Annotated in this window: 50 protein-coding genes and 1 pseudogene (2 of these 51 running past the window's edge); 29 read left to right on the plus strand and 22 right to left on the minus strand. The window is 70.6% G+C overall.

Annotated elements, in window-relative coordinates:
• On the plus strand, positions 1 to 211 hold the 3' end of the coding sequence (locus OG943_RS45400) for a hypothetical protein (protein WP_328607049.1). It extends 905 nt beyond the left edge of the window; the window shows 211 of its 1,116 coding nt (coding positions 906–1,116); the start codon falls outside the window, past its left edge; it ends in the stop codon at positions 209 to 211.
• Here the strand turns inward: OG943_RS45400 and OG943_RS45405 are convergent.
• The 3 genes from OG943_RS45405 to OG943_RS45415 form a co-directional block, all read right to left on the minus strand.
• Entirely contained in the window at positions 168 to 1,580 is a 1,413-nt protein-coding gene (locus OG943_RS45405) for a sensor histidine kinase (RefSeq protein ID WP_328607050.1), read from the minus strand. The genes OG943_RS45400 and OG943_RS45405 overlap by 44 nt on opposite strands.
• Positions 1,581 to 1,624: 44 nt before the next feature.
• Positions 1,625 to 2,314 (minus strand): response regulator transcription factor, encoded by a 690-nt coding sequence (locus OG943_RS45410; protein ID WP_328607051.1) that lies wholly within the window; start codon positions 2,312 to 2,314, stop codon positions 1,625 to 1,627.
• Positions 2,315 to 2,428: 114 nt separating this feature from the next.
• Entirely contained in the window at positions 2,429 to 3,715 is a 1,287-nt protein-coding gene (locus tag OG943_RS45415) for an MGH1-like glycoside hydrolase domain-containing protein (protein ID WP_328607052.1), read from the minus strand.
• Between the two features lie 100 nt (positions 3,716 to 3,815).
• Between OG943_RS45415 and OG943_RS45420 the strand changes: the two genes are divergently transcribed.
• From OG943_RS45420 to OG943_RS45435, 4 genes are all read left to right on the plus strand, one after another.
• Positions 3,816 to 5,000 (plus strand): ROK family protein, encoded by a 1,185-nt coding sequence (locus tag OG943_RS45420; RefSeq protein WP_328607053.1) that lies wholly within the window; start codon positions 3,816 to 3,818, stop codon positions 4,998 to 5,000.
• A gap of 325 nt (positions 5,001 to 5,325) precedes the next feature.
• Complete coding sequence (locus OG943_RS45425) at positions 5,326 to 7,296, plus strand: S53 family peptidase (protein ID WP_328607054.1); 1,971 nt, start codon at positions 5,326 to 5,328, stop codon at positions 7,294 to 7,296.
• A 438-nt stretch (positions 7,297 to 7,734) separates the two neighbouring features.
• The gene (locus tag OG943_RS45430) at positions 7,735 to 9,099 is read left to right on the plus strand and encodes a purine-cytosine permease family protein (protein ID WP_328607055.1); all 1,365 of its coding nucleotides are present in this window, start codon (positions 7,735 to 7,737) and stop codon (positions 9,097 to 9,099) included.
• Between the two features lie 535 nt (positions 9,100 to 9,634).
• A complete protein-coding gene (locus tag OG943_RS45435; RefSeq protein WP_328607056.1) occupies positions 9,635 to 11,188 on the plus strand; it encodes a M4 family metallopeptidase in 1,554 nt (517 codons plus the stop codon).
• Between the two features lie 116 nt (positions 11,189 to 11,304).
• On the opposite strand, the gene OG943_RS45440 is transcribed toward OG943_RS45435, so the two are convergent.
• The gene (locus tag OG943_RS45440) at positions 11,305 to 11,763 is read right to left on the minus strand and encodes a hypothetical protein (protein ID WP_328607057.1); all 459 of its coding nucleotides are present in this window, start codon (positions 11,761 to 11,763) and stop codon (positions 11,305 to 11,307) included.
• A gap of 215 nt (positions 11,764 to 11,978) precedes the next feature.
• On the opposite strand from OG943_RS45440, the gene OG943_RS45445 reads away from it, so the two are divergent.
• From OG943_RS45445 to OG943_RS45460, 4 genes are read left to right on the plus strand one after another with little or no spacing between them, the layout of a single operon-like run.
• Positions 11,979 to 13,037 carry an ABC transporter substrate-binding protein gene (locus tag OG943_RS45445; RefSeq protein ID WP_328607058.1) on the plus strand — a complete coding sequence of 353 codons (1,059 nt, stop codon included), beginning with the start codon at positions 11,979 to 11,981 and terminating at the stop codon, positions 13,035 to 13,037.
• A 19-nt stretch (positions 13,038 to 13,056) separates the two neighbouring features.
• The gene (locus tag OG943_RS45450; protein WP_328607059.1) at positions 13,057 to 13,848 is read left to right on the plus strand and encodes an ABC transporter ATP-binding protein; all 792 of its coding nucleotides are present in this window, start codon (positions 13,057 to 13,059) and stop codon (positions 13,846 to 13,848) included.
• The gene (locus OG943_RS45455) at positions 13,835 to 14,725 is read left to right on the plus strand and encodes an ABC transporter permease (protein WP_328607060.1); all 891 of its coding nucleotides are present in this window, start codon (positions 13,835 to 13,837) and stop codon (positions 14,723 to 14,725) included. The genes OG943_RS45450 and OG943_RS45455 overlap by 14 nt, the downstream gene beginning before the upstream one ends.
• A gap of 19 nt (positions 14,726 to 14,744) precedes the next feature.
• Complete coding sequence (locus tag OG943_RS45460) at positions 14,745 to 15,752, plus strand: YdcF family protein (RefSeq protein WP_328607061.1); 1,008 nt, start codon at positions 14,745 to 14,747, stop codon at positions 15,750 to 15,752.
• Between the two features lie 67 nt (positions 15,753 to 15,819).
• Here OG943_RS45460 and OG943_RS45465 read toward each other — a convergent pair whose 3' ends face one another.
• Positions 15,820 to 17,562, minus strand: a complete 1,743-nt coding sequence (locus OG943_RS45465; RefSeq protein WP_328607062.1) for a DEAD/DEAH box helicase — start codon at positions 17,560 to 17,562, stop codon at positions 15,820 to 15,822.
• 229 nt (positions 17,563 to 17,791) lie between these two features.
• Here OG943_RS45465 and OG943_RS45470 point away from each other — a divergent pair, with 229 nt between their 5' ends.
• Positions 17,792 to 19,513: an acyl-CoA dehydrogenase family protein gene (locus OG943_RS45470; protein ID WP_328607063.1), complete on the plus strand. Its 1,722-nt coding sequence runs from the start codon at positions 17,792 to 17,794 to the stop codon at positions 19,511 to 19,513.
• A gap of 741 nt (positions 19,514 to 20,254) precedes the next feature.
• The gene (locus tag OG943_RS45475) at positions 20,255 to 20,998 is read left to right on the plus strand and encodes a S1 family peptidase (protein WP_328607064.1); all 744 of its coding nucleotides are present in this window, start codon (positions 20,255 to 20,257) and stop codon (positions 20,996 to 20,998) included.
• A 208-nt stretch (positions 20,999 to 21,206) separates the two neighbouring features.
• Here OG943_RS45475 and OG943_RS45480 read toward each other — a convergent pair whose 3' ends face one another.
• Positions 21,207 to 21,398: a hypothetical protein gene (locus OG943_RS45480; protein ID WP_328607065.1), complete on the minus strand. Its 192-nt coding sequence runs from the start codon at positions 21,396 to 21,398 to the stop codon at positions 21,207 to 21,209.
• 271 nt (positions 21,399 to 21,669) lie between these two features.
• Here OG943_RS45480 and OG943_RS45485 point away from each other — a divergent pair, with 271 nt between their 5' ends.
• Positions 21,670 to 22,278 carry a hypothetical protein gene (locus tag OG943_RS45485; protein ID WP_328607066.1) on the plus strand — a complete coding sequence of 203 codons (609 nt, stop codon included), beginning with the start codon at positions 21,670 to 21,672 and terminating at the stop codon, positions 22,276 to 22,278.
• A gap of 42 nt (positions 22,279 to 22,320) precedes the next feature.
• On the opposite strand, the gene OG943_RS45490 is transcribed toward OG943_RS45485, so the two are convergent.
• Positions 22,321 to 24,714, minus strand: coding sequence for a Tex family protein (locus tag OG943_RS45490; protein WP_328607067.1), 2,394 nt, complete (start codon positions 24,712 to 24,714; stop codon positions 22,321 to 22,323).
• A gap of 310 nt (positions 24,715 to 25,024) precedes the next feature.
• On the opposite strand from OG943_RS45490, the pseudogene OG943_RS45495 reads away from it, so the two are divergent.
• Positions 25,025 to 25,912, plus strand: a pseudogene (locus OG943_RS45495) (chitinase); the annotation flags it as partial.
• A gap of 216 nt (positions 25,913 to 26,128) precedes the next feature.
• Here OG943_RS45495 and OG943_RS45500 read toward each other — a convergent pair.
• The 3 genes from OG943_RS45500 to OG943_RS45510 all read right to left on the minus strand — a co-directional run bounded on the left by OG943_RS45500 (position 26,129) and on the right by OG943_RS45510 (position 30,540).
• A complete protein-coding gene (locus OG943_RS45500; RefSeq protein WP_328607068.1) occupies positions 26,129 to 27,823 on the minus strand; it encodes a GMC family oxidoreductase in 1,695 nt (564 codons plus the stop codon).
• On the minus strand, positions 27,820 to 29,283 hold the full coding sequence (locus OG943_RS45505; protein WP_328607069.1) for a flavin-containing monooxygenase: 1,464 nt from the start codon (positions 29,281 to 29,283) through the stop codon (positions 27,820 to 27,822). Before OG943_RS45505 ends, OG943_RS45500 begins: the two co-directional genes overlap by 4 nt.
• Before the next feature lie 150 nt (positions 29,284 to 29,433).
• Complete coding sequence (locus tag OG943_RS45510; RefSeq protein WP_328607070.1) at positions 29,434 to 30,540, minus strand: winged helix DNA-binding domain-containing protein; 1,107 nt, start codon at positions 30,538 to 30,540, stop codon at positions 29,434 to 29,436.
• An 80-nt stretch (positions 30,541 to 30,620) separates the two neighbouring features.
• Here OG943_RS45510 and OG943_RS45515 point away from each other — a divergent pair, with 80 nt between their 5' ends.
• Entirely contained in the window at positions 30,621 to 31,679 is a 1,059-nt protein-coding gene (locus OG943_RS45515; protein ID WP_328607071.1) for an AraC family transcriptional regulator, read from the plus strand.
• Here the strand turns inward: OG943_RS45515 and OG943_RS45520 are convergent.
• A complete protein-coding gene (locus tag OG943_RS45520; protein ID WP_328607072.1) occupies positions 31,606 to 32,271 on the minus strand; it encodes a TetR/AcrR family transcriptional regulator in 666 nt (221 codons plus the stop codon). The genes OG943_RS45515 and OG943_RS45520 overlap by 74 nt on opposite strands.
• 182 nt (positions 32,272 to 32,453) lie before the next feature.
• Between OG943_RS45520 and OG943_RS45525 the strand changes: the two genes are divergently transcribed.
• Positions 32,454 to 32,804, plus strand: a complete 351-nt coding sequence (locus OG943_RS45525) for a hypothetical protein (protein ID WP_442874665.1) — start codon at positions 32,454 to 32,456, stop codon at positions 32,802 to 32,804.
• 129 nt (positions 32,805 to 32,933) lie between these two features.
• Here the strand turns inward: OG943_RS45525 and OG943_RS45530 are convergent, their stop codons facing one another.
• The 3 genes from OG943_RS45530 to paaI are packed head-to-tail and all read right to left on the minus strand — an operon-like array spanning position 32,934 to position 35,196.
• On the minus strand, positions 32,934 to 33,524 hold the full coding sequence (locus OG943_RS45530) for a TetR/AcrR family transcriptional regulator (RefSeq protein WP_328607073.1): 591 nt from the start codon (positions 33,522 to 33,524) through the stop codon (positions 32,934 to 32,936).
• The gene (gene paaK, locus OG943_RS45535; RefSeq protein WP_328607074.1) at positions 33,521 to 34,804 is read right to left on the minus strand and encodes a phenylacetate--CoA ligase PaaK; all 1,284 of its coding nucleotides are present in this window, start codon (positions 34,802 to 34,804) and stop codon (positions 33,521 to 33,523) included. The genes OG943_RS45530 and paaK overlap by 4 nt, the downstream gene beginning before the upstream one ends.
• On the minus strand, positions 34,801 to 35,196 hold the full coding sequence (gene paaI, locus OG943_RS45540; RefSeq protein WP_328612343.1) for a hydroxyphenylacetyl-CoA thioesterase PaaI: 396 nt from the start codon (positions 35,194 to 35,196) through the stop codon (positions 34,801 to 34,803). The genes paaK and paaI overlap by 4 nt, the downstream gene beginning before the upstream one ends.
• Positions 35,197 to 35,394: 198 nt before the next feature.
• On the opposite strand from paaI, the gene paaZ reads away from it, so the two are divergent.
• Genes paaZ through paaE form a run of 6 tightly spaced genes read left to right on the plus strand, consistent with a single transcriptional unit; the run spans position 35,395 to position 41,113 of the window.
• Positions 35,395 to 37,425, plus strand: coding sequence for a phenylacetic acid degradation bifunctional protein PaaZ (gene paaZ, locus OG943_RS45545; protein WP_328607075.1), 2,031 nt, complete (start codon positions 35,395 to 35,397; stop codon positions 37,423 to 37,425).
• Positions 37,422 to 38,360, plus strand: coding sequence for a 1,2-phenylacetyl-CoA epoxidase subunit PaaA (gene paaA, locus OG943_RS45550; protein WP_328607076.1), 939 nt, complete (start codon positions 37,422 to 37,424; stop codon positions 38,358 to 38,360). The genes paaZ and paaA overlap by 4 nt, the downstream gene beginning before the upstream one ends.
• On the plus strand, positions 38,360 to 38,644 hold the full coding sequence (paaB, locus tag OG943_RS45555) for a 1,2-phenylacetyl-CoA epoxidase subunit PaaB (RefSeq protein ID WP_328612344.1): 285 nt from the start codon (positions 38,360 to 38,362) through the stop codon (positions 38,642 to 38,644). The genes paaA and paaB overlap by 1 nt, the downstream gene beginning before the upstream one ends.
• Positions 38,645 to 38,653: 9 nt before the next feature.
• Complete coding sequence (gene paaC, locus OG943_RS45560; protein WP_328607077.1) at positions 38,654 to 39,511, plus strand: 1,2-phenylacetyl-CoA epoxidase subunit PaaC; 858 nt, start codon at positions 38,654 to 38,656, stop codon at positions 39,509 to 39,511.
• The gene (paaD, locus tag OG943_RS45565; RefSeq protein ID WP_328607078.1) at positions 39,508 to 40,035 is read left to right on the plus strand and encodes a 1,2-phenylacetyl-CoA epoxidase subunit PaaD; all 528 of its coding nucleotides are present in this window, start codon (positions 39,508 to 39,510) and stop codon (positions 40,033 to 40,035) included. The genes paaC and paaD overlap by 4 nt, the downstream gene beginning before the upstream one ends.
• Before the next feature lies 1 nt (position 40,036).
• Entirely contained in the window at positions 40,037 to 41,113 is a 1,077-nt protein-coding gene (gene paaE / locus OG943_RS45570; RefSeq protein WP_328607079.1) for a 1,2-phenylacetyl-CoA epoxidase subunit PaaE, read from the plus strand.
• Here paaE and mptB read toward each other — a convergent pair.
• The gene (gene mptB / locus OG943_RS45575) at positions 41,101 to 42,627 is read right to left on the minus strand and encodes a polyprenol phosphomannose-dependent alpha 1,6 mannosyltransferase MptB (protein WP_328612345.1); all 1,527 of its coding nucleotides are present in this window, start codon (positions 42,625 to 42,627) and stop codon (positions 41,101 to 41,103) included. The two genes, paaE and mptB, sit on opposite strands and share 13 nt — an antisense overlap.
• 124 nt (positions 42,628 to 42,751) lie before the next feature.
• Here mptB and OG943_RS45580 point away from each other — a divergent pair, with 124 nt between their 5' ends.
• Positions 42,752 to 43,426 carry a response regulator transcription factor gene (locus OG943_RS45580; protein WP_328612346.1) on the plus strand — a complete coding sequence of 225 codons (675 nt, stop codon included), beginning with the start codon at positions 42,752 to 42,754 and terminating at the stop codon, positions 43,424 to 43,426.
• Positions 43,419 to 44,939 carry a sensor histidine kinase gene (locus tag OG943_RS45585; protein ID WP_328607080.1) on the plus strand — a complete coding sequence of 507 codons (1,521 nt, stop codon included), beginning with the start codon at positions 43,419 to 43,421 and terminating at the stop codon, positions 44,937 to 44,939. The genes OG943_RS45580 and OG943_RS45585 overlap by 8 nt, the downstream gene beginning before the upstream one ends.
• A gap of 1 nt (position 44,940) precedes the next feature.
• On the opposite strand, the gene OG943_RS45590 is transcribed toward OG943_RS45585, so the two are convergent.
• From OG943_RS45590 to ccrA, 4 genes are all read right to left on the minus strand, one after another.
• Positions 44,941 to 46,056 (minus strand): adenylate/guanylate cyclase domain-containing protein, encoded by a 1,116-nt coding sequence (locus tag OG943_RS45590; protein ID WP_328607081.1) that lies wholly within the window; start codon positions 46,054 to 46,056, stop codon positions 44,941 to 44,943.
• Between the two features lie 3 nt (positions 46,057 to 46,059).
• Positions 46,060 to 46,509: a universal stress protein gene (locus tag OG943_RS45595; RefSeq protein ID WP_328607082.1), complete on the minus strand. Its 450-nt coding sequence runs from the start codon at positions 46,507 to 46,509 to the stop codon at positions 46,060 to 46,062.
• 57 nt (positions 46,510 to 46,566) lie between these two features.
• A complete protein-coding gene (locus OG943_RS45600; protein WP_442874848.1) occupies positions 46,567 to 47,721 on the minus strand; it encodes a chromosome segregation protein in 1,155 nt (384 codons plus the stop codon).
• Positions 47,722 to 47,854: 133 nt separating this feature from the next.
• Positions 47,855 to 49,195, minus strand: coding sequence for a crotonyl-CoA carboxylase/reductase (ccrA, locus tag OG943_RS45605; RefSeq protein ID WP_328607084.1), 1,341 nt, complete (start codon positions 49,193 to 49,195; stop codon positions 47,855 to 47,857).
• Positions 49,196 to 49,395: 200 nt separating this feature from the next.
• Here ccrA and OG943_RS45610 point away from each other — a divergent pair, with 200 nt between their 5' ends.
• Entirely contained in the window at positions 49,396 to 49,764 is a 369-nt protein-coding gene (locus tag OG943_RS45610; RefSeq protein WP_328607085.1) for an SPW repeat protein, read from the plus strand.
• A 40-nt stretch (positions 49,765 to 49,804) separates the two neighbouring features.
• Positions 49,805 to 50,389, plus strand: a complete 585-nt coding sequence (locus OG943_RS45615; RefSeq protein ID WP_328607086.1) for a TetR/AcrR family transcriptional regulator — start codon at positions 49,805 to 49,807, stop codon at positions 50,387 to 50,389.
• Positions 50,390 to 50,457: 68 nt separating this feature from the next.
• Here OG943_RS45615 and mce read toward each other — a convergent pair whose 3' ends face one another.
• Complete coding sequence (gene mce / locus OG943_RS45620) at positions 50,458 to 50,922, minus strand: methylmalonyl-CoA epimerase (RefSeq protein ID WP_328607087.1); 465 nt, start codon at positions 50,920 to 50,922, stop codon at positions 50,458 to 50,460.
• Positions 50,923 to 51,072: 150 nt separating this feature from the next.
• Here mce and OG943_RS45625 point away from each other — a divergent pair, with 150 nt between their 5' ends.
• Together OG943_RS45625 and meaB are read left to right on the plus strand one after the other, a co-directional pair.
• On the plus strand, positions 51,073 to 52,260 hold the full coding sequence (locus tag OG943_RS45625; protein WP_328607088.1) for an acetyl-CoA C-acetyltransferase: 1,188 nt from the start codon (positions 51,073 to 51,075) through the stop codon (positions 52,258 to 52,260).
• A 4-nt stretch (positions 52,261 to 52,264) separates the two neighbouring features.
• On the plus strand, positions 52,265 to 53,230 hold the full coding sequence (gene meaB / locus OG943_RS45630) for a methylmalonyl Co-A mutase-associated GTPase MeaB (protein WP_328607089.1): 966 nt from the start codon (positions 52,265 to 52,267) through the stop codon (positions 53,228 to 53,230).
• Positions 53,231 to 53,319: 89 nt separating this feature from the next.
• Here the strand turns inward: meaB and OG943_RS45635 are convergent, their stop codons facing one another.
• Positions 53,320 to 54,336 carry a trypsin-like serine peptidase gene (locus tag OG943_RS45635; RefSeq protein WP_328607090.1) on the minus strand — a complete coding sequence of 339 codons (1,017 nt, stop codon included), beginning with the start codon at positions 54,334 to 54,336 and terminating at the stop codon, positions 53,320 to 53,322.
• Between the two features lie 135 nt (positions 54,337 to 54,471).
• Between OG943_RS45635 and OG943_RS45640 the strand changes: the two genes are divergently transcribed.
• The gene (locus OG943_RS45640; protein WP_328607091.1) at positions 54,472 to 55,215 is read left to right on the plus strand and encodes a peptidylprolyl isomerase; all 744 of its coding nucleotides are present in this window, start codon (positions 54,472 to 54,474) and stop codon (positions 55,213 to 55,215) included.
• Positions 55,216 to 55,306: 91 nt separating this feature from the next.
• On the opposite strand, the gene pdxR is transcribed toward OG943_RS45640, so the two are convergent.
• Positions 55,307 to 56,692 carry a MocR-like pyridoxine biosynthesis transcription factor PdxR gene (gene pdxR / locus OG943_RS45645; RefSeq protein WP_328607092.1) on the minus strand — a complete coding sequence of 462 codons (1,386 nt, stop codon included), beginning with the start codon at positions 56,690 to 56,692 and terminating at the stop codon, positions 55,307 to 55,309.
• Positions 56,693 to 56,738: 46 nt separating this feature from the next.
• Here pdxR and OG943_RS45650 point away from each other — a divergent pair, with 46 nt between their 5' ends.
• A protein-coding gene (locus OG943_RS45650; protein ID WP_328607093.1) for a carboxymuconolactone decarboxylase family protein crosses the window boundary here: on the plus strand, positions 56,739 to 56,916 show its 5' end (the start). It continues 287 nt past the right edge of the window; 178 of the gene's 465 nt are visible here — the first part of the coding sequence; it begins with the start codon at positions 56,739 to 56,741; its stop codon lies off the right edge, out of view.

Raw genomic sequence — 56,916 nt, forward strand, 5'->3', positions numbered from 1 at the left:
CCGCTGGGGTTTCCTGCTGGTGAGCAACTTCGTCGTCGTGCTGTGGCTCTGGCTCGGCCACCGCGGGCGCGAGCTGGGGATGTCGCAGCTGGGTGCGCTGACCGCGGTTTTGCTGATCCTCACACACATTCCGATGCCGTACTTCGACGGCTACGCGCCCCGGGTGATCACGCTGGTGGGTCCGCCGCATCCCTCGGGAGTCGTAAAGTGAAGACGGCGCCGTCGTGGTTGTGGGCGGTGAGTTCGCCGCCGTGGAGCCGCGCGTTCTCCCGGGCGATGGACAGCCCCAGCCCGCTGCCTTCGGTCGCCTGGCGGGCGTGATCGCCTCGGACGAACCGGTCGAACAGGATCGGCAGCAGGTCCGCGGGGATTCCCGGGCCGGAGTCGGAAACCCGGATGGTGACGTCGTCGCCAGTGCCGTCGATCGACACCGTGATCGGGGCCCGGCCGTGCCGGACGGCGTTGACCAGCAGGTTGCCCGCGATGGTGTGGACGCGGCGCGGGTCGGCGACCACCGTCGTGGCCCCCGTGCTCGTGACTCGGACCTCCGCGTCCGGAATGCTGACCTCGATCGCGTCCTCGACCAGCGCGGGCAGGTCGACCGGCTCGGCGCGGAAGTCCGTCGAGCCGGCGTCGAAGCGCGAGATCTCCATCAGGTCTTCGACGAGTTTCGCGAGCCGCCGGGCCTGAGTGCCGAGCAGCTGCGTCGCCCGGGCGCGGGTCTCGGGGTTGGCGCTGTCGAGGCTGTCGACGGTGGCGACGATCGAGGCGAGCGGGGTCCTCAGGTCGTGGGCGACGTCGGCGACGAACCGCTGCTGCTGCTCGTCCTTCTCGCGCATTTCCTCGATCGACTCGCTGACGCGCTGCGCCATGGTGTTGAAGGACATGGTGAGGTCGGCCAGTTCGTCCCGGCCCTTGACCGGGACGCGCACGTCGAAGGCGCCGTCGCCCAGTTCGCGGGCGGCGGAGGCGACGCGGCGGATCGGGCGCTGGACGCGCCAGGCGGCGAACAGCGCGGCGACGATCCCGAGCGCGGCCACGGCGAGCGCCACGTAGACCAGCTTCTGCGGCTGGGCCAGGCCGCCTTTGATCGTGGTGATGTCGAAGAACTCCAGCATCCAGTAGCCGGCGTAGTTCCCGCTGACCACAAGGAGCTTCCGGCCGCTCTTCGGGTCGATGGTGGTCGCCGTCCGCAGGTCCGACGGAGTGGTGGTGCGGACCAGGACCTGGTCCGCGACCGCGGCCGCGACCGCCTCCCGGTCGTCGACGTGGATGGGAGACTCCTGCGGGTACCACGAGAGGTCTTTTGTGCCGGAAGTGACGACATAGGGCGATCCTTGGGGGCTCTTGGCGAAGAGCGCCCACTCTGTCGTCGCGTCAGAGTGCTGGCCGCTGCCGAACAGCTTGCTGGGATCGACCGGTGCGCCCGTCGCCATCAGGTCCAGCGAGGGTTTCGCCTGCTCGAAAATCGCGCCGAACGACGTCTTGGCCGCGAAGGTGAACCCGTTCAGCACGTCCTGCTCCTGCAACGCGGCCGCGGCGAAGGCCATCACCGCGGTCGCCGTCGTCGTCACCAGCACGACCGCCACCGTCACCCGGGCCCGGAGACCGAAAGCCGGCCGCCTCACGGGTTGACCAGCCGATAACCGAGCCCGCGCACAGTCCGCAGCAGCACCGGGTTGGCCGGGTCGTCCTCGATCTTCGCCCGCAGCCGCGCGACCGCCGCGTCGACGATCCGCGAGTCGCCGACGTAGCCGTAGTCCCAGACCCGCTTCAACAGGGTCTGGCGGCTCAGCACCTGGTTCGGGTGACCGGCGAACTCGACGAGCAGGCGGATCTCGGTGGCGGTGAGCGCCAGTTCGGCGCCGCCGCGGGTCACGCGCATCGCCCCGGCGTCGATCTCCAGGCTCCCCACCCGCAGCAGGCCCGCCGACGGTCCCGCCGCGGGGACGGCGCGACGGCCGACCGCCTTGATGCGGGCGTCGATCACCCGGGGCTCGGCGGGCTTGACCACGTAGTCGTCGGCCCCGCACTCCAGCCCGACCACGACGTCGATCGGGTCGCCCCGCGAGGTCAGCAGGATCACCGGCAGGCTGCTCTTGGCGCGGATCCGGCGGCAGACCTCAAACCCGTCGATCCCGGGCAGCATGACGTCGAGCAGCACGAAGTCGAGTTCGAGCTGTTCGGTGAACAGAGTCTCCAGCGCCCGTTCCCCGGTCGGCGCGACGACGATGTCGTGCCCGAGCGCCTCCAGCGCCAGGGTGAGCGCTTCGGCCAGTGCCCGGTCGTCCTCGACCAGTAGAAGTCGCGGCATGATGCTCCCAAGATCGAGTTCGCTTCGATCCTAGGGACGCCTGGGCCCGCGCTTCGTGGCAGTTCGTGCGGAACGGTGACAGCGGCGTGCGGTTTTGTTACAGAGCCCGGAGGTCTAGGACTCCTCGTCGGCGAGGAGGTCGATCGCCAGAGCGGCCGTCCAGCCGAACGAGCGGGCGCCGTGGCCGGCGGCGCTCAGCGGGTCGACGTACTCCGCGAAGTCCGTCCAGCGGGCCAGGTTCAGCAGGTCGAGCCGCAGCTGGTGGGCCAGCGCGTCCTCGCCGTGGCGGAGCAGGCCTTGACGGACCAGCCAGCCGACGTTGGCCCACGCCGGGCCGCGCCAGTACTTCGCCGGGTCGAAGCGCGGTGACGTGAGGTCGTAACTCGGGACGGCGAGCACCTGGCCGAGGCGGAAGCGCGGGCCGGTGGCGGTGTTGAGCAGGGCGGGCGCCACGGCGAGGCCCGGCAGCAGCAGCGGCAGCAGGCCGCCGCAGGTGTACTCACGGCAGACCTTGCCGGTGCGGACGTCGAGGGCGAAGAAGAACCCGGCGCGCGAGTCCCACAGCCGTTCGGTCATCGCCTTGGCCATCCGGGCCGCGCTCTCGCGGTGGCCCGCCGCGGCGGCGGGCAGGCCCAGCGCGACGGCGATCTCGGCCAGCGCCAGCTCGGCGTCGGCCAGCAGGGCGTTGAAACCCGGGTCCTCGACGGTGAACCCGTCGCGCTCGGTCGGCCAGCGGACGTCGGAGTACTCGCTGTCGCGGTAACCCGCGGCGAGCCGCACGTAGCGGCAGTACTCCTCGTCGGTCGGGCGGTCCGCGGCCTCACCGTGCGCGAGGTCGCGGCGGGTGAACTGGCCGGGATCGGCCGGGGTGACGGCCGACAGCGGCTCGTCCCACGCCGGGCTGTTGTCCATGCCGGACTCCCACGGGTGCACGATCGACACCAGCCCGTGGCCGCCGAAGTCGCGCTGCGCCAGCAGATACCGGTGCCACGCCTTGAGTTTCGGGTACAGCGTGGCGAGGAAGGTGTCGGTGTCCGAGCCGACCGGGTCGGCCTGGTGCACCGCCCACACCGCCCGCGCGTGCACCGGCGGCTGGATCAGCCCGGACGTGCGCCCGGCGCGCCAGAAGCCCGGCCCCGGGAAGTACGCGTCGGCCGGGGTGTCCGGGTTGAACAGGATGTGCGGCACCCGCCCGTCGCGCCACTGCGCGTTGAACAGGGTCACCAGCTCGCGGCGGGCCCGCTCCGGCGCGAGGTGGCGCAGGCCCAGCGCGATGAACGCGGAGTCCCAGCTCCACTGGTGGGGATAGAGGCCCCGCGACGGGACCGTGGACGAACCGAGCCAGTTGTCTTCGAGCACGCGGGCGGCGGCGGCGCGCAAGGCGCTCGATGTTTCCAGCATGTGTCTAATTTATCTCCGACTTTTGTAGTGTCAATGGACAGAAGTGGTGACCTGGGATGATGTCCGCTACACCCGAACGGCGGCGGAGGGAGGACCAGGCGTGACGGGCGGAGCGGCCCCCACCACGGCGGGCGAGCTGTTGTACCTGGTCAGGACTGGTCAGGCGACCACGCGCAAGGCGCTGCAGACGGTCAGCGGGCTGTCGCGGTCGACGCTGGTCGGGCGGCTGGAGCAGCTCCAGGCGGCCGGTCTTTTGACCGAGGGCGGTCAGGAGGACTCGACCGGCGGACGGCCCGCGCGCTACCTCCGCTTCGACGACCGGCACGCCGTGGTCCTCGCCGCGAGCGTCGACACGATGCACACCGAGGCCGCCGTCACCGATCTGTCCGGCCGTCGGCTCGCGCGCCGCGGTGGCACCCTGCGCGTGGCGGACGGGCCGGAGCCGGTGCTCGACGCCATCGCCGGCTGGTTCGACGCGCTGCTGGCCGAAAGCGGTCGCCGCGCCGACGAGGTGGCCGGCGTCGGGCTGTCCGTGCCGGGGCCGGTGGAGCCCGGCGTCGCGCGCGTGAGCCGTCCGCCGATCATGCCCGGCTGGGACGGCTATCCGATCGGCGCGCACCTCGGCACCCGCTTCGCCGCGCCCGTGCTGGTGGACAACGACGCGAATCTGATGGCGCTCGGCGAGCACCGCTCGACCTACCCGGACTCGCCGGCGTTCGTCCTGGTCAAGGTGTCCACCGGGATCGGCGCGGGCCTGGTGATCGGCGGCGAGGTCTACCGCGGCATCGACGGCGGCGCCGGCGACATCGGGCACATCCGCCTGGCGGGTTTCCCGGACGCCCGCTGCATGTGCGGTTCCTACGGCTGCCTGGCGGCCGTCGCCAGCGGTGGCGCGCTGGCCGCCCGGCTGACGGAGCAGGGCCTGCCGACGGCGTCCGGCTCCGGCGTGCGTGAACGGATCGACGCGGGTGAGCCCGCCGCCGTCCGGCTCGCCGAGATCGCGGGCCGCCAGGTGGGGGAGGTGCTGGCGACCGTGGTGTCCGTGGTGAACCCGGAGGTGCTGGTGATCGCGGGGGACCTCGCGGAACCGTCGTTCGTCGCCGGGGTGCGCGAAGTGCTGTACCGCCACGCCCTGCCTCGCGCGACGCGGAACCTGCGCGTGGAAATCGGCGGCCGCGGCGGTGACGCGGCGGTGAGCGGCGCGGTCGCCACGGTGGTCGAATCGGTGTTCGCGCCCGCCGCCGTGGACCGGCAGCTGGCCGCCGACCGTCGCAAGGGCTTGTGAGTGGCGATGACGGTTAGAACCGTCATAAACACTCACAAGGCCCGACGGAAGTAGGTGGCGCGCCAGGGCCTCGCGTGTTCCGCCATACCGCTGAGCGGCACAGCGGAACCGGATTTACCTCGGTTTCCCGACATTCCACTCGGGACGGCCGGGACGAAACGGACTCCCTGTACGGAAATCCCGGTCGCCCGGATTCGTCTGTCCCGTGAGGACAGATAACGGTTCTGAACTCACCAGCGTGAAGCTTCCCTGGCGCGGGATCGCCGACATAGTCTCGTGCGGACGTTCTGCGGCCTGGGGGCCGCGCTTCACAAGGGAGTTGCCTGTGCGAAGAAGCCTTACCGTGTTCCTCTCGATCGCCGTGGCGGGTGGGCTCGCCGCGACCGCGCCGGCCGTCGCGTCGGCGCAGGGACGCCAGGACATCCCCCAGTCGCACCCGCTGTGGGCCAGCCCGCAGGCCAAGGTGGCCGACACGACGCCGTCGTCCAAGCTGGACTTCCGCGTCTACCTGAACCTGCGCGACCAGGCCGGGGCGGAGGCCGCGGCGCAGGCCGTGTCCGACCCGGACAGCAAGGGGTACCGCAACTACCTTTCGCCGCAACAGGTTCGTGACCAGTTCGCGGCTTCCGACCAGACCGTCGGCGCCGTGAAGACCTGGCTGCAGGGCAGCGGCTTCCAGATCGGCGACGTGCCGTCGAACCGCGCGTACGTGGAGGCCGTCGGCACCGCGGACCAGGTGCAGCAGGCGTTCGCCGTCAAGCTCGGCAAGTACTCGGTCAAGGGCCAGACCCTGCGGGCCGCGGACAAGAACCTGTCCGTGCCCGCCCCGCTGGCGAACGACGTGCTCGGCGTGATCGGCGTGGACCAGGCGACCAGCCTGTTCAAGCCGGACCACACCGACGGTGCCGGCACTCCGGCGACGGAGTCGGCCAAGCCCGGCGCCGTGGCGCCCGGTCCCGGCTTCCGCAACGCAGGCCCGTGCAGCACTTACTACGGCGAGAAGGTCGACACCACCGACCCGGCGTACCAGGGCAAGCAGCTGCCGTACGCGCCGTGCGGCTACACCCCGGCGCAGCTGCGTTCGGCGTACGGCCTGGACACCGCCGCGAAGCTCGGCGCCGACGGCAAGGGCACCACGATCGCCATCGTGGACGCCTTCGGTTCGCCGACGATCTACTCGGACGCGTCCACCTACGCCAAGCGCAACGACCCGTCGCACCCGCTGACCCAGGCGCAGTTCAGCCAGCACGTCTTCCCGCCCACCCCGGGCCAGGAGGCGCCGGACCAGTGTGACGCCGCGGGCTGGTACGGCGAGGAGACCCTCGACGTCGAGGCCGCGCACGCGCTGGCGCCGGGCGCGAACCTGCTCTACGTCGGCGGTGCCGACTGCCAGGACCTGTCGCTGGACGCCGCGCTGAACTACGTGATCGCGGGCCACAAGGCCGACATCGTGTCGAACTCCTACGGCGACACCGGCGAGGACATCCCCGCCGACGAGGTCAAGGCGTTCAACCAGATCTCGATCCAGGCCGTGCTCGAGGGCATCGGCGTGTACTTCTCCTCCGGTGACAACGGCGACGAGGTCGCCCGCCTCGGCACGCCGTCGCCGGACTTCTCCGCCTCGGCGCCGTGGGTCACCGCGGTCGGCGGCACCTCGCTGGCGGTCGGCAAGAACGGCCAGCGGCTGTTCGAAACCGGTTGGGAGACCGGCAAGTCGACGCTGACCAACGGCGCCTACGCCCCGGCGTTCCCGGGCGCGTTCAACGGCGGCGCCGGCGGCGGCACGAGCCGTCTGTTCCCGCAGCCCTTTTACCAGAAGGGCATCGTGCCGGACGCGTTGTCGACGAAGAACCAGACCGGTAACGCGAAGGGCCGCGTGGTCCCGGACATCTCGGCCGTCGCGGACCCGAACACCGGGTTCCTGATGGGCCAGACGCAGACCTTCCCGGACGGCGCCTACTACGACCAGTACCGGATCGGCGGCACCAGCCTCGCGTCGCCGGTGTTCGCCGGGGTCATGGCGGTGGCCGACAGCCTCGACCACTTCCACCACGGCTTCATCAACCCGGTGCTCTACAAGCTGACCTCGCGCACCTCGGCGATCAGCGACGTGAAGCACGTGGACGGCTCCGTGCAGCGGGTGGACTACGCCAACAGCGTGGACGCCTCGGGCGGCCTGCTCACCTCCGCCCGGACGCTCGACTACCCGAACCTGACCATCCACACGACAAAGGGCTACGACGACGTGACCGGCCTCGGCTCGCCGAACGGCCTGGCTTTCTTGTTGCTCGTCTAATGCACTGAGGGTCGGCGAAGGCCTCTTCTTCCGTTCGCGGGGGAGGGGGCCTTCGCCGTTTCTGGTGGGTGAAAATGTTCGAGTTCACCAGATTTTTGTGGATCGCGCACTTGCTTCTTGTATTTCTTCCCGCTGAAACTTCCACCTGCCGCGCTCGGAGCTTCCCCCGCCTCCACCGGCCCAGCCCTCGGGGTGAAGAAGGGTACTTCCCGCGATCTTTCCCCTTGCTGTCTTTCCCCAGATCCACCCGGGCAAAGACGACGATATCGGCACTGAAATGCTCCGGCCGGCAGGCCACTGAGTCGAGTCGTCGAAGAACGCCATGGGATTCCCCTCCGCCCGATTCATCGTGCCGCTCACCACTCGGCGAACCGGCCGGACCGGCTCGCGCCTAGCGTATGGGGGTATCGCGGGAAGCAACGACCACAGGAGCGGCAGATGAGCGGGATCGACGCGGAGGCCTTCGGCGGGCGGATGCCCACCGGGGCCGGTGACTTCGCGATCGAGACGCACGGGATCACGCCGATCCCGGAGGCGAACCGGTTCGGCCGGCCGTGGCGGCTGGCCAGTGTGTGGTTCGCGCCCAACCTGACCATGACGGCGGTGTTCACCGGCACCCTCGGCGCCACGCTGGGACTCGGCTTCACCACCGGGTTCCTGGTGCTGCTGGCCGGCACGGTGATCGGCTCGCTGCCCGTGGCGTACCTGTCGACCTGGGGGCCGCGCACGGGCACCGGGCAGCTGCCGCTCGCGCGGATGCCGTTCCGCCGCGGCGTGGTGCTGCCCGGGCTGGTGCAGTGGCTCGGCTCGATCGCGTGGGACGCGCTGGTCGGGCTGTTCGGCGGTGAGGCGCTGGCCGAGCTGACCGGGCTGCCGTTCTGGGGCGCGGTGCTGATCGTGCTGGTGCTGCAATGCGCGCTGGGGGTGTTCGGCTACGCCGTGATCCACCGGGTGCAGGCCGTGATGAGCGCGGTGCTGGTGGTCGCCTTCCTCGCGCTCGCCGTGAAGGTCGGGCTGGACCACCCGATCACGTACACGAACTCCGCGAGCGGCGGTGAGCTCGCGGGCGGCATCGTGCTGTTCTCGACGATCACCCTCAGCCTGGCGATCTCCTGGGCGCCGTACGCGTCGGACTTCAGCCGCTACCTGCCCGCCTCGACGCGGCCGCGCGGGGTCTTCTGGTTCACGATGCTCGGCCTCACCGCGTCGTACGCGATCGGCGAGGGCATCGGGCTGGCCCTCGGCACGGCGCTGGGCGACCAGACCGCCGCGGGGGTTTCGACGCTGCTGGGCGGCGGTCTGGTCGGCGGTCTCGCGCTGCTCGTCATCGCGCTGGCCGCGATCTCGTCCAACGCGATGAACGACTACAGCGGCTCGCTCGCGTTGCAGACCGTCGGCGTCCGGCTGCGCCGCCCGGTGTCCGCGGTGCTGGTGACGGTGTTCGCGTTCGCGCTGATCCTGTGGATGCACAGCGGCGACCTGGCCTCGAAGTTCGAGAACGTGCTGCTGGTCGTGAGCTACTGGATCCCGCCGTTCCTCGGCGTCGTGGTGCCGGACTGGGTGAGCCGCGCCCGGGCCGGCCGCAAGGTCGACGTCGCCGCCGAGCTGACGCGACCGGCCCGCTCGTGGGCCGCGCTCGTCGCGTTCGTGGCCGGGTTCGCCGCCGCGGTGCCGTTCATGAACACGACTGTCTACACCGGACCCGTCGCGGCCGCCCTGCACGGCGCGGATCTGGCGTACTACGCGGGGTTCGTGGTTTCGCTCGTTGTGTACCTGCTGCTGCGCGGGCGCCGCACCCGGTGACGGGCCACGGCAGCACTGGCCTTCATGCGACGCGCATCGCGCAGTTCGCCGAGACGGCGCGGGCGACCTGCCTCACCGTGGCACCCGGCGGCGTCATCGGCACCCACCCGGCCGATGTACACCAGGTACTGCTCATCGTGGCCGGATCGGGTTGGGTCGCCGGAGCGACGGGGTACGCACCGCGGTCGCCCTCGAAGGCGGCGCGGTGACCGTCTTCGAACCTGAGACACGCTGACGCCGCCCACACCGGCCGACGCAGTGATGAAATGACCTTTTGTCGGCTAAAAATACGTTCTGCCGGATTCATCCGGATCGCCGGGCTGTAGCCCGCGGCAGAGCCTGTGCCGCTAAACGGGAACCGGGATGGAGATTCGGGTCAAATGTCGACCCGAATGTCCGGAAGTTGAAAATTAACGACCTTCGTCGGTTGTTCGAAGTTCGGGAAAACCGGACTCTGGTTGGGGTTCCGCCCCACCCCACCCGAATCCGGTCCCCATCGGGGCCTGATCCGGCCTGCCCGGAGGAGAACACGCCGATGACATGGCGCCGACCGCTTGTGCTGCTCGCAGCCGGTGTGCTGGCCGCGGCCATCACCACGACCGCGACCGCCCAGGCACAATCTCTCGAACCCCGGAACCCACTGACCGCCGAGGCGATGGCCGTCAACGCCGCGCAGCAGCTGGTGGCTTCCCGGCCGGCCGCGCTGCACGCCAGCCCGGACGACGTTTTCCAGCCGCACAACGTGATCTCGTCGGTCAACGGCCTCAAGTACGTGCCCTACGACCGCACCTACAAGGGCCTGCCGGTCGTCGGCGGCGACTTCGTCGTGGCCACGAACTCCGCGGGCAAGGTGCTCGCCACCTCGGTCGCGCAGACCAGCGCGGTCAACCTGCCCAGCACTTCGCCGAAGCTGACCGCGCAGCAGGCCGAGGCGGTCGCCCGCACTCAGGTGCCCACTGTGGACAGTGTGCTTCCCGCGCAGCTCGCCGCCTACGCGGCCGGCACTCCGAAACTCGCCTGGACGACCCAGGTCAGCGGCCGGAACGCGCAGGGGCCGAGCAAGCTGGACGTCGTCGTCGACGCCGTGACCGGCAAGGTGCTGCACACGCGGGAGCGCGTGGCCCACGGTGACGCGCAGGGCGTGTGGAACGGCCCGGAGCCGCTGCACATCGACACCACCAAGTCCAGCGACGGCAGCTACTCGATGGCCGACCCGAACCTGTCGAACGTCAGCTGCCAGGACGCCGACACCAACCAGACCTTCACCAACTCCACCGACAGCTGGGGCAACGGCGACGAGACCAGCCGTGAGACCGGTTGCGCCGACGCCCTGTACAGCATCCAGGCCGAGAACAAGATGCTGACCGATTGGCTGGGCCGCAACAGCTTCGACGGCAACGGCGGCGGCTGGCCGATCCGGGTCGGCCTCGACGACGAGAACGCCTACTACGACGGCAGCCAGGTCCAGATCGGGCACAACACGGCCGGCCAGTGGATCGGCTCGATCGACGTGATCGCGCACGAGCACGGGCACGGCATCGACGACCACACCCCGGGCAGCCTGTCCGGCAACGGCACCCAGGAGTTCGTCGCGGACGTCTTCGGCGCCTCGACCGAGTGGTATGCCAACGAGGCCGCGCCGTACGCCGTGCCGGACTTCCTCGTCGGCAACCAGGTGAACCTGGTCGGGAGCGGCCCGATCCGCAACATGTACGACCCGTCCCAGCTCGGGGACAAGAACTGCTATGACAGCTCGGTTCCCGGCAGTGAGGTGCACGCCGCGGCGGGCCCCGGCAACCACTGGTTCTACCTGGCCGCCGAGGGGACGAACCCGACCAACGGCCAGCCGGTCAGCCCGACCTGCAACAACTCCACGGTCACCGGCATCGGTGTCCAGGACGCGGTGAAGATCTTCTACAACGCGATGCTGCTGAAGACCAGCGACAGCTCGTACCTGAAGTACCGCACCTGGACGCTGACCGCGGCGAAGAACCTCTTCCCGGACAGCTGCACCCAGTTCAACAGCATCAAGGCGGCTTGGGACGCGGTGAGCGTGCCGGCGCAGTCGGACGACCCGACCTGCGGCTAGTTCGCTGCTTGATGGCCTGAGTCCCGATGGTCCGTCAAGGCCTCCTTACCCGCGTGGCACGCGGGTAAGGAGGCCTTGACGGCTTTCGCAGGGGGAACCGGGGCCAGAAAGCCGGCTCAGAACACCAGGCCGACGCCGTTGCAGAGCTTCGGCCAGGTGTTGATGCCGGTCGTCGCGGCGACCTGGACGGCGGCCTTGCCCTTGGGGATCAGCACTGCCGGGTACACGTCGGCGGTCAGCGGGATGTCGGCGTTCGCGATGTTGTTGAACGTGTGCGACGCGACGATGTTCGAGCTGCCCGGGTCGTTGAACACGTTCACCGTGACCTGGTTGTCGCCGCTGATCTTGCCGCCGGCGTTGCGCACGTCGGCGTAGATGTTGACGATCTTCCAGTTGTTCCCGTCGTTGATGACGTTCGCCCAGCCCGAGACGTAGTTGGCCTCGGTCGGCGAGACGCGGGTGGTGCAGCCCGCGTGCCAGTCCGGGTTGTCGTCGGCCAGTGCGGCCGGCGCGGTCATCGCCAGCGTGGCCGCGGTGGCGGTCAAAGCCGTCAAAATGGATACGGAACGTCGCATGAGCTCTCCCCATTGGTGTTGTGGATCTTCGAGACGACCGTAGCTCCACAAGGGAGCGTCTGTACGGGAATTACCAACATTGAGTCGCGGTAGCCGCACCGGATTTGGATGTCAAGGGATCTCAGTGAGTTTCCCGGGATGCGGATGTCTATGCACGCGAGTGGGTGAGCGTGCGAACCTCGCCCCGACCTCAACCCCCGAAAGGCGACGCTGACGTGCGCACCCACCACAGAACCCGCTTCCTGGCCACGGCGCTGACCGCCCTGGCCGTCGTGGGCGTGCTCGCCGGCTGTTCCCGGGCCGAGACCTCCACCGCCCCCGCGGCGAACGAAGGCGCGGCCACCGAGGTCCGGCTCGGGTTCTTCCCGAACGTCACGCACGCGCCCGCGCTGATCGGGGTGAAGAAGGGCTTCTTCACCCAGCAGCTCGGCTCGACCAAGCTCACCACCCAGACCTTCAACGCCGGGCCCGACGAGGTCAACGCGCTGCTGGGCAACTCCCTCGACGTCGCGTTCATCGGCTCCGGCCCGGCGATCAACGCCTTCACCAAGTCCAAGGGCGCCATCCAGCTGATCTCCGGCTCGGTCTCCGGCGGCGCGCAGCTGGTCGTGAAGCCCGAGATCACCAGTGTCGAGGGGCTCAAGGGCAAGAACCTGACCACCCCGCAGCTGGCCAACACCCAGGACGTCGCGCTCAAGAAGTTCCTCGCCGAGAAGAAGCTGACCGACCAGGTCAAGATCACCACGATGGACAACCCGAAGACGCTCGACGCGTTCAAGAAGGGCGAGGTCGACGGCGGCTGGCTGCCCGAGCCGTGGTCGTCGAGGCTGGTCCTCGACGCCGGCGCGAAGGTGCTGGTCGACGAGAAGTCCCTGTGGCCGGACGGCCGGTTCCCGACCACGGTGGTCATCGTGCGCAGCGAGTTCCTGCAGCAGCACCCGGACACCGTGCGGGCGCTGCTCAAGGGCCAGCTGGCCGCGATCGACTGGGCGAAGGCCAACCCGGCGGACGCGAAGACCGTGGTCAACGGGGAGCTCAAGGACCTGGCCGGCAGCAGCCTCAGCCCGGCGGTGCTGGACCGCGCGTTCTCCGGCATCGAGCTGACCCCCGAGCCGATCCCGGCCGAGTTCCCGCAGCTCGCCCAGGACTCGGTCACCGCGGGGGTGGTGAAGTCCGCCGTCGCGCTGAAGGGCTTCGCCGACTTCGGCCCGCTCAACGATGTGCTGAAGGCCGAGAACCGGCCCGCCGTCGACGCTCCCGAACTAAGCAAGTGACGCGGAGAGGCAGCCGACGATGACCACGACGCTCCCCAGTGGACGGACCAGTTTCACCGGCACGGCCGCGGTCCGGCTCGACGGCGTGGGCAAGGCGTTCGGCCCGGCCGGCCGGGCGGTGGTCGCGCTGGACGGCCTCGACCTGACGGTCGCGCCGGGCGAGTTCGTCTGCCTGCTCGGTGCGTCCGGCTGTGGCAAGAGCACGCTGCTGAACCTGGTCGCGGGACTGGACGCGCCGTCGGCGGGGAAGATCACGCTGAACACGTCACGGCCCGCGGTCATGTTCCAGGAGGCCGCGCTGATGCCGTGGCTCACCGCGGCCCGCAACGTCGAGCTGCCGCTGCGGCTGGCCGGGTTCGGCCGGGCCGAACGCCGGGAGAAGGCCGCCGAACTGCTGGAGCTGGTCCGGCTGAAGGGGGCCGGAAACAAGCGGCCGCACGAGCTTTCCGGCGGGATGCGCCAACGCGTCGCGCTGGCCCGCGCGCTGGCCGCGACCCACCGCGTCGGCGGTGACCCGGAACAGGCGCTGCTGCTGATGGACGAGCCGTTCGCCGCGCTCGACGCCATCACCCGCGACGTCCTGCAGGGCGAGCTGCTGCGCGTCTACCGCAGCACCGGCACGTCGGTGCTGTTCGTGACCCACGACGTGCGCGAGGCGGTCCGGCTCGGCCAGCGCGTGGTGCTCCTGTCCTCGCGCCCCGGCCGGGTCGTGCGCGAGTGGGCCGACGTGCCGCTGGCCGACGCCGGGGAGCTGACCGAGGAAATCATCGGGCACCTGCGAGAGGTGATCAGTACCCATGGCGCAGCTTGACCGGTCCGCCGGAGAGGCCGAGGACCTGGACGCCGTCGGCGCCGGCCTCGACGCGCTCGACGCCCCGGCCGGGGAACCGCGTCCGGGCTTCTGGAAGCGCTTCGCCTGGGGCTTCCTCCCGCCGGTGCTCGCGCTGGTGCTGCTGGTCGTCATCTGGCAGGTGCTGTGGGCCGCGGCGTTCTGGCCGGAGACCTACCTGCCCGCGCCGCTCGCGGTGTGGGACGAGTTCTGGGAACGGGTCGTCACCGGCGATTTGTTCGGCTACATCTGGACGTCGGTGCACCGGGCCGCGCTCGGCTTCGCCGCCGGTGTGGTCATCGGCACACCGCTCGGCCTGCTCGTGGCGAAGGTCCGCGTGGTGCGGGCGGCGATCGGGCCGTTGCTGACCGGGCTGCAGAGCCTGCCGTCGGTGGCCTGGGTGCCGGCCGCGATCCTCTGGTTCGGCATCAACGACGGCGCCATCTACTTCGTCGTGCTGCTTGGCTCGGTGCCCTCGATCGCGAACGGGCTGGTGTCGGGCATCGACCAGATCCCGCCGATCCTGCCGCGCGTCGGCCAGGCGATGGGCGCCGGGCGGCTTTCGTCCGCGCGGTACATCCTGCTGCCCGCGGCGCTGCCCGGTTTCCTCGCCGGGCTCAAGCAGGGCTGGGCGTTCTCCTGGCGGTCGCTGATGGCGGCCGAGCTGATCGCGTTGTCGCCGCAGCTCGGGGTCGGGCTCGGCGCGTACCTGAACCAGGGCTCGTCGCTCAACACCATCGAAAAGGTGATCTCGGCGATCTTCCTGATCATGCTGGTCGGGGTCAGCATCGAGCTGCTGGTGTTCCGCCCGGCGGAGCGCGCGGTGCTGCGTGCGCGGGGGCTCACGGCGTCACTCTGACGAGTCGGCTCGTTGCCTGGTGCGAGAATCCCCGATCATGTTCTCCGGGGTGCTGGCGCTGATCGCCGTCCTGATCTTCCTGGTGCGGTTTCTGCGTGAGCCGCGACGGTTCGGCAACGCCGTGTGGTTCGCGATCGCGCTGGTGCTGACGGGGCTGTGGCTGCTCGGTCTGCTCGGCGGCGTCACCTGGCTGCAGGCCGTGGTGCTGACGCTGCTCCTGGTGTTCGCGTTGATGTCCGCGCTGGTGCTGCCGTGGGCGCTCGTCGTGAACGGCGTGGTGATGTGGCGGCGCGAGGGGCACCGCCTGGCGAACCTGCTCTCGCTGCTGGCCGGGCTGGCCATGCTGGCGGTCTACGGCGTGGCCGTGACCGTGGTGCTGGTCGCGCAGCCGCGGTGGATGGCGGTCGCGGCGGTGTCGGTCCTGCTGGTGGCGGCGTACCTGGCCTTCGTGTTCACCGCGCTGTTGATGTACTCGGTGCTCTACAGCCGCGTGAACCGCCGCGCCCGCGCGGACGCCGTGATCGTGCTGGGCTCGGGGCTGCTGGGGGATCGGGTGCCGCCGCTGCTGGCGAGCAGGCTGGACCGGGCCGTGATCTTCTGGCGCCGTTGCCCGGAGGCGCTGGTGGTGGTGTCCGGCGGCCAGGGCGCGGACGAGCTGAAGTCCGAGGCCGCCGCGATGGCGGACTACCTGGTGGCCGCGGGCGTGCCGCCGGCGCGGATCGTGCTGGAGGACCGGGCCACGACCACGGACGAGAACCTGCGGTACAGCATCGCTTTGCTGCGTGAGCGCGGTTTCACCGGCCGCGTCCTCGCGGTGACGAACAACTACCACGTCTTCCGCACCGCGGTCCTCGCCCGTCGCCTCGGCCTGCGCCTGGACGTCATCGGCGCCAGGACGGCCTCGTACTTCGTACCGAGCGCCTTCTTGCGCGAGTTCGTCGCCCTGCTGGTCCAGTACCGGAAGACGAATGCGGCGGCTTGCCTGGTCCTCGCGGCGGGGCCGGCGGCGCTGGCCCTGCTCGGCTGAACGTTCCCGGAAAACGAAGCAGGCCCGCGGGACGAACCCACGGGCCTGCTTCGTTGAGCGTTTCGGATCAGCGACCGGAGCGACGGCCGCCCGCGCGGGTGCCCGAGGAGAAGGCCGCCGCGCCGCCGCGAGACGCTCCGCCGGTGCGGGGCTGGCCGCCACCGGAGCGGGCCGGGGCCGCGCCACGCTGGGAGCCGCCGGAAGCGGAGCGGGCGGGCGGCTGCTGGGAGCGCTGGCCGGACCGGGCCGGGGCCTGGCCGTTGCGGGCCGGGGCCGCGCCACGGCTGCCCGAGCCCGAGCGGCCACCGCCCTGTCCGGCGCCGGACTGGCCGCGGGAACGGCCCTGCCGCGTGTCGTCACGGCGGTCAGAGCCGGTCTCGGTCGTGTACTCCAGGCGCGAGCCGCGGCCGGCGGAGCCCGAACGGCCGCCGCCGGAGCGCTGGCCACGGCCGCTGTCGTCGCGGCGGGCTCCGGCTGCGGCGCGGGCGCCCGCGCCTCCGCGGTTTTCGCCAGAGGGACCGCCACGGCGGCCGCGGCCGCGCGGGGGACGCTCGTCGTCGTCGCGGCGGGAGCCGGGGGCGGCCTGCCCGCCCGCGGTGACCTTCTTGGGCCGGTTGTCCACGATCGGACGGCGCGGGGACGCGTCGAACGTCCGCTCGCCCGGGGCCAGCTCCGCCAGCAGCGGGTGGCCGGGGCCGATCTGCGTGGTGGTCGGCTTGATGCCGGCCTTGCGGGTGAGATCGCGCACGTCGCGCACCTGCTCGTCGGTCATCAGCGTGATGACGGTGCCCGAGGCGCCCGCACGCGCGGTGCGGCCCGAACGGTGCAGGTACGCCTTGTGCTCGACCGGCGGGTCGGCGTGGATGACCAGCGTGACGTCGTCCACGTGGATGCCGCGCGCGGCGATGTCGGTCGCGACCAGCGTCTTCGCCGCGCCCGAGGAGAACGCCTCGAGGTTGCGGGTCCGCGCGTTCTGGCCGAGGTTGCCGTGCAGCTCGACGGCGGGCACGCCGCTGGCCACGAGCTTGCGGGTGAGGGTCTTCGCGCGGTGCTTCGTGCGCGTGAACACCAGGGTGCGCCCGGGCGCCGCGGTTAGGTCGACGAGCACCGGCAGCCGGTGGGTCTCCTCGAGGTGCAGCACGTGGTGCGTCATCGTCGAGACCGGCGACTGGGCCGAGTCGACGCTGTGCGTGACCGGGTCGTGCATGAAGCGCTTGACCAGCACGTCGACGCCGCCGTCGAGGGTCGCCGAGAACAGCAGCCGCTGGCCGCGCTCCGGGGTGGCGTCCATGATGCGCCGGACCTCGGGCAGGAAGCCCAGGTCGGCCATGTGGTCGGCCTCGTCGAGCACGGTGATCTCGATCTGGTCGAGCTTCACCTCGCCCTGGCGCATGTGGTCGGCCAGCCGGCCGGGGCAGGCGACGACGATGTCGACGCCGTCGCGCAGCCGGGTGATCTGCGGGCCGGCGCTGACGCCGCCGAAGATCGTGGTGGTCTTGAGGCCGAGCACCTTGCCGAGCGGCAGGATCGCGGCCTCGATCTGGGTGGCCAGCTCACGGGTGGGCGCCAGGATCAGCGCGCGCGGGCGGCCGGGACGGCGGCGCGTCGGGCCCTCGGCCAGCCGGCTGAGCATGGGCAGCACGAAGCCGTAGGTCTTGCCGGAGCCGGTGCGGCCGCGGCCGAGCACGTCGCGGCCGGCGAGGGTGTGCGGCAGCGTGGCCGCCTGGATGGGGAACGGTTCCGTCACGCCCTGCGCCGCGAGGGCGTCTACAAGGGCGGCGGACAGGCCGAGTTCGGTGAAAGTCGTCATAAGCGGTGCGGACGCTCGAAGCGCCCTGGTCTCCATACCTGAGAAGGGTTGTCCTGCCCGGCGCAGACCCTTTACGGCCGCGGCGCGTGGTAGTCGACAACACGGCCCGAGGCAGAACTGAGCGGACCGCATGATCAGTTTACCTGGTCCGTGCCGCTCCCGTCGCGTGAGTTTGCCCGCACTTGGCCCGCTTGCTAAGTTACCGATGAGTAATCACCGGAGGAGTGCCATGACCGCGACGTCGCTGTTGCTGAACCCGCGGGCGTACGACCCGCAGCGTTTCGACCCGGAGACCCGGCGCCTGCTGCGCGCCACGATCGACTGGTTCGAGGCCCGGGGGAAGGCGAAGCTCACCGAGGACTACCACGCCCGCGTCTTCTACGCGGACTTCCTCGAGTTCGCGGGGGAGCAGGGCCTGTTCGCCACCTTCCTCACCCCCGCCGCGAACGCCGACGGCAGCCCCGACAAGCGCTGGGACACCAGCCGGGTGGCCGCGCTGTCGGAAATCCTCGGGTTCTACGGGCTCAACTACTGGTACCCGTGGCAGGTCACCATCCTCGGCCTCGGCCCGGTCTGGCAGAGCGCCAACGACGTCGCGCGCAAGCGGGCCGCGGACGCGCTCGCGGCGGGCGGCGTCGGCGCGTTCGGACTGTCCGAAAAGGATCATGGCGCCGACATCTACTCGTCGGACCTGGTGCTCACGCCCGACGGCGGCAGCTACCGCGCGAACGGCTCGAAGTACTACATCGGCAACGGGAACTGTGCGCAGACCGTTTCGGTGTTCGGGCGGGTCGAGGGTGTCGAGGGACCGGACCAGTACGTGTTCTTCTACGCCGACTCGAACCACCCGAACTACCACGTGGTGAAGAACGTGGTGCCGTCGCAGATGTACGTGGCGGAGTTCCGGCTCGAGGACTACCCGGTGCACGCCGAGGACATCCTGCACGTCGGCGCGGAGGCCTTCAGCGCCGCGCTCAACACGGTGAACATCGGCAAGTTCAACCTGTGCTTCGGCGGCATCGGCATGGCGACGCACTCGCTGTACGAGGCGATCACGCACGCGCAGAACCGGATCCTCTACGGCAACCCGGTCACCGACTTCCCGCACGTGCGGCGCGAGTTCGTCGAGGCGTACGCCCGGCTGGTCGCGATGAAGCTGTTCTCCGACCGCGCCGTGGACTACTTCCGCTCCGCCGGCCCCGAGGACCGCCGTTACCTGCTGTTCAACCCGATCACCAAGATGAAGGTGACCACGGAGGCACAGAAGGTGATCGGCCTGGTCGCCGACGTCGTCGCCGCGAAGGGCTTCGAGGCCGACACCTACCTGGCGATGGCGAAGAACGACATCGACGGCCTGCCCAAGCTGGAGGGCACGGTCGCGGTGAACCTCGCGCTGATCGCGAAGTTCATGCCCGCGTACCTCTTCGCGCCCCAGGACTACGCCCCGGTGCCGACCCGCGACGACGCCGCGGACGACGAGTTCCTGTTCCGCCAGGGCCCGGCGCGCGGCCTGTCGAAGGTCCGCTTCCACGACTGGAAGACCGCGTACGAGAAGGCGTCCGGCATCCCGAACGTCGCGCTGTTCACCGAGCAGGCCGCGGCGCTGGTCAAGCTGCTCACCGAGGCCACGCCGGACGAGGCGCAGCAGAAGGACCTCGACTTCGGCCTGGCCCTGACCGAGCTGTTCACCCTCGTCGTCTACGGCCAGCTGGTCCTGGAGCAGGCGGAGCTGACCGGACTGGAGACCGACGTCGTCGACCAGATCTTCGCCGTGCTGGTGCAGGACTTCAGCGCCGCCGCCGTCGACCTCAACGGCAAGGCCAGCTCCACCGACGCGCAGCAGACGATCGCGCTGGCGGCGCTGCGTAAGCCCGTGGTCGACGCCGAGCGTTTCGATCGCGTGTGGACGATGGTGCGCGGGCTTTCCGGCGCCTACGCGATGAATCCCTGACCCGGCCCGGAAAGACTCGTGGGTGTTGAGGACGGTTAGAGCGCAACACTCATTGACTACCTACTTGTGACCAGGCGCAAGCTCACCGGTCAGAGTGTGGCGTCCGGTGGACACGGGCGCGGGCGGGGTGCTGCCCGTGCCCACCGGAACCTTTTCCCGGTCGCTCCGCTCCGCAGGACGCGGAGGGGGCGTGGCCGGAGTTCGGGCGCTCCCGAACAGTCGACTCCACCGGCCGCGCTTGTGATGACTGGCCGGCGGGCCGGGTCGTTGCGCAGGTGTCCGCACGGTCGCTCGGGCGTCCAGGCAGCCGCAGCAGCGATTGCCCGGCGCTCCGGGTGGCAGCGACATCGGGCCGAACAGCACCGTATGCCCGCAGATCGACTTGTAGCGACCGGCGCTGTGTTCCTTGCGGCCCTGGGCAAACTCCGCTGCACAGCTGACGGTGGCTCACCGCCCGCACCGGGTTGGTGAGCCACCGTTTGTCCGTTCCAACCCCGCCAGGACACCGTGTGTCACGTCGTGGGTTGGTACTCCTCGACGCGGACGCCTTTCGGGTCCAAAGTATTATTGACCGTAGGTGATTCAGCGCATCTGGCTGATATTCGATCCACGATCGTGTACGCGCCGCCGAATGATCTTGTCGTGATTGCATTTCCGTGGGAGATATTGACTAATATTCTCCGCAAAAGGAAGAAACGGGTTTCGAAGATGCCCAGACCTCGTGTCGTGTTCACTGCCCTGATGGCCACTCTTCTCCTCGGTGCGGCCACGGCTACGGCCATGCCGGCGCCCGCGATGGCGATCGCCGGGGGTACGCAGGTCACCGCCCATTACCCGTGGATCGCGTCGATCCCGTATCAGGGCCGGACGGGCCCCGAGTCCTGCGGCGCTTCGCTCATCGCGCCGACCTGGCTGCTCACCACGGGGTACTGCGCCGTACTGAACCTCACTGGGAGAAAGGCGCGTCTCGGGTCCAACAACTCGACCGCAGGCGGCAAACTGGTCGGCCTCAAACGCGGGGTGAGGTATCCCGAGAGCGACCCGCAGGCGCAAAGGTTCAAAGACATCGGGCTGATCGAGTTGGACAAGCCCGTGGCCAATGCTCCGGTAAAGCTCGGAACCGGTACGGAGTGGGACAACCGCATCCTGCGGGCCTTCGGCTGGGGACGGACCTGCTTCGATATGGACTCCTGCACGACGGTCAAGCTGCGGCGGGCAGACATCAAGGTACTTAGTGAGTCTGATTGTCAAACCAGTGAGAATATTCCCGGAGAACTATTCGATGGGATACTCTGCCTGCAGAGCGGCAAATCCGCTACCTGCAACGGAGACGAGGGGGGACCGGTGGTCAACATGGCGACCGGCAAGCTGATCGGAGTGATCAGCCTCGCCGACGACCAGGTGGATGGGATCTGTGGGTTGGAGTCCTCATACGCCGCCCGAGTCCAGCCCTACCTGGCCTGGATCAAGAGCTACACCGGCTGACACCTCAAGCGACGTCGCCGGACACCCGGATCGCAACGCCCGAACACTGACCAACTCACCGCACGCCACAGATCAACGGCTGCACCTGTCAGTGCGGGTCAGGGCTGTTCACGCCGTGACCCGCATCCTCTTACCACTCAGAAGCAGCTGACGGTGGCTCATACCCGCTCCGGGATGGTGAGCCACCGTTTGTCCGTTCCAGCCCCCGTCAGGACGCCTTGTGCCGTGCCTTGGCCCTGTACTCCTGGACGCGGACGCGTTTCGGGTTGAACGTACGGACCCCCGTCCGGTCCGACGGATCGACGTAGAGGGTGTCCCGGCCGGGTGCGTCAGTCAGCATCGCTCGCTTCTCGACGTTGTCGGCCGCGTCCCACTTCTGGGCCGCTTCTTTCCGAGTCATCGCCTCCGTGGGGCCTTGCGGGTTCCCGCCGGTCAACTCCTCCCGCTCCGCGTACAACCGAGCCAGATCCAGTCTTATCGGCAGAATCGGCCCGCGAACCGGCGTTTCCGCGATCTTCCCGCGGGAATCCGCACGTCAGCGCATGATCGACGCTCTTGCCGTGGCGTAACCGCGCGCAACTCACGCCGATACACCCCGGCAATACTCCGTTCCTGGCTTTCGGCCCAGCCGGCCGGAAGGAGCGGACATGGGGCTCGCTGACAATCCGCACATGGCAGACTATTCACTGCGCTACACGCCGGCGTCGTTCCGGAAATGTTCGCCGTGGATGGTGTTCCTCAGCTGCCTGGTCGGGATCTCGGCCATGGCCGGGTACGCGCTCGACGCGGCGTTCGTGAACGCGTTCGGCTTCGCCAGCGCGCTGATCGGGTTTCTCGTCGCCGCGGCGGTCACGCTGCCGCGGACGCTGGTGATCGCGTTCGCCATCACGCGCCGGCACGTCGACATCGGCCTGCTCACCCGGGGTTCCGGGTTCGGCTACCTCGGCTCGACGCTGACCTCGCTGGTCTACGCGACCTACATGCTGATCTTCCTCGCCTACGAGGGCGCGATCATGGCGCAGGCGGTGACCGCGCTGACTGGGCTCGGTCTTCGTTTGTCCTATGTGGTCGTCTCCGCCGTGATGATCCCGCTGACGCTGTACGGGATGACGTTCGGCTCGAAGTTCCAGGCGTGGACGTGGCCGCTGTGGATCGCGCTGATCGGGCTCGCCATCGGCACCGCGACGGTACGCCGTGCCCGAAGCCCGTTACGTCGACCCGGCCCTGCGCTTCCGCGCGGAGGCGGTCATCGAAGACTGGGCGGGCTGAAAGGCTCGTGAGTGTTGGTGACGGTTCTAACCGTCACCAACACTCACGAGCTTTTACTTGCCGAACCCGGCTCGCTTCAGCGCGTCGGCCATGCTGCCGCTGCCGCCGGAGTTGCCTCCACGGTCGCCGCCGCGGTTCTGCTGCTGGCCGCCGCGGCGCTGACCGCCACCGCCGCCCTGGCCGCGGTCACGCCCGCCGCCGCCCTGGCCGCCGCCGCCCTGCTGGCCGCCACCGCCACCACGGCGGTCCTGGGACGAGGCGCCCGGCTCGTCGTCCAGGCGCAGGGTCAGTGAGATCCGCTTGCGCGGCACGTCGACGTCCAGCACCTTGACCTTCACGATGTCGCCGGGCTTCACGACGTCACGCGGGTCCTTCACGAAGTTCTTCGACAGCGCCGAGACGTGCGCGAGCCCGTCCTGGTGCACGCCGACGTCGATGAACGCGCCGAAGGCCGCCACGTTCGTCACCACGCCCTCCAGCCGCATGCCCGGCGTGAGGTCACCGATCTTGTCGACGCCCTCGGCGAAGGTGGCCGTCTTGAACGCCGGGCGCGGGTCGCGGCCCGGCTTCTCCAGCTCGGCCAGGATGTCGGTGACCGTCGGGAGGCCGAAGGTCTCGTCGACGAACTCGGTCGGCTTCAGCGCCTGCAGGGTGCGCGTGCTGCCGATCAGTGAGCGGAGGTCGGTGCTGGTGGCCGTCAGGATCCGCCGCACCACCGGGTAGGCCTCGGGGTGCACCGACGACGCGTCGAGCGGGTCGTCGCCGTCCGGGATGCGCAGGAAGCCCGCGCACTGCTCGAACGCCTTCGGGCCGAGCCGCGCGACCTCCTTCAGCGCCGTGCGGGTCTTGAACGGCCCGTTCGAGTCGCGGTGGGAAACGATGTTCTCCGCCAGCCCCGTGGTGATGCCCGAGACGCGGGTGAGCAGCGGCGCGGACGCCGTGTTCACGTCCACGCCCACGGCGTTCACGCAGTCCTCCACCACCGCGTCGAGCGAGCGGGACAGCGACACCTCGGACAGGTCGTGCTGGTACTGCCCGACGCCGATCGACTTCGGGTCGATCTTCACCAGCTCCGCCAACGGATCCTGCAGCCGTCGCGCGATCGAGACGGCGCCGCGCAGCGACACGTCCATGCCCGGCAGCTCCTGCGAAGCGAACGCCGACGCCGAGTACACCGACGCGCCTGCCTCCGAGACGACGGCCTTCGTCAGCTTCAGCTCGGCGTGCTTCTTGATCAGCTCCTGCGCGAGCTTGTCCGTCTCACGCGACGCGGTGCCGTTGCCGATCGAGATCAGGTCCACGTGGTGCCGCGCGCACAGGACGGCGAGCTCGGCGATGGACTGGTCCCACTTGTTCGCCGGCTGGTGCGGGTAGATCACGTGCGTGTCGACGACCTTGCCGGTGGCGTCGACGACCGCGACCTTCACGCCGGTGCGGAAGCCGGGGTCGAGGCCCATCGTCGCGCGGGTGCCGGCCGGGGCGGCCAGCAGCAGGTCACGCAGGTTGGCCGCGAACACGCGCACGGCGTCGTCCTCGGCCGACTGGCGCAGCCGCATCCGCAGGTCGATGCCGAGGTGCAGGAGGATCTTCGTGCGCCAGGCCCAGCGCACGGTGTCGCCGAGCCACTTGTCCGCCGGGCGGCCCTCCTGCGTGATGCCGACCTTCTGCGCGATTCGCTGCTCATATTGCGTGGGGCCGACGCGCGGCTCTTCGGAAGGCGCCTCCGACTCCATGGAGAGGTCGAGGACTTCTTCCTTCTCACCGCGCAGCATCGCGAGGATGCGGTGCGAGGGAAGCTTGGTGTACGGCTCGGAGAAGTCGAAGTAGTCGGCGAACTTGGCGCCGTCGGTCTCCTTGCCCGCGCGGACCTTCGACGTGATGTGGCCTTCGGTCCACATCTTCTCGCGCAGTTCGCCGATCAGGTCGGCATCCTCCGCGAAGCGCTCGACCAGGATCGAGCGGGCGCCGTCGAGCGCCGCCTGCGCGTCGGCCACGCCCTTGTCGGCGTCGACGAACACCGCGGCGGCCGCGTGCGGGTCGGTCGACCGGTCGCTCATCAGGCCGTCGGCCAGCGGCTCGAGGCCGGCTTCACGCGCGATCTGCGCCTTCGTCCGCCGCTTCGGCTTGTACGGCAGGTAGATGTCCTCGAGCCGGGACTTCGTGTCCGCGGCGAGGATCTGCGCCTCCAGCGCCTCGTCCAGCTTGCCCTGGGTCCGGATGGACTCCAGCACGGCGACGCGGCGCTCGTCGAGCTCACGCAGGTAGCGCAGGCGCTCCTCCAGCGTGCGCAGCTGCGCGTCGTCGAGCATCCCCGTGACTTCCTTGCGGTACCGGGCGATGAACGGCACGGTCGACCCCCCGTCGAGGAGATCGACGGCGGCCTTGACCTGCCCTTCGCGCACCTCCAGCTCTTCAGCGATCCGCTGCTCGACCGACTGCACGCTCACAACCAAGCTCCTGCTCCGTCTCGACGTTCCGTGCCGTTCATTCTGCCGTCCGGCGCGGTGCGACTTTCGTATGGGCCTGCCCAAGGGTGCCTTGACATCCTTATTGGTCTAGTCCACTTTGTGGTGACCTGCCTCACTCTCCAGCGGAGGTCTCCCCATGTCCCGTAACCCCAAGCCGGCGCTGACCGCGCTGGTGGCCACCGTCGCCGCGTGCCTCGCCGTGACGTTCGCCGTCAGCGGCAGCGCTTCCGCGGCCGGCGTCAAGACCGGCGCCGAAAGTCCGGGCGCTGTGCGAGCGGCCCCCAGTGCCCTGCCCAAGCACCTGCTCACCGGCTACTGGCAGAACTTCGACAACGGCGCGAAGCCGCTGAAGCTCGCGGATGTGCCGTCGCAGTACAACCTCATCGCCGTGGCCTTCGCCGACGCCACGAGCACTCCGGGCGCGGTGAGCTTCACGCTCGACCCGGGCCTGTCGTCGGCGCTCGGCGGCTACACCGACGACCAGTTCCGCGCCGACATCAAGGCCGTGCAGGCGCGCGGGCAGCAGGTCATCATCTCCGTCGGCGGCCAGAACGGCACGATCAACGTCAGCGACTCGGCGTCCGCGGACAACTTCGCCACTTCGATCAAGTCGCTGATCTCCACCTACGGCTTCGACGGCGTCGACATCGACCTGGAGAACGGCGTCAACGCCACCTACATGGCCCAGGCGCTGCGCAGCATCCACGACGGCGGCGGCCAGGTGATCACGATGGCCCCGCAGACGATCGACATGCAGTCCACGCAGGCCGCCTACTTCCAGCTCGCGCTGAACATCAAGGACATCCTGACGATCGTCAACATGCAGTACTACAACTCCGGCACCATGCTCGGCTGCGACGGCCAGGTCTACGGCCAGTCCACGGTCAACTTCCTGACCGCGCTCGCGTGCATCCAGCTCCAGGGCGGCCTGCGCGACGACCAGGTGGGCCTCGGCCTGCCCGCGTCGGGCTCGGCGGCGGGCGGCGGCTACCAGTCGCCGTCGAACGTGGTCTCGGCGCTGAACTGCCTGGCGAAGGGCTCGGACTGCGACTCGTACCAGCCGCCGGCGACGTACCCGGCGATCCGCGGAGCCATGACCTGGTCGATCAACTGGGACGCGTCCGCCGGGTACGCGTTCGCGAACACCGTCGGTGCCGGCCTCGCGAACCTGCCGTAGGGGTGATCCGGACAGGCCCTGGAGGAGCTCCCGCGACAACAGGGGGAGGGCGTCGCCGCGGGAGCCCCTCCAGAACACCCCCAGTGCACGCGCTCAGAGGGGGTGAGCGCGTGCGACGGGGCCCAGCCTGCCCGGTCGCGGTAGGCGAACCGGTTGTGTAGCTGTTGAATCGCCTGGTCAGACCGTCTTCACCGGGCCAGGCGACGATGGCGGGGATCAGGCGGAGCGCACGTCCACAATCGGGAGCCGGAGCGCGCCCGGGGCGGACGCGGGCACGACGGGCGCGCGCGGCGCCACCGCCGCCACCCGCCGGTAAGCCTCGCCGAGGGCCGGGCGCGGGTCGGCGGCGCCCCGGTTCGGCCAGAACGCCATCGCGCGCTCGGCCTGCGCGGTGATGGTCAGCGAGGGGTTCACGCCCAGGTTCGCCGAGATCGCCGAGCCGTCCACCACGTGCAGGCCGGGGTATCCGTAGAGCCGCTGGTACGGGTCGACGACGCCGGTCGCGGGGGAGTCGCCGATCGCGCAGCCGCCGATGAAGTGGCCGGTGACCGGGATGTTCGCCAGGTCGGTCCACGCGCCCTGCGGCAGGCCGCCGATCTTGCCGGCGACGCGGCGGGTCACCTCGTGCCCGGCGGGGATCCAGTCGGGGCTCGGCTCGCCGTCGCCCTGTTTCGTGGTCATCCGGCGGCCGAACAGCCCGCGCTTGGTGTACGTCGTCACGGAGTTGTCGAGCGTCTGCATCACCAGCAGCCCGATCATCCGCTCCGACCAGTGCCGCAGGTTGTGGATCCGCGGCAGGTCGCGCCATTGCCGGCCCAGCTGGCGCAGGCCGAGCACCCACCGGCGGCGGCCCGGCTCGGCGTCGACCAGGACCGTGGCCAGCAGGCCCATCAGGTTGCTGCCCTTGCCGTAACGCACCGGCTCGACGTGGGTCACGGCGTCCGGGTGAATCGACGACGTGATCGCGACGCCGCGGGTGTAGTCCGTGTCCTTGCGCAGCGACCGCGCGGCGAGCACGGCCTCGGAGTTCGTGCGCGCGAGCAGCCCGAGCCGCGGCGAGATCCCGGGCAGCGTCCCTGCGTCCCGCAGTTTGTGCAGAAGCCGTTGTGTACCAAGTGAAGCCGCCGCGAACACCACCTCGCGCGCGGTGAACGTCCGGCGCTCCTTACGGATCCAGCGGCCCGTGCGCTCGGTGTCCACGGCGTAACCGCCCTCGACCGGGCGCACGGAAACCACCGTGGTCAACGGGTGCACGGACGCGCCGGCCCGTTCGGCGAGGTACAGGTAGTTCTTCACGGTGGTGTTCTTGGCCCCGACCCGGCAGCCCGTCATGCACTCGCCGCACTGCGTGCAGCCGCGCCGCGCGGGCCCGGCGCCGCCGAAGAACGGGTCCGGCGACTCGGCGCCGGGCCGGTCGCCGAAGTGGACGCCCACGGGCGTGCGGCGGTAGGTGTGGCTGATGCCCATGTCCTCGGCGACCTCGCGCAGCACCTCGTCGGCGGGTGTCGTGGTCGGGTTCTCGACCACGCCGAGCATCCGCTTGGCCTGGTCGTAGTACGGCGCGAGTTCTGCCTTCCAGTCGGTGATGTGCGCCCACTGCGGGTCGGCGTAAAACGCGTCCGGGGGCTCGTACAGCGTGTTCGCGTACACCAGCGAACCGCCGCCGACGCCGGTTCCGCTCATCACGAAGGTGTTCTTGAGAACGGTCAGCCGCTGGATGCCGTAACAGCCGAGTTTCGGGGCCCAGAGGTACTTCCGCAGCCGCCAGGACGTCTTGGCGAACTCGTCGTCGGCGAACCGGCGGCCCGCTTCGAGCACCCCGACGCGGTAGCCCTTCTCCGTCAGCCGCAGCGCGGTGACGCTGCCGCCGAAGCCGGACCCGATGACCAGCACGTCGTAGTCGTGGCTCATCGCGCGGCCACCACCCGGTAGTCGGCCGGGTCGAGTACCCGGGTCCGGCGGTCGTATTCGGTGACGAGGCCGGGCCAGTTGGTGCTCACCCGCCCGTCGGCCTGCCGGTACCAGCTGCTGCACGCGCTCCAGACGCTGCGCGAGAGCCGCCGCTGCACCTCGGCGTCGTACCGTTCTTCGACCTCGGGCTTGACGTCCAAATAGGACACTCCGGGCCGGGCCAGCTGCTCCACCGCCTGGCGGATGTAGCGCGCCTGCCGTTCGATCATGTAGATGATGGAGCCCGCGCCGAGGTTGGTGTTGGGGCCGTAGACGCAGAACAGGTTCGGGAAGCCGGGCACCGACAGTCCGAGGTACGCCCGCGCGCCGCCGGCCCAGGCGTCGGCGAGCGCCCGCCCGCCGAGGCCGTTCACCTTCATGGTGCCGAGGAATTCGGTCGCGGCGAAGCCGGTGCCGTAGACGATCACGTCCACCTCGTGCTCGGCCCCGTCTTCCGTGCGCACGCCGCGCGGGGTGATCTCGCGGATCCGGGTGGTCTCGACCTCGACGTTCGGCTGCGCGACCGCGGGCAGGTAGTCGCTGGTGAACAGGATTCGCTTGCAGCCCAGCGGAAAGCCGGGGGTGAGCTTCCGCCGCAGCTCGGGGTCCTTGAGGTGCCGGCGCCGCAGCTGCTCGGTGCGGGCCTCGAGCAGCTTCGCCAGGATCGGGCGCCGCGTCATCGCGTACGTCGCGTACTCGGCCAGCAGGAAGATCCGCAGCCGGCCGAACAGCTGAGTGGCCGGGACGCGCCGGAACAGCCGCTGCTGCCAGGCGGTGTAACGCGCGTCGTGCTTGGCCATGATGTGCGGCGCGGTGCGCTGGAAGATGGTCAGCTTCGCGGCGCGCTTCTGCAGCTCCGGCACGAACTGGATGGCGCTCGCGCCGGTCCCGATCACCGCGACGCGCTTGCCCTCCAGCGACACGTCGTGGTCCCACCGCGCGGAGTGGAACGAGGGGCCTTCGAAGGTGCCGCTCCCGGGGATGCCGGGCATCGCCGGCTGCGAGAGCTGCCCGACGGCCGGCACGAACACGTCCGCCTCGTAGGTCTCGCCGCCCGCCGTCTCCACGCGCCAGCGGCCCCCGTCGAAGGTGGCCGCGGTGACCTCGCGCCCGTAACGGATGTGCGGGCCGATCCCGTACTTGCCGATGACCCGCTTGAGGTAGGCGTGGATGTCCGGCTGCAGCGAGTACCGCTTGGGCCACCGCGGGTTGGGCTCGTAGGAGAACGAGTAGAGCGGCGACGCGACGTCACACGCCGCGCCCGGGTACGTGTTTTCGCGCCACACGCCGCCGGGCTCGTCCGCGCGCTCCAGGATCGTGATGTCGTGGAACCCGGCGCGCTTGAGCTCGATCGCCGTCCCGATCCCGCCGAACCCGGTGCCGGCGATCAGCACCGACGGCGTCCCTGCCGTGTCACTCATGCACCGGAAGCTACCGAGTGGTCACCGTGCGGGGAAGGCCAGCGGCGGACAGCGAATCGAGAATTCCGGCCATCGGGCAAAGGCCGTTAAGGCCTCCTTACCCGCGTCCTACGCGGGTAAGGAGGCCTTAACGGACTCCGGCACCGGCGCTCACGAGATGGGCAGGACCCGCACCTCGTGAGTGGCGTCGGGGGAGGCCCAGGCCAGCAGCTTCCGCCCGGCGCTCTCCGCGGCGGTGACGTCGCGCTTGGTCAGCCGCTCGAACGGGGTCACGGTCAGCGTCGCCTTCGCGGCCGCTTTTCCGCCGGTCTTGGTCGTTTCCCAGCTGCCCCGCACCTGGCCGTCGGCCAGCAGGGTGCCCTTCACCAGCCCGTTCTGCGTGATGACGCGCTTGCGGTGCTCGTCGCTGATCACCCGCCGCCGGTCGGCGTAGGACAGCAGGGTCTGGTCGAACGGCCCCAGCAGCCGCAGCGGCGCGGGCACGTCCTCGTCGGGGACAACGGCGTCGGGCAGGTCGTAGAGCACCCGGCCTTCGGGGTCGCGGTAGGTGCGCAGGTCCATTTCCGCGAAGACCTCACCGAGCCGCTTGACGCCCGCCCACGCCTGCGCGTCCGCCACCGAAGCCGGGCCGAACGCCTTCAGGTACCGCCGCACCAGATCGGCGAGCGACGACGGGACCGGTGCGGGCACGTCGATCCAGTCGTGGGCGTGCTGGTAGGTCGGCTGCCCGGACGAGCCCCACACCCCGCGCGGCGGGATCTGCACGAGCGGCAGGAGGCCCCGCACCAGGTGCGTCAGCGCGCCGGCGAGCCGGTCCGGCCACCGCGACGCGAGCGCGGCCCCCAGCTCGGCGCTCGTATGCGGCCGGGCCGCCAGCAGCTCACGCGCCAGGTCGGCCACGGCACCACGGTCCAGCCCGGCGATCTTCGCCGCGTACTGGAGGTTCGTGTCCAGGTCGCGGTCCATGATCACCTGCACCAGCGGCCGCCACGCGAGCGCGTCCGCGGCGCTGACCAGGTGCACCGTGCCGCGCATCAGCACCAGGCGCACCACCTGCCGGTCGAGGAGCAGCTTCGACAGGTCCTCGGGGCGGAAGCCGTGCAGCCGCGCGTGGAGGGCGTAGTACGGCGGGAACGGCGCCTGCGCCTGCAATCCCGCGAGGTGCTCGACGGCGTCGAACGCGGGCAGCTTCGCTCGCCGAAGCAGCAGCTGACGGTCCAGAGTCGCGCGGTTCAAGGCGCGCCGGCTCAGATTCATGACCGGACTGTAACCGCCAATGCGGACAGTTCCCGCCCTCGACGAGCGCGATCCCGGGGTCCTGATCCATAATCCCGGCCATGGCCGAGCTCGCCGCGCCCGCGGTCCGCGACTGGGACTTCCCCCGTGGCACGGCCAGCATCCTGCTCATGCTCCGGTTCGCCGAGGACCACGGCGTGCCCGCCCACGACCTGCTGCCCGCCGCCGACCTCGACGCACTGGGCGGATGGGACGCGCCGGACCAGCAGGTGGACGCGCGCCAGGAGCTGGCCGTGGTCCGCGCCGTCGCCGCGCGCACCGGGGGTTCGGACGAACTGGCGCTGGAACTCGGCCGCCGCTACCGCGTGACGACGTTCGGCATCTTCGGTTTCGCCTGCATCAGCAGCCCGACGATGCGGGACGCGATGCTGTTCGCCCTGCGCTACCTGGACCTCAGCTTCACCTTCTGCATCCCGCACGTCGAGCTGGGCGAGGACGGGATCAGCGTGGTCCTCGACGACACCCGGGTGCCCGCCGACGTCGCCCGCTTCCTGGTCCTGCGCGACCTCGCCGCGATCCACACCGTGATGCGCGACCTGCTCCCGGAGATCCGCCTGGAGCACCTGGGCTTCCGGCACGAGGCCCCGGCCGAGGTTCAGTCCTATGTGGACGCCTTCGGCCTTGTCCCCGAATTCGGCGCGGCGGAACACTGCGCCACGATGGATCCCGCGCTGCTCGCGTATCCGCTGCCGCAGGCGAACGAGCAGACCGTGGCCCTGTGCGCCGCGCAGTGTGACGCGCTGGTCGCGCGCCGCCGGGAGCGTTCCGGCATCTCCCAGCTGGTGCGGGAGCGCTTGGTGCGCCTGGGCGGGGTCGACGCCGGCATGGACGAGATCGCGCGCCAGCTCGCGGTGAGCCCGCGGACACTGCGACGCCGGCTGGGCGACGCCGGCACCGGCTACCGCCAGCTCGTGGACGAGGTCCGTCAGACGCTCGCCGAGGAGATGCTGGACACCGGCGCGCTGTCGGTGGAGGACGTCGCGCTGCGGCTGGGCTACGCGGAGGCGTCGAGCTTCATCTACGCGTTCAAACGGTGGACCGGGATGACCCCGGCCGCGTTCGCGCGCCGTTCCGCTCCGCGAGCACGGCCGGGTAGGTGACCTTCAGCAGGCCCAGGATCGACTCGACGAGGAACGTGCGCAGCTCCGCGCGCCCGAGCGTGCCGCGGATCAGCCACTCGCGTGAAGCGGCGCGCAACATCCCGCCGTACGACCGGATCATCGCGCGCAGCTCCTCGCGGCCCTCGGCGACGTCGGTCATCAGCGCGGCGGCGAGCACGCGGTCGGCCGCGATCTCGTCGGCCTCCAGCATGATGCGCTCGATCTCGGGGTCGCGGCCGGCGGACTCCGGCCCGATCGCGGTCAGCCACGCGTCGCGGTTGCGCTCGACGACCTCGATCCAGCGCTCGATGCCGATCTCCAGCCGGCGCTCCATCGGCTCGTCCGGCAGCGACTCCACCACGGGCGCGGGCACGATCATCATCTGCCGCACCACTTCGAGGTACAGCTCGCGCTTGCCGCCGAAGTAGTGGTTGATCAACGGCCGGGCCACCCCGGCGGCCGCCGCGATGTCCGAAGTGGACACTGATGCGTAGCTTCCGGCGCCGAACAGCCGCCGCGCCGCCGCGAGGATCTCGGCCTTGCGCTCGGCCGGTTCCAGCCGTCGCCGGGTGGGCTGCGCTCCGGTGCTCATCGGGTCAGCCTCGTCGCCCGCCTTCGTGCTGTCAACAAGTTGTTGACCGCACGTAAAGAGTGTTACCCCCGGTTGTTCGCGACGGTATTTGTACGGTCAACCGGCGTCGTTACCCAAACGGAACGACCGGCCGGTAACTTCCCCGGCCGCTGGCGCGACGAGATCGGCAGGGGGAAGGGCGCTTGGGGCAGGAGCAGATGGGCGACGCGGACGGCGGCACGACCGGCCCGGCCGGACGCTGGGTGAGTGTGCGCCTGCAACACCGGCACGTTCGGATGGACGACCAGGAATGCCCGGAGGAGTGTGCCTCTGGCTGCGGTGAAGAGGAGCTGGACGGTGTGGTCGATGGGCTGTCCATGTCCTACCCGGGCATCATCATCAGCAACTACGACGAGGACCGCCTGGTCGGCGAACGGTGGATCCCGCTGGGCGTCGAACCGACGGAGGAGGACGACGAGGTGCTGATCGAGCAGCTGCGGGCCGCCATGCTGTGGCAGGCCCGCCGTCCCCCGCAGGAGACCACGGGGGAATAGCTGCCGGAGGCTTTGCCGGTGACGTGCCCTGAAGGCCACCTTCAGGGACCTGCGTGCCCTCATGGTGGCCTTCAGGGCACAACGGGCGGGAATCGCGAAATTCGGCTTACCGCAACGGATCCGTCGGGGTCAGGCGCGCAGGCCGTCGAACGCCATCTTGCACACCGCGTCCGCCAGCTCGGTGGCCGAGGAGCCGCGGCGCGGCCGGTACCACTCGATCAGCGAGTTCACCGTGCCGAACAGCAGCCGGGCCGCGACGGCCGGGTCGACGTCCGGCCGGACGTCGCCCTCGGCCTCGGCCAGCTTGACCAGGTCGGTCACCACGAGGTCGAACTCGCGCCGCCGGGCGAGGGCCGCCCGCTCCACCTTCGTATTGCCGCGTACGCGCAGCAGCAGCGTCACGAACGGCAGCCGGTCCGCCAGCACCAGCACACTCCCGCGCACCAGGTGCTCCAGCCGGTCGATCGCGCGCCCCTCGAGCTCCGCCGTTTCCGCGGCGATTTCGAACAGCCCGTCCAGCGCCCGGTCCACCGACAGCCGCAGCAGCTCTTCCTTGCTCGGCACGTGGTGGTAGATCGCGGACTTCGTGATGCCGAGCTTGCGCGACAGGTCCTCCATGCTGGTGCCGTCGTAACCGCGCTCGTTGAACAGCTTCACCGCGACCTGGAGCAGGGACTCCAGGTCGTATCCGGGACGACCGCGCCGTGCCGGAGCGGTCATGTGGGGTCCCGCTGGTCCAGCACCCGGCGCATCTTCCCCAGCGAACGTTCCAGCGTGTCCGGCTCCACGACGTCCACCGTAACGGTCACCCCGACACCGTCCTTCACCCCGGCCGCCAGCGCGGACGCGGCGGACGCGCGCAGCGAGGCCTCGGCGTCGTGGCGGGCCTCCACGCGCACGGTCAGATGGTCGAGCCGGCCGCGCGTCGACCGGATGAGCTGGAAGTGCGGGCTCAGCCCCTCGGTGCGCAGCACGACTTCCTCGATCTGGGTGGGGAAGACGTTGACCCCGCGCAGGATGATCAGGTCGTCGCTGCGGCCGGTCACCTTCTCCATCCGGCGGAACGCCGGGCGCGCCGTGCCCGGCAGCAGCCGGGTGAGGTCGCGGGTGCGGTAGCGGATGATCGGCAGCGCCTGCTTGGTCAGCGACGTGAACAGCAGCTCGCCCTGCGCGCCCGCCGGCTGCACTTCTTCGCTGAACGGGTCGATCACCTCGGGGAAGAAGTGGTCCTCCCAGATGTGCAGGCCGTCCTTGGTCTCCACGCACTCCTGCGCGACCCCCGGGCCCATCACCTCGGACAGCCCGTAGATGTCCACCGCGTCGATCGCGAAGCGCTCCTCGATCTCCGAGCGCATCTGCTCGGTCCACGGCTCGGCGCCGAAGATGCCGACCTTCAGCGAGCTGGCCCGCGGGTCCACGCCCTGGCGTTCGAACTCGTCCAGCAGCGTGAGCATGTACGAGGGCGTCACCATGATGACCTCGGGCTCGAAGTCGGTGATCAGCTGCACCTGCCGGGCGGTCATGCCGCCGGACGCCGGGATCACCGTGCAGCCCAGCTTCTCCGCGCCGTAGTGCGCGCCGAGGCCGCCGGTGAACAGGCCGTAGCCGTAGGCCACGTGCACCTTGTGCCCCGCCCGCCCGCCCGCCGCGTGGATCGAGCGCGCCACCACCGTGGCCCAGACGTCCAGGTCGTCCTCGGTGTAGCCGACCACCGTCGGCTTGCCGGTGGTGCCGCTGGACGCGTGGATCCGCCGGATGTCCTTCTGTGGCACGGCGAACATGCCGAACGGGTAGTTGTCCCGCAGGTCCGCCTTCGTGGTGAAGGGGAACTTCGCCAGGTCCGCCAGCTCGTGGCAGTCGTCCGGGTGAACGCCCGCGTCGGCGAACTTCTTGGTGTAGAACGGCACGTTCGCGTACGCGTGGCGCAGTGTCCACTGCAGACGCTCCAGCTGGAGCGCGGCCAGCTCGTCGGCGCTGAGCTTCTCGGCGGTATCTCTCATCGGGCTTCCCTGGTCTTCTGGATGACGCGGCTGCGGCCGCGGAACTCGGCGACGACCTCGGGCCCTTCGGGGGTCTCCCGGTGCACGGTGACGTCGTAGATGCCGTTACGGCCCCAGCTGGTCCGCTCGGCGGCGGTGGCGACGAGGTGGTCGCCCAGCCGGCCGGCCGCGACGAAGGAGATCTCCGCGCCGGCGGCGACGGTGACCGGGCCGTGGGTGTTGCAGGCGAGCGCGAACGCGGTGTCGGCCAGCAGGAACAGGTAGCCGCCGTGGGCGATGTCGTGGCCGTTGACCATCGACTCCGTGACCACCATGGTGGCGACGGCTCGTCCGTCGGCGGCCTCGACGAGTTCGATCCCCAGCGCGCGGGAGGCCTCGTCGGTGTCGAACATCGTGTGCGCGGCGTTGCGTGCCAAGTCCGGCGCCTCCGTGCTCCAGTAACTGACCGAATGGCCGGTAATTAGCGTCCGGAGTCAGTAAAGGCGCGCGGCGGCTCCGGTGTCAAGCGCCCGGGGCTTTCGATCCGGGCCGGGAACGGCTACCATGCGACTTACTGAACGTCCGGTTGGTAATTCGGCGAGAGGGTCGGCATGGTTCTGCTCCGCAGCTACGTCTCCGGTGGTTGGCACACTGCGTCCGGAGAGGGTGTCCCGCTGCACGACGCGGCCACCGGCGAGGAGGTCGCCCGGGTCTCGTCCGAGGGCGTCGACTTCGCCGCCGCGCTCGAGTACGGCCGCACGGTGGGCGGGCCGGCGTTGCGTGAGCTGACCTTCCACCAGCGCGCGGCCCTGCTCAAGGCGCTCGCCTCGCACCTGCGCGAACACCGCGAGGAGCTGTACGCGCTTTCGGCGAAGACCGGCTCCACGCTGGGCGACTCGAAGTTCGACATCGACGGCGGCATCGGCGTGCTGTTCAGCTACGCCTCGAAGGGCAAGCGCGAGCTGCCGAACGACACGGTCTACGTCGACGGCGCGGTGGAGCCGCTGAGCCGGGGCGGCACATTCGTCGCGCAGCACATCGCCACGCCGCTGCACGGGGTCGCGGTCCAGATCAACGCGTTCAACTTCCCGGTGTGGGGGCCGCTGGAGAAGTTCGCGCCCGCGTTCCTGGCCGGCGTGCCGAGTCTGGTCAAGCCCGCGAGCCAGACCGCCTACCTCACCGCGCGGCTGGTGGAGCTGATCATCGAATCGGGCATCCTGCCCGAGGGCTCGCTGCAGTTCGTCGCGGGCAGCGTCGGCGACCTGCTGGACCACCTCACGGCGCAGGACCTGGTGTCGTTCACCGGCTCGGCGTCCACCGCGCAGAAGCTGCGCGCGCACCCGGCGGTCGTCCGCAACTCCGTGCGGTTCAACGCGGAGGCCGACTCGCTGAACTGCTCGATCCTGGCGCCCGACGCGCGGCCGTCCACGCCGGAGTTCGACCTGTTCGTGAAGCAGCTGGTCACCGAGATGACCGTGAAGGCGGGCCAGAAGTGCACCGCGATCCGCCGCGCGTTCGTGCCGGCCGAGCTGCTGGACGACGTCGCCGAGGCCGCGAGCGCGCGGCTGGCGAAGGTGACCGTCGGCAACCCGGCCGCGGAAGGCGTCCGGATGGGCGCGCTGGCCAGCCTGGAACAGCGTGAAGAGGTACGGCGGTCGCTCAAGGCCCTGCTCGACGCGGGCAGCGTGGTCTTCGGCGACCCCGAGCACGTCGACGTGGTGGACGGCGACGCCGCGAAGGGCGCGTTCATGTCACCCGTGCTGCTGAAGGCCGACCCGGAGCGTTCGGAGCCGCACGAGGTCGAGGCGTTCGGGCCGGTGTCCACGCTCATGCCGTACACCTCGATCGAGCAGGTCATCGAGCTGGCCGCGCGCGGCGGCGGCAGCCTCGCCGGGTCGATCGTGACCGGCGACCCGGAGTTCGCCCGGACGGTCGTGCTCGGCGTCGCGCCGTACCACGGCCGGTTGCTGGTGCTGGACAGCGACGACGCGAAGGAGTCGACGGGCCACGGCTCGCCGATGCCGCAGCTCGTCCACGGCGGCCCCGGCCGCGCCGGCGGCGGCGAGGAAATGGGCGGCATCCGCGGCGTGCTGCACCACCTGCAGCGCACGGCTGTGCAGGGCAGCCCGGCCGTGCTGAGCGCCGTCACCGGCCGATGGGTCGCCGGCGCCCCGAGGACCGAAGGCGGCGAGCACCCGTTCCGCAAGTCGCTGGCCGAACTGCGTGTCGGCGACTGCGTTGTCGCGGGCCCGCGCACGGTGACCCGCGCGGACATCGACCACTTCGCCGAGTTCACCGGCGACACCTTCTACGCGCACACCAACCCGGAGGCGGCCGCGGCCAACCCGCTGTTCGGCGGGATCGTCGCGCACGGCTACCTGGTGGTGTCGTTCGCGGCGGGCCTGTTCGTCTCGCCCGAGCCGGGGCCGGTGCTGGCCAACTACGGCCTGGAGAACCTGCGTTTCCTCACCCCGGTCAAGGTCGACGACGCCCTGACGGTGACGTTGACCGCCAAGCAGATCACCCCGCGGATCGACCAGGAGTACGGCGAAGTGCGCTGGGACGCCGACGTCACCAACCAGGACGGCGACTCCGTGGCCAAGTACGACGTGCTCACCCTCGTTTCGAAGGAGCAGCCGTGACCGCGACTTTGCCGGAGCCGGACCTCGAAGAACTCTTCGAGCACACCATCGAGCGCGACCAGCGCATCGAGCCGCGCGACTGGGTGCCCGAGGGCTATCGCAAGACGATGATCCGCCAGATCGCGCAGCACGCGCACTCGGAGATCATCGGCATGCAGCCGGAGGGCAACTGGATCACGCGCGCGCCTTCCTTGCGGCGTAAGGCGATTCTGCTCGCGAAGGTGCAGGACGAGGCCGGCCACGGGCTGTACCTGTACTCGGCCGCGGCGACGCTGGGCGCGGACCGCGCGGACCTGACCGACAAGCTGATCACCGGACGGCAGAAGTACTCGTCGATCTTCAACTACCCGACGCTGACCTTCGCCGACGTCGGCGTGATCGGCTGGCTGGTCGACGGCGCCGCGATCTGCAACCAGGTGCCGCTGTGCCGCAGCTCGTACGGGCCGTACGCGCGGGCGATGATCCGCATCTGCAAGGAGGAGTCGTTCCACCAGCGGCAGGGTTTCGAGCTGCTGATGACGATGATGCGGGGCACCGGGCAGCAGCGGGAGATGGTGCAGGAGGCGGTGAACCGCTGGTGGTGGCCGTCGCTGATGATGTTCGGCCCGCCGGACGCGGACTCGCCGAACACCGCGCAGTCCATGGCCTGGAAGGTCAAGCGGCACACCAACGACGAGCTGCGGCAGCGTTTCGTCGACATGTCGGTACCGCAGGCGGCGGCGCTGGGCGTCACCTTCCCGGACTCCGAGCTTCGCTGGAATGCCGAACGGGAGCACTACGACTTCGGCGCCGTCGACTGGGACGAGTTCAAGAACGTGCTGAAGGGCAACGGGCCCTGCAACACGCAGCGTGTCGCGCACCGTAAGCGCGCGCAGGACGAAGGCGCCTGGGTGCGTGAGGCCGCAGCCGCCCATGCAGCGAAGAAGGGTTCGTGATGAAGCACGATTGGCCGTTGTACGAGGTTTTCGTCCGGGGCAAGCGCGGGCTGAACCACGTGCACGTCGGCTCGCTGCACGCGGCCGACGACGACATGGCGCTGCACAACGCGCGTGACCTGTACACCCGCCGCAACGAGGGCGTTTCCATCTGGGTGGTGAAGGCGTCGGACATCACCGCGTCCTCGCCGGACGAGAAGGACCCGTTCTTCGCGCCGAGCGGCGACAAGGTGTACCGGCACCCGACGTTCTACGAAATCCCCGACGACGTTCCGCACATGTAGGGGAGAGCCATGTCTTTCGACAACGTCTACGAGTCGCTGACCGAGGAGAACGACGCGCGCTGGGCGTTCGGCACCGGTTTCGACGACCCACTGTCCGGAATGGACACTTCGGTGCCGGCCGGGCTGGACGCCGCCGCGCTGGGCGCGTACTGCCTGATGCTGGGCGACGACGCGCTGATCTTCTCCCACCGCCTGCAGGAATGGGTGACGAACGCGCCCGAGCTGGAGGACGAGGTGGCGGTGGCGAACATCGCCCTCGACCTGCTCGGCCAGGCCCGGCTCCTGCTGGCCCGCGCCGGCAAGGCCGACGGCTCGGACCGGACCGAGGACTCGTTCGCCTTCTCCCGCGTGGAGAACGAGTTCCGCAACGTCCGGCTCGCCGAGCTGGGCGGCGGCCACTTCGGTAACCTGATCGCGCGGCTGTTCGTGTTCTCGACCTGGCGGCTCGCGCTGCTGCAGCGGCTTGAATCGAGCGCCGACCCGGTGCTCGCGGCGATCGCGGCCAAGGGCGTCAAGGAGCTGACCTACCACCGCGACTACGCGGCGCAGTGGCTGATCCGGCTCGGCGACGGCACCGAGCTGTCGCACGAGCGCATGCAGGAAGGGCTGGCCGAGGTCTGGCCGTACGTGGGCGAGCTGTTCACCACGCACCCGCTGGAGCTGGTAGACGCGGCGACGCTGCGGGCCGAATTCGACGCAGTGGTGGACCAGGTTTTCGCGGCGGCCACCGTTGAACGGCCGGAAACCGGTGCTGTCGCTGGGGTTTCCGGGCGGACGGGCCGCGACGGCGTGCACACCGAGACGATGGGTTTCCTGGTGGGCGAGCTGCAGAGTGTCGCTCGTGCGATGCCCGGTGCGACGTGGTGACCGCCGACGTGTTTGTTCCCGCGGAGGCGGCATCCAGCACCGCTGTGGCGGTGGCGTCCACCGTCACCGATCCCGAGCTGCCGATGCTCACGTTGGCCGACCTCGGCGTGCTGCGCGAGGTGTCCGAGTCCGGCGGCCGGGTGACGGTGGCGATCACGCCCACCTACACCGGCTGCCCGGCGATGGACACCATGCGCGACGACCTGGAGCACGCGTTGCTGGGCGCCGGGTTCACCGACGTCGAGATCCGGACGGTGCTGGAGCCGGCGTGGACGTCGGACTGGATCTCGGCCGACGGGCGGCGCAAGCTCGCCGAGGCCGGGATCGCGCCGCCGGGGGCCGCGCCGCGGCGGGCGGCCGGGCCGATCCCGTTGACGCTGGGGCCGCCGGTTTCGCGCGTGGCCTGCCCGCACTGCGGCTCGCTCGACACCGAGGAGCAGTCGCGGTTCAGCGCGACGGCCTGCCGGGCGCTGCGGCGGTGCCGCGCGTGCCTGGAACCGTTCGAACACGTCAAGGAGATCTGAAGTGACCACCGCGGTTTCCCGGCGCACGGGCTTCCACTCCCTGCGGGTCGCCGACGTCGAGCGGCTCTGCGACGACGCCGTCGCCGTCACCTTCGACGTGCCGCCGTCGCTGGCGGAGACGTTCGCGTTCGCGCCCGGCCAGTCGTTGACGCTGCGGCGTTCCGTCGACGGCCGCGACGAGCGCCGCTCGTACTCGATCTGCGCCCAGGCGGGCTCGCGGCCGCGCGTGGGGGTGCGGCTGGTGCCCGACGGCGTCTTCTCGTCCTGGCTGGTCAACGACGTCCGCCCGGGTGACGAGGTGGAGGTGGCGGCCCCGGCGGGGTCGTTCACACCGGACTTGACCGCGGGCGGTCACCACGTGCTTGTCGCGGCGGGCTCGGGGATCACGCCCGTGCTGTCGATCGCGTCTTCGCTGCTGGCCACCCCGGACGCCACCGTGACCGTGCTGTACGGCAACCGCCGCACGGACACGGTGATGTTCGCCGACGAGCTGGCCGACCTGAAGGACCGCTGGCCGGCGCGGCTGGAGCTGGTGCACGTGCTCTCGCGCGAGCCCCGCGAGGCGGAGCTGTTCACCGGCCGCCTCGACGTGGACAAGCTGCGGGCGCTGTTCGATTCGCTGGTCCCGGTGGACGAGGTGGACCACTTCTGGCTGTGCGGCCCGTTCGGGATGGTGACGGGAGCGCAGGAGCTGCTGTCGTCACTCGGCGTGCCGGCCGAGCGAGTGCACCAGGAGCTGTTCTACGTCGACGACGTGCCGCCGGAGCCGGTGAAGCACGTGGACCCGGCCGTGGTCGGCGCGTCCTCGGAAGTCACGCTGGTGCTGGACGGCCGCTCGACGACCATGAGCCTGCCCCGCGAGTCCTCGGTGCTGGACGGCGCGCAGCGGTTCCGCCCGGACCTGCCGTTCGCCTGCAAGGGCGGGGTGTGCGGCACCTGCCGCGCCCGCGTCACCGAGGGCTCGGTGGACATGCGGCGCAACTTCGCCCTGGAGAAGTCCGAAGTGGACGCTGGGTTCGTGCTCACCTGCCAGTCCCACCCGGTCACCGACCGCGTCACCGTCGACTACGACGCCTGAGGGACTCGTGAGTGTTTATGACGGTTAGAACCGTCATAAACACTCACGAGTCCGACCAGCGGCGCGAAGAGGTAGACCGCGGCGAAGCCCCACCACGGCAACAGCGTTGCGCCGTCCGGGTGCGTGGTGAGGAGGAGCCACACTGACAGACCCGCGGCGACGCCGGTCCAGGACGCCCGCCACTTCATCGCGGCGGCCAGCGCCAACGGCCAGCTCAAGTACCACGGGAACGTCACCGCGTTGAACAGCGCGGTGACGAGCAGGGCGAGCGCGGCCCCGCGAATCGCCACCGGGCCGCCGTCTCGGGAGCGCCACCACAGCCACCCGACGAGCCCGGCGAGCACGACCCAGCCGGCCAGCCGGGCCGCCGCGAGCACCCCGGCCCCGGTGCCCAGCGGGGTCAGGTAGCCGAGCAGTTTCCCGGCCGCCGTCGGGATCGACAGCCACGTCTCGACCCACGAATTGGTGCCCAGCGCGGAAATCCAGCCGAGATCGACCCCGGCCACGACCGTCCACAGCCCGAAAACGCCGACCACGGTGGCGACCGCGCTGGCCGCGGGGACCAGCATCGCCGACGCGCGCCGCGGAGCCCTGGCGCTGTGCGCCACCCCGGAAGTCCCAGCGCGGTGCGCGACCCCGGAAGTCCCAGCGCGGTGCGCCACCCAGATCCACACCAGGAACGGCAGCGCCACGGCCGCGGTCACCTTCACCGCGGCGGCGGTGGCCACCAGCGCGAAACCGCGGACGTGGGCGTGGTCGAGCACGAACAGCGTGCCGCGGGCGAGCAGCCCGACCATGAGCAGGTCGTTGTGCGCGCCGGAGACCAGAACCAGCAGCACGAACGGATTGGCCGCGCCGAGCCACAGCGCGTTCGCCGGCCGTCCGCCGAGGTGGTCACACAGGCGGGGGAGCGAGACGCACAGCAACACCAGACCGCTGGCCAGAAGCAGCCGGGTCAGCAGCGCGGCGGGCAGGAGCTGGCCCCCGGTCACGCCGATCCCGATCTTGGTGACCAGGACGAACAGCGGCCCGTACGGCGAAGTGACGGTGAGCCATCGGTGGCTGTCCGGGTTTTCGATGATCGGGTGCGACAGCGCGGCGGGCACCGTCGAGTACGGGTCGAACCCGGAGTCCGCGACGACCCCCTGCGCCAGGTACGAGTACAGGTCGGTGCTGAACAACGGCGGCGCCAGCAACAGTGGCACGGTCCACCACAGGACCGCCCGCGTCACCCCGCGCGTGTCGGCGGTCCCGGCCATGACCTCCCGGCCCAGCCGCACCCAGGCCAGGATCAGCAGGCCCACGCCGAGGTAGAGCAGCGTGGTCGAGAGTGCCCTTCCCGGGCCGTGGCGCAGTTCGCCGAGCACGGTGCCGGTGAACAGCGGGTCGTTCGCCATCGTGGCCCCGGCGCCGGGCGCGCCGGCGCACAGCAGGATCGAGCCGAGCAGGCCCAGCCGGAACGCCGGCACTCGGTGTGGCCGGGCCATTGTGGACAGTGCGGGATCGGTCAGCATGCTCACCCTGGGAACGGATCTTCGGCGAAATGACCGTTCGAGCGTCGCCAAACGGGGTGAGCTGTTCCTGAAGGATCCTGAAGCGCGTTTCAGCCTCGGGTGGCGCTTCATGGATCATGGGGTGGTGCGGGTACTGGTGATCGAAGACGAGACGCGGCTCGCCGACGCCCTGGCCTGGGGACTGCGGGCCGACGGGTATGCCGTCGACGTGACCGGAAACGGCGCGGTCGGCCTGGAGCAGGCCCTGACTCAGCCGTACGAGGCGATCATTCTCGACATCATGTTGCCGGGCCTGAACGGGTACCGGGTCTGCGCCGAGCTGCGCCGGGCCGGCGTGGACACCCCGATCCTGATGCTGACCGCGAAGAACGGCGAGCACGACGAGGCCGAGGCGCTGGACACCGGGGCCGACGACTACCTGAGCAAGCCGTTCGCCTGGGTGGTGCTGACCGCGCGGCTACGGGCGCTGCTGCGGCGCGCGCCGTCCACCCGGTCCCCGAAGATCGAGGTCGGCGAGCTGGTGATCGACCCGGCCCGCCGCACCTGCCACCGCGCCGGGCAGGAGATCCGGCTGACGGCCAAGGAGTTCACCGTGCTGGAGTGCCTGGCCCGCCAGGCCGGCTACGTGGTGTCGAAGACGGAGATCCTGGACCGGGTGTGGGACGGCGCCTACCAGGGGGATTCCAACGTGATCGAGGTGTATGTGAGCGCGTTGCGCCGCAAGATCGACGTCCCCTTCGGCTGCCGCACCATCGACACCGTGCGCGGGGTCGGCTACCGGCTGCTCGCCGATGCGTGACTGGTGGCCGCTGCCGACGCGGGCGAGGTCGGCGCTGGTCGCGGGGCTGGCCTGCGCGTTCGTCTTCACCCTCGGTGGCCTGTCGGCCCGGCACTTCGTCGAGGTCCGGACCATGGAGCAGTCGCGGTTCCTCACCACCCAGGCCCTGACGCAGTTCAGTTTCACGCATTTCGAAGGCACCCGCTACGACGGCCCCAACCGGCCGGACTTCCCGGTCGCCAACACCAGCCTCGACGGCACCACTTTCGAGGTGGTGCTGGACTCGGGCCAGGCGGCGATCCGCAGCCACAACCTGGCGACCTACTACCCCGGACAGCCCCCGTTGCCCCCGCTACCGCCGAATATCGTTGATCCGCACCGGACGGCCACGTTCGGCAAAGGCGCGGTCGCCGGAGCCGACAACAACCTGGAGGACCGCACGTTCGAGGTCGAGGGCCTGTCGATGCGGCTCCCGGCCGAGCTGGTGAATCCACCGGGGAGGTCCGGGTACTTCTTCTTCAGCGGTCTGACTACCCCGCTCGCGGTGCCCGAGCAGCCCGAGTACGTGAACGCCACCGTGTACGTGTTCGTGGAGCCGTACTACACCGAGCGGGCGCTCGGCGGCGTCGACGGGGCGCTGTGGATCGGCATTCCCCTGTCGGTGCTGCTCGTCGCGGCCGCCGCGTGGACGGTCGCCGGACGCGCGCTGCGCCCGGTGGGGGCGATCCGCGCGGAGATGGCCGAGATCAGCGAACACGCGTTGCAGCGCCGGGTGCCGGTGCCCGCCGCGCGGGACGAGATCGCCGACCTGGCCGCCACCACCAACGCCACCCTCGACCGCCTCCAGCAGGCCATGCGCCAGCAACAGCGGTTCGTCGCCGACGCCAGCCACGAGCTGCGCAGCCCGCTGGCCGGCCTGCGCACCTGGCTCGACATCGCCCGCAGCCATCCGGACCAGGCCGACTGGCCGTCGATCACCGACCGCGCGCTGGGCGACATCGACCGGCTGCAGGCACTGGTCGCCGACCTGCTGCTGCTCGCCGAGCAGGACGGGAAACACCAGGCGCCCAGCGGTTTCGTGGACCTCGCCGCGCTGGCCGAGGAGCAGTCCGCCGAACGCCGTTACCTCGCCGTCGGCGCTGACGCCCGGGACATCCGGTGCCACGCGGAAACGGAGGCCGTTGTCCAGGGCGACCCCGCACAGCTGGAACGGGTGCTGCGCAACCTGCTCGACAACGCCGTCCGGCACGCCGAATCCACCGTCTCCGTGTCCGTCACCGTCGAGGCGGCCACCGTCGTCCTCGAGGTCGGTGACGACGGCCCCGGGATCCCACCGGCCGACCGGGAGCGCGTCTTCGACCGGTTCACCCGGCTCGACGACGCGCGGGCCCGCGACGCCGGGGGAACCGGCCTCGGCCTCGCCATCGCCCGCACCATCACCCGGCGCCACGGCGGCACGCTCCGCCTGGCCGACAGTCCGGTGGGCGCCCGGTTCGTGGCCACCTTCCTGCGGGCCGACGTCCCCGGAAGCTGATTCAGCGACGCCGGCGTCGCCGCCGCGAGCCCACCGTCAAGTCCTCGGGACCGGGTTCCGCTGCGTTTACGTTGTCTGCCAAGGTTTCCGGCAGCCCCATCATCTCCGCCGCCAGCTGCTGCGAAGACGCGAACATCCCCGAAGGCTCGTCCTTGGCCCGCCGCAGGGCCGACGGGCGCAGGCGGTTGTAACCGCGCACGGCCACCGGGCGCCGGGTGCGGAGTTCGTACGCCGGCAAGGATTCGAGCGCGCTCGCCAGCTCCCGGTCCACCAGGATCGTGTCCGGGCGGGCGACCGAGGTGAGCCGGGCGGCGAGGTTGACCACCGAGCCGTACACATCGCCGAAGCGGGACAGGATGCGGCCCGACGCCATGCCCGCGCGCACCGCCGGCAGGTCCGGCGCGGCGCTGGTCCGCTCGGTCAGCGTCAGGGCGATCTCGGCGGCCGCGGCGGGCTCGTCGGCCACGAACAGGACCTCGTCGCCGATCATCTTGACCACGCGCCCGTGGTGGTCGGCGATGACCTCCGTGGCCAGCGATTCGAACGCGTCCAGGACCTGGCTCAGCTCGTCCTCGTCGATCTGGCGGGTCAGCCGGGTGTAGCCGACCATGTCGACGAACCCGACGACCTGCGTGCGTGCTTCGAGGTCCTCATCCGACGACGCGAACGCGCGGCCCGCGTACGCCGCCAGATGCCGGCGCCAGACGAAGTTCTGCACCTGCTCCAGCTCGGGCAGCAGCCGCTCCACCAGCCGGGCCACCTGCCGGTCGCTGCGCGCCAGCTCGGGGTTCTCGGTGATCAGCGCCCACAGCATGTGCACCTGCCACTCGGCCAGCCGCGAGAGGTGCTGGCCGAGCGCGCGCGTCACCGCGACTTCGAGGTGCCGCTCCACCAGCCCGGACTGCACGAGCTGGTCGGCCGTGCGCATTGCTTCGACGTCGGCGTCGGTGAACACGGTCTCGTCGTCGTCCACCGTCGCGAACCCGAGGGCCCGCCACAGCCGTCGCGAGCGTTCCTCGGGCACGCCGGCCTTCGCGGCCACGTCCAGGCGCGTGTACTTGCGCGGGCCGCCGAGCAGCACCCGCTCGAGGCGTTGCTGCAGATCGTCCTCGGCCACGGCTCAGGTCGTGTGCACGATCAGCACGTCGACGCCCGACTTGCGGGCCACTTCCGACGGCACCGAGCCCAGGATCCGGCCGGCGAGGGTGTTGAGCCCGCGGTTGCCGACCACGAGCAGGTCGGCCGAGCGCTCGTGCACGACCTTGCGCAACGCCTCGACCGGCTCGCCTTTCAGCGCCACCGTCTCGATGTTCTTCGCGCCGGCCTTGGCCGCGCGGTCACGGGCGCTCTGCAGGGTGTCCTCGGCCGGCGCCGAGCCGACGACCTGGTAGGACTCGTCGCCCAGCTCGTCCTGCGCGCGGTCGACGTCCTGCTTGCTCGCCGGGTAGTAGGCGCACACCACGACCAGTGTGGCGCCGGCGTCGCCGGCGACCCCGGCCGCTCGGTCCACCGCGGCGAACGACGAGTCCGACCCGTCGGTGCCCACCACCACAGTCCGATACACAGCCATCGAGAACCTCCCAGCGACCGGCGAACAGGGCGATCCCGCCCCTTGTCGGGTGGAAGGTTACTCGCCAGTCGGTTTCCCCGCCGGGCGCGGTGACGCCTGGGCCTGGGCCTTCGGCTTCTGGACGTCCGAGGCCCGCAGCCGCACGGTCTTCTCGATGTCGTTCTCGCTGGTCGGGGGCTTCTTTTCGGAAACCGAGCCCGCGGGCGACGGCGACGCGGACGCCTTGATGTCCGCGGGCACGTTCGTGTCGGTCTCGCCGAGCACGTGGTGCGCCTCGGCCAGCACGGTCCGGGCCTGCCGCACCTGCTCGGCCAGGCTGGACCGGACGTTGCGCAGCGACTCGACGCGCTCGTTCGCCTGGGTGATCCGCCGGTTCGACTCGTCGGTGGCGGTGCGCACCCGGCGGCGGGCCTCGTCGGCTGCCTCGGCGAGCCGCGCGTTGGCCTCGGTGATCGAGTCCTGACGGCGCTTGTTGGCGTCGGCGACCGACTCGCGCTGACGGCGTTCGATGTCCGCCCTCGCCGTGGTCTCCTCCTCGAGCACCTTCGCGCGGATCGCGGCGGCGTCCTCGGCCGCCTCGCGCACCCGGCGCTCGGCCTCGGCCTTGCTCGCGGCCTCCTGCTCGGCCAGCGCGCGCATCGCCTCGGTGCGCCGCGCCGCCATGGCGATCTCGAAGTCCTCTTCGACCTGCGTGCGGCGGGCCTCGGACTCCGCGTCGAGCTTCTTGCGCTCGGCCTCGGCCTTGTCCGTGATCTCCTTGCCCTCGGCGCGGGCGTCCTCGAGCACCTTGCGGTGCTCCGCCTCCATCTCCTTGCGCCGGAGGTCGAGCTCGGTGAGCAGCTGCTCGTAGCGGGCGCGCATGGCGCTCGCGTCCGTCTCCGCCTTCGCGCGGATGTGGCCGGCTTCGGCCTCCGCGCGCGCCCGCGTGTCCGCGGCCTCGTCCTGCGCCAGGCGCAGCATGCGCTGAAGCCGCTCGGACAGGCCTTCGACGCTCGTCGGCGGTTGCGCCAGCCGGTCCACCTGGCCGCGCAGGTCGGCGATCTCGCCGCGCGCGATCTCCAGCTGCCGCGCCAGGTCGCCCGCCTGGCCGATGGCGGCGTCGCGGTCGCCGGTGAGCATCTTCAGGTCGGCGTCCAGCCGTTCCAGATGTTCGTCGACCTGTGCTCGGCTGTACCCGCGCTTCGCCACGTCGAAGCCGGCTCCCAGCGGCACAAGCTCCCGTTCCTCGCCAAGGCTCATGGGCACCACCGTAGCCGTAACGGGGTCTCGGACGGGTGAGCACCCACGGTGTCCGGCCGACGCGTGCGCCGACCGGGCGAACGGGATGGGCCGATGGACTCCGGTGTCAGGCCCCGCGGAAGGCGTTGATCGCGTCGATGTGCTTGGCGCGCAACTCTTCGTCGCGCACGCCCAGCCCTTCCTCCGGCGCCAGCGCGAGCACGCCGACTTTGCCCTGGTGCGCGTTGCGGTGGACGTCGAGCGCGGCCTGGCCGGTTTCTTCGAGGCGATAGGTCTTGGACAGCGTCGGGTGGACGAGCCCCTTCGCGATCAGCCGGTTGGCTTCCCACGACTCGCGGTAGTTCGCGAAGTGCGAGCCGACGATCCGCTTCAGGTTCATCCACAGGTACCGGTTGTCGTACTGGTGCATGTATCCCGATGTCGACGCACAGGTCACGATCGTGCCGCCCTTGCGCGCGGCGTAGACGGACGCGCCGAAGGTCTCGCGGCCCGGGTGCTCGAACACGATGTCCGGGTCCTCGCCGCCGGTCAGCTCGCGGATCTTCGCGCCGAAGCGCTGCCACTCCCGCTGGTCCTGCTCGTGCTCGTCCTTCCAGAACCGGTAGTCCTCCGCGTTCCGGTCGATGATCAGCTCGGCCCCGAGCTTCCGGCAGATCTCGGCCTTCTCCGGGCTGGACACGACGCACACCGGGATGCCGCCGCCGTTGAGCGCGTACTGCGTGGCGTACGAGCCGAGGCCGCCCGAGGCGCCCCAGATCAGCACGACGTCGCCCTGCTTCATGTCCGCGCCGTTGCGCGAGACGAGCTGCCGGTACGCGGTGGAGTTGACCAGCCCGGGGGAGGCGGCCTCCTCCCAGGTCAGGTGCGCCGCCTTCGGCATCAGCTGGTTCGCCTTGACCAGCGCGACCTCGGCCAGCCCGCCGAAGTTGGTCTCGAAGCCCCAGATCCGCTGCTCGGTGTCGAGCATCGTGTCGTTGTGCCCGTCCGGGCTCTCCAGCTCGACGTTCAGGCAGTGCGCGACGACCTCGTCGCCCGGCTTCCAGGTGTGCACGCCGGCGCCGGTGCGCAGCACCACGCCGGAGAGGTCGGAGCCGACCACGTGGTACGGCAGGTCGTGCCGCTTCGCCAGCGGCGAGAGCTTCCCGTACTTCTTCAGGAACTTGAACGTGGGGATCGGCTCGAAGATCGACGTCCACACGGTGTTGTAGTTGATGGCGCTCGCCATCACGGCGACCAGCGCCTCGCCCGGCCCCAGCTCGGGCGTCGGCACGTCGTCGACGTGCAGCGACTTGCGCGGGTCCTTCTCGGCGCTGGTGAGGCCGTCGAACATGGCGACCTCGTCCTCGTGCACCGTCACCCCGCGGTAGCTCTCGGGCACGGGCAGTGAGCCGACGGCGGCGCTCTCGCCGTTCAGGATGGCCTGCTTGATCTCGTCGAGCTGCGTCATCGGAACCTCCACAAGGAGCGGGTCGCGGCGTGGCGCCCGAAATTACTCGCCAGTAACTCGCGGGCACAACTGTACGAGACGAGGGGCACCCGCACACCCCGAAGTGTGACCCACGGATCTTGACCGGCTGGCCAACCAAGGCGCAGAATTGGTGTCAGGAAACTTCCTGAACAGTGAGTTCTCTGCGGAGGTGAGCACGAATGAGTGAAGTCTCGACGCGCGCCTGGACCCGGCCCCACGACTGGGCCGAGGTTGTCATCGGTGTTGTCGCCGCTCTTTCACCCCTTTGGCTGAGCACGAGCAACGCGGCGATGTGGACGATGGTGATCCTCGGTGCGCTGGTCGCCATCGACGGCCTGGTGTCGCTCGGCGCGCCCGGCGCGGTCTACGGCGAAGGGATCCAGATCGTCCTGGGCGTGTTGCTGTTCATCGCGCCGTGGGTGATCGGGTACACCGGGCTGAACGGGGCGTCGTGGACGTCCTGGGTGGCCGGCGCGCTGACGATCATCGCCAGTGTGGCCGCGATGCCGGTGGCGAACGCCGCCCACCGGACGGCCGGGCAGCACTGAAGGCGGGCAGCACTGAAGGATCGGCAGCGAAGGAGCTGGCATGACCGAGGACTCGGCGAAAGAGCGGATCCTGTGCGCCGCCGAGGAGCTTTTCGCCGAGTCCGGCTTCGAGGCCACCCCGACGTCCCGCATCGCGGAGCGCGCCGGGGTGCCGAAGGGCCTGGTGCACTACTACTTCCGCCGCAAGTCCGACCTGCTGGCCGCGCTCGTGGACCGGCTGCCGGACGAGCAGATCGAGCCCGCCACGGTGGTCGTCCCCGGCGACCTGGCGGGCAGCCTGCGCCGGCTGGTGGTCGAGCTGGACCGGCGTTTCACGGGTTCGCTCGGGCTTTCCCACCTGCTCTGGCGCGAGGCCGACACCCACCACGTGGTCCGCGAGGCGCTCGCGGACCGGTTCCAGCAGCTCGTCCGGCTGGTTCATTCGGTGATCGTGGGCGCGGCGGGCGGGCGGCTCGCGGTCGCCGACGTCGACAGCGCTTCCGGCCTGCTGGCCCGCGCGGTCAGCCACCGCCACGCCACGGCGCGGCACTCCCGCGACGACCGCCCGGCCGAATTCGACGGCGAGCTGACGTTCCTCGCGAACGCCCTCTCGTCGAAGGTCCGCAAGGCCGCCCCGGCCGACTGAGCCGCCCCAAGGTCCGTCAAGGCCTCCTTACCCGCGTAGGACGCGGGTAAGGAGGCCTTGACGGCGAGTCAGTGCGCGGCGGCCGCCGGTTCGACCAGCTCGACCAGTACGCCGCCGGCGTCCTTGGGGTGCACGAAGTTCACCCGGCTGTTCGAGGTGCCGCGCTTGGCTTCCTCGAAGAGCAGGCGCAGTCCCTTGGCGCGCAGGGCCGCGGTCGCAGCGTCCACATCGGACACTCGGAACGCGAGCTGCTGCAGCCCGGGCCCGCTGCGGCCGAGGAACTTCGCGATCGTCGAGTCGTCACGCGAAGGCGCGAGCAGCTGGATCATCGTCTCGGTGCCCGCGGCGCCGGGGGCCCGCAGCATCGCCTCGCGGACGCCCTGCTCCTCGTTCACTTCCTCGTGCGCGACTTCCAGGCCGAAGTGCTCCGAGTGGAAGGCGATCGCGGCGTCGAGGTCGGGCACCGCGATGCCGACGTGGTCGATGGCCGTCACGAAGGGCTTGAGCACGGCTTGGGCGGACTCTGCGTTCATACCCGGCAGGATAAGCGCCCACCGGCTGGTGAAGCCCCCTGAATCGGCACGTGCGCCCCCTCACACTGGCTCCATCAAGAAGCGCGCCGGCCGTCTCCGCCCGGGTATGGTCGCTGGAACTGCCAGTGCACTGATGCTTTGGAGGACGTCGTGTCCGGTTCCGTGATCCTGGGCGCTGCCCGTACTCCGATCGGCCGCCTGCTCGGCTCGTTGAAGGACTTCTCCGGCGCGCAGCTCGGCGGGTTCGCGATCAAGGCCGCGCTGGAGCGCGCCGGCGTGTCCCCGGACGCGGTGCAGTACACGATCATGGGCCAGGTCCTCACCGCCGGCGCGGGCCAGATCCCGGCGCGGCAGGCGGCCGTGGCCGCGGGCATCCCGATGGACGTGCCCGCGCTGACCATCAACAAGGTCTGCCTCTCCGGCCTGGACGCGATCGCGCTGGCCGACCAGCTGATCCGCGCCGGCGAGTTCGACCTCGTCGTCGCGGGCGGCCAGGAATCGATGACGCAGGCGCCGCACCTGCTGCCGAAATCCCGCGGCGGCTTCAAGTACGGCGACGTGACGATGCTCGACCACATGGCCCACGACGGCCTGTTCTGCGCCTTCGACCAGGTCGCCATGGGCGCGTCGACGGAGAAGCACAACGTCCGCTACGGCGTCACCCGCGAGCAGCAGGACGAGTTCTCCGCGCGTTCGCACCAGCGCGCCGCGGCGGCGATCGAGGCCGGGTTCTTCCGCGAGGAGATCGCGCCGGTTTCGATCCCGCAGCGCAAGGGCGACCCGGTGCTGTTCAGCGCCGACGAGGGCGTCCGCGCCGACACCACCGTCGAGAGCCTCGGCCGGCTGCGCCCGGCGTTCGCCTCCGACGGCACGATCACGGCCGGCACTTCGTCGCAGATCTCCGACGGCGCGGCCGCGGTGGTCGTCGCCAGCGCGGAGAAGGCCGCGGAGCTGGGCCTCACGCCGCTGGCCGAGATCGGCGCGCACGGTGTTGTCGCCGGCCCGGACGCTTCGCTGCACGAGCAGCCGTCCAACGCGATCCGCAAGGCACTGGCCAAGGCCAAGCTGGACGTGAGCGACCTCGATCTGGTCGAGATCAACGAGGCGTTCGCCGCCGTCGGCGTGGTCTCGGCCGAGAAGCTGGGCCTGGACCCGGCGAAGGTGAACGTCAACGGCGGCGCCATCGCGCTGGGGCACCCGATCGGCGCGTCCGGCGCGCGGCTCGCCGTGCACCTGGTGCACGAGCTGCGCCGCCGCGGTGGCGGGCTCGGCGCGGCCGCGCTGTGCGGTGGCGGCGGCCAGGGCGACGCCCTGCTGCTGCGCGTCCCCTCGGCGTAAAGGGTTGGCTGCACCCGATCTCGACGAGCTGGTCGGCCGCGCGCGCGAAGGACAGCCGCGCGCGGTCGCCCGGTTGATCTCGCTGGTCGAGGACGCCTCGCCGCGGGTCGCGGACATCGCCCGCCTGTTGACGCCGCACACCGGCAACGCGCGGGTGGTCGGCCTGACCGGCCCGCCCGGTGTCGGCAAGTCGACATCAACGTCCGCGCTGCTCACGGCGTTACGGTCGGCGGGCCTGCGGGTCGGGGTGCTGGCGATCGACCCGTCCTCGCCGTTTTCCGGCGGGGCCCTGCTGGGCGACCGGATCCGGATGACCGAGCACGCGACCGACCCCGGGGTGTTCATCCGCTCGATGGCCACCCGCGGCCACCTCGGCGGCCTGTCCTGGGCGACGCCGCAGGCCGTGCGCGTGCTCGACGCGGCGGGCTTCGACGTGGTGCTGATCGAGACCGTCGGGGTCGGTCAGTCCGAAGTGGACGTCGTGAAACTGGCTGACACCACCGTGGTCCTGCTCGCGCCCGGCATGGGCGACGGCATCCAGGCGGCGAAGGCGGGGGTGCTGGAGATCGCGGACGTGTTCGTGGTCAACAAAGCCGACCGCGACGGCGCCGAGGCGACGGTGCACGACCTGAAACAGATGATCTCCCTGGCCCGCCGCGAACTGCGCGGCCCGAGCTGGCGGCAGCCGATCGTGCGGACCATCGCGTCGAAGGGCGAGGGCGCCGCCGAGGTCGTCGCGGCGCTGGATTCGCACCATGCCTGGCTGACGGCCCACGGCGAACTCGCCCGCCGCCGCGCGGCCCGCGCCCGCGACGAGGTGGAGGCCATCGCGCTGCGCCGCCTGCGCGCCGAACTGGCCGACCTCCGCGACGGCGACCGGCTGGCCGGCCTCGCCGACCGCGTGGTCGCCCGTGAACTGGACCCGTTCGCCGCGGCGGAGGCTTTGATCGCCGACTTGCGGGGTTATTGACCCGGACATGCTTGCTCGCCGCGGTCCCTGAAGGCCACCTTCAGGGACGTACATGCCCTCAAGGTGGCCTTCAGGGACCCGCGCCGCTGTCAGTGGGCCGACTGGGCCCGTTCGTAGAGCGGCTGGGTTATCGTCGCGCTGAACTGCGGTCCCACCAGGTGACGGGTGCAGTTCTCGGTGGCGTCCGAGGGGCAGACTTTCCCTGCGGCGTCGAAGAAACCCGCGTGAGTGTTGTCGCCGACGACGGTGCCCGAACCGGTAGCAGGGTCGAAATCACGCAGGCGCGGGCCGCCGCTGGAGCCGCCGCCCATCACGCACGCGGTGCCCCATTCATCGGGCGAGTCGGGGTAGTCCGCGGTGCCCGGGTAGTGCTTCGCGGGGCCGTGGCAGAAGGCGAGGCGTTCGCCGATGTACTCGGGCAAGCCCTCGCGCGCCGGGTCGGACGCCGCACGCGGGTAGCCGAACTGGTAGACGTCGGCGTCGCCCGGTGTGTCGAAGCCGATCTTCTGGGCCGCGCCCACGGCGTCTTCGACGGGCTGGCCCGCCTCGTTCGGGTTCAGCGCCACAAAGGCTTGGTCGTAGGCATCGAACTTCGCCGCGTTCTGCTGGTCGTTCGCGAGCCAGGTCTGGTCGGCGACGCCGAGCCGGCCGACGAACTTCCCGTACGGCGCCTGGCCGTCGTGGTAGCCGGGGATGAAGAGGGAATTGGCGTTCCAGGCCGGGTTTTCGCCGAGCAGGTCGGTGTTTTCGACGCAGTGCCCGGCCGTGACGACGGTGCTGCGGTTGGCGCTGCGGACCACCGTCGCCGTGCAGCTGGAGTCCTCGCCGTGGTCGGTGAAGAAGAGCCGGCCGAAGGTCGCGGCCGGGCCGGTCCACGGCGCGCCGTCGGCGGCGGCTTTCGGCGGGTTGTCCGACGACGGCTGCGTGAGCGCCTTGATCCGCTCGGGGGTCCAGTAGTCCAGTACGGCCTTCTGCTGGGCGGCCGTCACGGCGAGGTCGCTGGTGGCGACGTCCGACGCGGCGGCGGAGGCAGGGGTCACGGCTCCCACCGAGAAGAGCACGGCGGCGCCGGCGAGCAGCACGGCGCGTAGGCGGATGATCGACATACCGGCACGCTAGGGAGAAGTTGTCAGGCGCTGGTCAGCGTCCGATGAGCATCCGCGACTTTCGCGGGCTGCCGTGCCGGCGCGGGCGTTCCTATACTGCGGATCTGCTACTGGGGATCATCGGAAAGGCATCGCATGAAGAGAGTCCTCGTCACCGCGCTGGCGGTCGGCGCGCTGTTCGCCGCGGTCACGCCCGCGGCCACCGCGGCCACTGCCACCGCGCCGCCGAAGGTCACGCACGGTCCGTGCCAGTACACCGAGACGCCGGACGACCCCGCGGTCCGGCCCGTCTCGCTGCCGCCGGACCCGCGGCACACCCCGGACCACGGCAAGGTGGACGTCCTGGTCTCCACCAGCCAGGGCTCGCTGCCGCTGCGGCTGGACCGCGCGCAGGCGCCGTGCACCGTGCAGAGCTTCGTGCACCTGGCCACCCAGCGGTACTTCGACTTCACCACCTGCCACCGGCTCACGGCGTACCCGACGCTGAAGGTGCTGCAGTGCGGCGACCCGTCGGCCACCGGCGAGGGCGGTCCCGGGTACAAGTTCGGCGACGAGCTGCCGACGACGCTGCCGCCCGCGCCGAACGACCCGACCGGCCAGCGCCGGATCTACTCGCGCGGCCTGCTGGCCATGGCGAACGCCGGCCCGGACACCAACGGCTCGCAGTTCTTCGTCGTCTACGGCGATTCCACGCTGCTGCCCAACTACACCGTCTTCGGCACGGTCGGCGCCCCCGGCCTGCGCACGCTGGACAAGGTCGCGGCGGGCGGCATCAAGCCGGACGCGGACACCCCGCCGGGCACCACGCCCGTCGACGGCACGCCGGTGCGCACCACCGAGCTGCGCCACGTCCTCCCGCTCTGCCTGTTCTGCGGCTGAGCTGACTCTGAAGCGCCCCAATGCGGCGTTGGTTGCGTTGGACGCACCGAACGCCACATTGGGGCGCATTCGGCCAGGCCCTGATCCAGGCTCAGGAGGTGACCTCCCACAAGGCCTCGACCAGGGCCTGGGTGGCGCCCGCGAACGCGTGGCCGGCCGGGGCGCTGTACCCGGCGATCACCCCGCCCGGCCCGCGTTCGCCGTGCCAGCACGGGTCGAGGCCCTCGATGCCGATGGACCGGCGGCGGCACGCGGCCAGCACCTCGGTCTCGGTCGGGCTGTCCGCACCGTCCAGCATGAGCAGCAGGTGCAGGCCGGCGGCGATCCCTTGTGGACGGACGGTGCCGGGCAGCGCGGCGAGCAGCCGGTCGCGCCGGGCCCGGTACTCCGCCCGGGACCGGCGGACGTGCCGGTCGTAAGCGCCCGAGGAGATCAGCTCGGCCAGCGCGAGCTGGTCGAGCAGGGGCGGCCGCGCGCCGCTGTCGACCACCGCCGCGCGGACCGGCTCGACCAATGCCCGCGGCAGCACCAGCCAGGCCAGCCTCAGCGCGGGCGCCAGCGTCTTGCTCGCCGTGCCCGCGTAGACGACGTGCTCGGGCGCCAATGCTTGTAACGCGCCGATCTGCTGGCGGTCGAAGCGGAACTCGCCGTCGTAGTCGTCCTCCACGACGATCGCGCCGGTCTCGTGGGCCCAGCGGGTCAGCGCCGCCCGCCGCTCGGGCGCGAGCGCGACGCCCATCGGGAACTGGTGCGCGGCGGTGACGACGACGGCGGGACTGTCCAGTTCGGACACTCGAAGCCCGTGCGCGTCGACGTCCACCGGCCGGACCCGTAGCCCGTTCGCGGTGGCGATGTCGCGGTAGATGCTCAGCGACGGGTTCTCGAAGGCCGTTTCGGTCACCCCGCGTTCCCGCAGCACCCGGGCGAGCAAGGCGACCGCGTGCGAGAAACCGCAGCACACCACGGTCCGTTCCGGATCGGCGAGCACCCCGCGGCTGCGGGAGAGGTAACCCGCCAGCGCGGCCCGCAGTTCGGGCGCGCCCAGCTCGGCCCGATAGCCGAAGTCGGCCGCGGCCGTGTGCTGCAGGGCTTTGCGGCTGGCGGCCTGCCAGTCGGCGCGGGGGAACATCGTCAGGTCCGGCCGGCCAGGGCGCAGGTCCCAGCGCGGCGCCGGCTCGTGCGGGACGGGCTGGGGCGCGGACTGCGGCAGCGTCCCGGCTGTGGCGACGCGGGTGGGCGCGCCCTGCAGGGTGTGCAGGTACCCCTCGGCGGCGAGGTCGGCGTACACGCGCGTGACGGTCCCCCTCGCGACGCCGAGGTCGGCCGCCAGCGCGCGCGTGGACGGGACCGCCGCGCCCGGGTGCCAGCGCCCCGACCGGATGGCGGCGCGGATCGCGTCCGCGAGTCCCGGCCGGCCCGTGTCCGGCCGCCAGTCGAGGTGCACGTCGATGCCCGAACTGGACCACGTTTCTGCCATGACACTGGACCATACTCGTGGACCAGTTTGGGTTAGCGTTGAAGACATGACAAAACGCATCGCGATCGGGCGCGGAGTGCCCGGGATCTACCAGGCCATGGCCCACCTGCAGGGCGAGGTCGACAAAGCGGCCGCGAACGCCGGGGTCGACGGGAAGCTGCTGGAGCTGGTGAAGATCCGCACGTCGCAGATCAACGGCTGCGCCTTCTGCCTCGACATGCACA

It is taken from the genome of Amycolatopsis sp. NBC_00345 (assembly GCF_036116635.1).
Lineage (GTDB): Bacteria > Actinomycetota > Actinomycetes > Mycobacteriales > Pseudonocardiaceae > Amycolatopsis.

Coding starts and splice junctions, on each gene's coding strand:
- OG943_RS45410 (WP_328607051.1), bottom strand. CDS start 2,314: ATGCCGCGACTTCTACTGGTCGAGGACGACCGGGCACTGGCCGAAGCG.
- OG943_RS45415 (WP_328607052.1), bottom strand. CDS start 3,715: ATGCTGGAAACATCGAGCGCCTTGCGCGCCGCCGCCGCCCGCGTGCTC.
- OG943_RS45430 (WP_328607055.1), top strand. CDS start 7,735: ATGAGCGGGATCGACGCGGAGGCCTTCGGCGGGCGGATGCCCACCGGG.
- OG943_RS45435 (WP_328607056.1), top strand. CDS start 9,635: ATGACATGGCGCCGACCGCTTGTGCTGCTCGCAGCCGGTGTGCTGGCC.
- OG943_RS45440 (WP_328607057.1), bottom strand. CDS start 11,763: ATGCGACGTTCCGTATCCATTTTGACGGCTTTGACCGCCACCGCGGCC.
- OG943_RS45450 (WP_328607059.1), top strand. CDS start 13,057: ATGACCACGACGCTCCCCAGTGGACGGACCAGTTTCACCGGCACGGCC.
- OG943_RS45455 (WP_328607060.1), top strand. CDS start 13,835: ATGGCGCAGCTTGACCGGTCCGCCGGAGAGGCCGAGGACCTGGACGCC.
- OG943_RS45465 (WP_328607062.1), bottom strand. CDS start 17,562: ATGACGACTTTCACCGAACTCGGCCTGTCCGCCGCCCTTGTAGACGCC.
- OG943_RS45470 (WP_328607063.1), top strand. CDS start 17,792: ATGACCGCGACGTCGCTGTTGCTGAACCCGCGGGCGTACGACCCGCAG.
- OG943_RS45475 (WP_328607064.1), top strand. CDS start 20,255: ATGGCCACTCTTCTCCTCGGTGCGGCCACGGCTACGGCCATGCCGGCG.
- OG943_RS45480 (WP_328607065.1), bottom strand. CDS start 21,398: ATGACTCGGAAAGAAGCGGCCCAGAAGTGGGACGCGGCCGACAACGTC.
- OG943_RS45485 (WP_328607066.1), top strand. CDS start 21,670: ATGGCAGACTATTCACTGCGCTACACGCCGGCGTCGTTCCGGAAATGT.
- OG943_RS45500 (WP_328607068.1), bottom strand. CDS start 27,823: ATGAGCCACGACTACGACGTGCTGGTCATCGGGTCCGGCTTCGGCGGC.
- OG943_RS45505 (WP_328607069.1), bottom strand. CDS start 29,283: ATGAGTGACACGGCAGGGACGCCGTCGGTGCTGATCGCCGGCACCGGG.
- OG943_RS45510 (WP_328607070.1), bottom strand. CDS start 30,540: ATGAATCTGAGCCGGCGCGCCTTGAACCGCGCGACTCTGGACCGTCAG.
- OG943_RS45515 (WP_328607071.1), top strand. CDS start 30,621: ATGGCCGAGCTCGCCGCGCCCGCGGTCCGCGACTGGGACTTCCCCCGT.
- OG943_RS45520 (WP_328607072.1), bottom strand. CDS start 32,271: ATGAGCACCGGAGCGCAGCCCACCCGGCGACGGCTGGAACCGGCCGAG.
- OG943_RS45530 (WP_328607073.1), bottom strand. CDS start 33,524: ATGACCGCTCCGGCACGGCGCGGTCGTCCCGGATACGACCTGGAGTCC.
- paaK (WP_328607074.1), bottom strand. CDS start 34,804: ATGAGAGATACCGCCGAGAAGCTCAGCGCCGACGAGCTGGCCGCGCTC.
- paaI (WP_328612343.1), bottom strand. CDS start 35,196: ATGTTCGACACCGACGAGGCCTCCCGCGCGCTGGGGATCGAACTCGTC.
- paaZ (WP_328607075.1), top strand. CDS start 35,395: ATGGTTCTGCTCCGCAGCTACGTCTCCGGTGGTTGGCACACTGCGTCC.
- paaB (WP_328612344.1), top strand. CDS start 38,360: ATGAAGCACGATTGGCCGTTGTACGAGGTTTTCGTCCGGGGCAAGCGC.
- paaC (WP_328607077.1), top strand. CDS start 38,654: ATGTCTTTCGACAACGTCTACGAGTCGCTGACCGAGGAGAACGACGCG.
- mptB (WP_328612345.1), bottom strand. CDS start 42,627: ATGCTGACCGATCCCGCACTGTCCACAATGGCCCGGCCACACCGAGTG.
- OG943_RS45585 (WP_328607080.1), top strand. CDS start 43,419: ATGCGTGACTGGTGGCCGCTGCCGACGCGGGCGAGGTCGGCGCTGGTC.
- OG943_RS45595 (WP_328607082.1), bottom strand. CDS start 46,509: ATGGCTGTGTATCGGACTGTGGTGGTGGGCACCGACGGGTCGGACTCG.
- ccrA (WP_328607084.1), bottom strand. CDS start 49,195: ATGACGCAGCTCGACGAGATCAAGCAGGCCATCCTGAACGGCGAGAGC.
- OG943_RS45610 (WP_328607085.1), top strand. CDS start 49,396: ATGAGTGAAGTCTCGACGCGCGCCTGGACCCGGCCCCACGACTGGGCC.
- OG943_RS45615 (WP_328607086.1), top strand. CDS start 49,805: ATGACCGAGGACTCGGCGAAAGAGCGGATCCTGTGCGCCGCCGAGGAG.
- mce (WP_328607087.1), bottom strand. CDS start 50,922: ATGAACGCAGAGTCCGCCCAAGCCGTGCTCAAGCCCTTCGTGACGGCC.
- OG943_RS45635 (WP_328607090.1), bottom strand. CDS start 54,336: ATGTCGATCATCCGCCTACGCGCCGTGCTGCTCGCCGGCGCCGCCGTG.
- OG943_RS45640 (WP_328607091.1), top strand. CDS start 54,472: ATGAAGAGAGTCCTCGTCACCGCGCTGGCGGTCGGCGCGCTGTTCGCC.
- pdxR (WP_328607092.1), bottom strand. CDS start 56,692: ATGGCAGAAACGTGGTCCAGTTCGGGCATCGACGTGCACCTCGACTGG.